Source organism: Adhaeribacter soli, assembly GCF_008727925.1.
Classification (GTDB): Bacteria; Bacteroidota; Bacteroidia; order Cytophagales; family Hymenobacteraceae; genus Adhaeribacter_A; species Adhaeribacter_A soli.
The window spans coordinates 115344-173014 of the sequence record NZ_VTWT01000009.1; the positions used below are offsets into that span (position 1 = coordinate 115344).

Below are 57671 nucleotides of genomic sequence, written 5' to 3' on the forward strand. Positions count from 1 at the left end.
TAACCTTGTAAATGTCTTTCAAGTTGCGGCCCAGGCCGTTGTAATCGAGGCCGTAACCTACTACAAAATCGTTCGGGATGCTGCGGCCTACGTACTTCACCGCAATATCGTGCTGCAGGCATTCCGGCTTTTGCAGCAAGGTGGCCACTTCGATGGAGGCAGGTTGCTGGGCTCCCAGGGTCTGAAACAAGGTTACAACGGTATTCCCGGTATCTACAATGTCTTCCAGAATTACCACGTGGCGGTCTTTAATACTTTCTTTTAAACCCAGCAATTCCTTTACCTGACCGGTGGAACTGGTGTTTTCGTAAGAGGCTACTTTTACAAAGGAAATTTCACAGGGAATAGAAACTTCTTTCAGCAGATCGGCGGCAAACATAAACGAACCATTCAGAATAGCGATAAAAATGGGTCTTTGGGCGGCATAATCGGCGTTCAGCTGTTCGGCTACCTGGCGGATGCCGGCTAAGATCTCGGCTTCGGTTAAATACAGGCTAAAAGATTTGTCGTGAATGGTAACGGTTTGCAGGGCCATTTTTGTAGGGTTTTCCGGGCTTATGATTTAACGAGTACCAAAAGTAATACAAAATAAAAAGAAGAAGCTCTTTTCGCCGGAAAAGAGCTTCTTCTTTTTAAAGGTAAATCCTGTTTATTTCTTTGCTTATTTCTTAGCCATCGAAAGGTAGTGCGTATTGGCTTTTTCTGTCGGTTTATTTTGTTTAAACGCCTCCGGAGCAGCTTCATTGGTTTGAATTTCGATCCGGCGGTCGTGCACTTTGGTAGTATCGGCAATGTGAGGGGCAATTACCAGCGAAACGATGGACATCAGCTTAATGAGAATGTTCATACTCGGACCGGAAGTATCTTTGAACGGATCGCCCACGGTATCGCCGGTTACGGACGCTTTATGCGCGTCGGAGCCTTTGTATTCCATTTTACCGTTTATCATTACGCCTTTTTCAAACGATTTCTTCGCGTTATCCCAGGCGCCGCCGGCATTGGCCTGGAACATGGCCATCAGTACGCCGGAAACCGTGACCCCGGCCAGTAAACCGCCCAAAATTTCGGCCGAAGAAGTATAGGCAAAAACGCCTTTCAAGCCGAAACCAACGATAACCGGCACAACTAAGGCAATAGCGCCCGGCAGCATCATTTCCCGAATGGCAGCCTGGGTAGAAATAGCCACGCATTTTTCGTATTCCGGTTTGCCCGTTCCTTCCATAATGCCCGGAATTTCGCGGAACTGGCGGCGTACCTCGTGCACCATAGCCATGGCCGCGCGGCCTACCGCCGCAATGGCCAGCGCCGAGAAGATAAACGGTATCATGGCGCCCACAAAAAGTCCGGCCAGTACGGGAGCTTTGTAAATGTTAATGGCATCGATGCCCGCAATTCCTACGAAAGCCGCAAATAAAGCCAGGGACGTTAAGGCCGCCGAAGCGATCGCAAAGCCTTTACCGGTGGCAGCTGTGGTGTTTCCTACGGCGTCCAGGATATCGGTTCTTTCGCGCACTTCCTTCGGCAATTCGCTCATTTCAGCAATACCGCCGGCGTTATCGGCAATCGGCCCGAACGCATCGATGGCTAATTGCATGGCGGTGGTGGCCATCATTCCGGCAGCAGCAATGGCTACGCCGTACAAACCGGCCAACGCATACGAAAGTACAATACCTACGGCCAGTACAATAATCGGCAATACCGTAGACTCCATGCCCACGGCCAGGCCGCCAATTACGGTGGTGGCGTGGCCGGTTGAACTTTGCTGCACAATGCTGTTAACCGGACGTTTGCCCATGGCCGTATAATATTCGGTGATTATACTCATGAGTGCCCCCACGATCAGGCCAACGATCACGGCATAGAAAACTTCGCTGGCCGTAAATACAAAGCCCCGCATTTCCATGGTTTCCGGCAGCATCCAGTGAATGATGAAATAAGAGCCAATGGCCGTGAGAATTACCGAAACCCAATTTCCTAAATTCAGCGCGCCTTGCACATTGCCTCCCTCCTTCACTTTCACGAACAATACGCCAATGATGGAGAAAACAATGCCTATGCCGCCAATAACCATTGGCAGGAGTACCGGAGAAATTCCGCCGAAGTTATCTTTTGCAATAATTTCCCGCCCTAAAACCATGGTAGCCAGCATCGTAGCCACGTAAGAACCAAATAAATCCGCGCCCATGCCCGCTACGTCGCCTACGTTATCGCCTACGTTATCGGCAATGGTGGCAGGGTTTCTTGGATCGTCTTCCGGAATACCGGCTTCCACTTTTCCTACTAAATCCGCGCCTACGTCGGCTGCTTTGGTGTAGATGCCGCCGCCTACGCGGGCAAAAAGCGCAATACTTTCCGCGCCCAGCGAGAAACCGGTAAGCACTTCCAGGGCCCGTTCCATTTCAATGCCATTCACATTGGCGCCGGTGCTTTGCACAAAGTAATAGTAAAGCACAATGAACAGGGAACCCAAACCCAGAATGGCCAGACCGGCCACGCCCATGCCCATTACCGAACCGCCGGTAAACGACACGTTCAGCGCCCGGGAAAGGCTGGTACGCGCGGCCTGGGCCGTGCGCACGTTGGCTTTGGTAGCAATGCGCATGCCGATAAACCCGGCCAGGGCCGAGAAAACTGCTCCCATTACAAAAGCCAGCGCAATGGTCCAGTGCGATTTTTCGCCGCTGTGACCCAGATACGCCAGAAGCAAGCCGGCTATAATTACAAAATAGCTGAGCACTTTATACTCGGCCTTTAAAAAAGCCATAGCGCCGTCGGCAATGTGCCGGGCAATGGTCTGCATTTTCTCATCGCCGGCCTCCTGCCTGGTAACCCAGGCAGACTTTACGGCGGTGTACAACAGCGCCAGGATTCCGAGCGCCGGGACAGCGTAAACAATTTCTTCCATTTAAAAATTTTTAGAGCGTGATGATGAATTGATTTTATTCGCTCTAATATAGAATTTTCTAAATGAAATGCGCAAGAAATAAATACGTAATTTATAATTCCTTTAGCAGAACCTTGTACAAATCCACCATGGCCTGCATATCGGCTTTGTGAACGATCTCGTCCGGGGAATGTACATTGTCTTCCGGCGCCCCGATAAAACACCAGTCCCAGGGAATATTGCTGAATTGAAGTTCTTTGCCATCGCTGCCGCCCGCCGATTCCACTTCCAGCTGGTAAGGAATGCCAGCCTTTTTAGCAATTTCTACGATCTTCATGATAAAACTCCGGCGCGGGATCAGGCTGTCACGCAAGGAAATGGCCACGCCTTCGCCGGGCAATACGCCTTCGGTTACCCAGGTTATGTCGGCAATTAAGGCCTGGCGCACCCCGAAGCGTTCGTTAATGTAGCGGGCCAGGAACGAAACCGAACCGCCGCCAATTTCCTCCCAGCAGCTGAAAGCAATTACGCCGTCTTCCAGGGTTTCGGCAACTTTCAGGGCATTCCACACGCCCAGGCGGTTATCCATGTAGCAGCACTGCACGATATCTTTTTCTTCCCGGAATTCGGCCTTGAAAACAAGTTCGGTGCCGCGCTCAATTTCCCGGTAATAATCGTACGTTAGCTGGCCGGTTTCTTCATCTACAATCAGGGTACAGGCAATTTTCCCCAAGCTATCCTCTCCTACCAGTTCGTAACCGGTTTCGCAAACGGGCCCTCCTATTTTAATCAACTGATTGCCGTAGCGAACCATAAACCCGATAGAATCCATGTGCGCAAAGACAGCGGTACGGGGCTTGCCGAAAACCAGCAGAATACAATCCATGAAATCGTCGGAGGCCAGAATTTCGGGCTGAACTTTCCAATGCCTTTTTTCCTTATCTATATAGTCCAGCAGGAATTCTTTCATTTGAATTTCGTTGCCGGAAGGCGCATGGATGCCACAGAGTTTTTGAAGTAATTTCATAGCGTTTTATTCAGAAACCAAAAGTAGTATAATTACGGTTATAGCTCCGGCTTGCTCAGGCGCCAAATTTTAAAACCTTCGATTTTTTTGTTTATTTGCAATCATGAAGCAATTCTTTTGCGCTTTAGTTTTTATCCTTTCCGGGTTTACCGCCTTCGCTCAGACCGATTCCGTTAACCGGAAAATGGAAGATTCGATCATGAATACCATTTACATGGATTCGGTGGAGATTCTGCCGCAAGCCAAGGACATCCGCGGCATGCTGTTGCTGGATAAAGATATTCAGAATGAATTAGGGGGCGCGGTAGACAATCTTTACAACTTCAAATACGCGCTGGCCGAAAAGCAATTCAAGTCGTTGCGCCGCCGTTACCCCAACCACCCCATGCCATACTTTTTGATGGGATTGAGCCAGTGGTGGAAAATCGTGCCGACCAACATCCGGACGAAACAATACGATGAAGCTTTTTACGCCTACATGGATACCACCATTACCCGGGCTGAAAAGCTGTACGACGAAAACGACAAAAATTTTGAAGCGGCCTTTTTCCTGGCGGCTGCCTACGGTTTTAAAGCCCGTCTGCACGCCGAACGGAGCGACTGGCGCAAGGCCACAGTAGCCAGTAAAAACTCGCTGGATTATCTGCAGAAAAGCCGCGTGGGCAACGACCTGAGCCCGGAATTTTTGTTCGGAGAAGGTCTTTACAATTACTATGCAGTCTGGATCTCGAAGAATTATCCTTTGCTCCGGCCGGTGCTTCTTTTCTTTCCCGACGGCAACAAGCAGCTTGGATTGCAGCAATTGAAAACGGTATCTGACAATGGCTTTTACACCGGCGTGGAATCGAAGTTTTTCCTGATGAAGATCTATGCCAACGAGGAAAACAACTCCGCCGCTGCCCTGCCAATTTCCCGCTTCCTGGCCTATAAATATCCGGATAACGCTTATTTTCAGCGGTTCTACGCCCGTCTGGTTTTCCTGCAGGGCAACTTTACAGAAACCGAACGCATCTCTGCGGACATCCTGAATAAGCTCTCCAGAAACATGGCCGGCTACGAAGCGGTAAGCGGCCGGTATGCGGCTTATTTCCTGGGGTATATTTACCAGAACAAACACAAAGACCAGCAGAAGGCCCGCGATTATTACCAGCAATGCGTGAACTTCGCCCAGCAAACCGGCGAGGAAAAATCCGGGTACGCGCTTTATGCCCTTTTGAACTTAGCCCGCATTGCCAACGATCAGAAAGATCTTAAAACCGCCAAGGCGCATTATGAACGGATAAAGGATATTGCCGACAAAAAATCGGAGCCTTTTAAAGAGTCGAAAGACTGGCTGAAGAAAAACAAGAAGGTTAAGTAAACATTGCCTAATTTTAACCTCTGAAATTCAAACCCGTTTCCATGGCCCCAGTTTTCTGCCGAATTTTCTTACTTCATGCCTGAACCCTACCTGATAGAATTCCCGCAATCGGGTACCCCGGAAACCGGTTTTATTTCGGTGGTTGAAAACTCTAAACTGATCCCCTTCAACATCGAACGGGTTTTCTGGACCTATGCAACGCCAGAAAGTTGCATCCGCGGCCGCCATGCTCACTACCAGACGCAACTGGTATTAATTGCGATCAGCGGCAGCATTACCGTAACCACCGAAACTCAGGAAGGCGAAAAACAAACCTTTGAGCTGAACAACCCCAATACCGGTTTATTCATTCCGAAGGCAGTCTGGCATACAATGGAATATTCGGGTTCTGCCCTGCAACTGGTACTTGCCTCAGAACCTTACCGGCCGGAAGACTACATCCGCGATTATGAGGTTTTCCGGAGCATAAAATAAAGATAACCTGCCTCACAGCTCCGGCCCAGGAACCCTGCACTTTTCGGGCAAAAATAATAGCGTTTTCAAGCGGTAAATTCCAGCGGGTTTTTAGATACAAACAAGACGCAACGCTTTCTTATCTTTGCAGCATCAGTTTTACCCATGCAGATACCATTTTTTTCTTTCAAGGCTCAGAACCGGCAGGTAAAGCAGCAGGTGATGCAGGCTATGGAAGAGGTTTTCGATTCGGAGTGGTATGTTTTAGGAAAAGCCGTAAAAGATTTCGAAGCCGCTTATGCCACCTTTAACCAAACCAAATTCTGCATTGGCGTAAGCAATGGGCTGGATGCCCTTCATATTGCTTTAAAAACATTGGAGATTGGTCCCGGAGATGAGGTGATCGTTCCATCCAACACCTACATTGCTACCTGGCTGGCTGTTTCTTATACCGGCGCCAAAATTGTTCCGGTAGAACCGAACCCTGAAACCTACAACCTCGATCCGGCAAAACTGGAAGCAGCCATCACGCCGCAAACCAAAGCTATAATCCCCGTGCATCTTTACGGGCAGGCTTGCGAAATGGACGCCATAATGGCCCTTGCCCGCAAGCATAACCTCTTTGTAGTAGAGGACAATGCCCAGGCCCAGGGCGCAACTTTTCAGGGTAAATTAACCGGCAGTTTTGGCGATATAAACGCTACCAGTTTTTACCCATCCAAAAACCTGGGCGCCCTCGGCGATGCCGGAGCCCTTACTACCGACTACGCATTACTGGCAGAAAAAGCCCAGGTTTTAAGGAACTACGGCTCCCGGGAAAAATATTACAATGAAGTTATCGGGTTTAATTCGCGGCTCGATGAACTGCAGGCGGCTATTTTAAAGGTAAAATTACCATTACTGGAAAACTGGAATGCCGAACGTATCCGCATTTCCGAGCTTTATCGTTATTTTTTAAAAGATATTGAAGAAATTATTTTGCCTAAGACGGCGGAAGGTGCTTCGCATGTTTATCATCAGTTCGTGATCCGGACCTCGTACCGGAATGACTTAAAGACTCATTTGGCAAAAAATGGCGTTGATACCTTAATTCACTACCCGGTTCCGCCGCACCTGCAGGAAGCTTATAAGTACCTTGGTTTTAAAAAAGGAGATTTTCCAGTGGCGGAAGAGCTGGCTAATACCAGTTTAAGTTTGCCAATTTATCCGGGGTTAAGGGAGGAGCAGGTCGCATTTATAGGGAAGTTAATAAGCGGCTATTTTTGAATTGGGAGTGATAAATAACCAGCATTCTAAACCAGTATTACCCGGATGCGCTTATAAACAACAACAATTTACATAATAATTTTATTTGAATTGAATTAAAAACAATTGACCGGTGTACTTTTTAGATAGAAATTTATAACGGAACTTTAGAGTTTGATTCTGAATCCTTTTAGAAAATAAATAATGAATGCATATGACTTCTTTTTGGGGCCCCTGTACCTGGCCATCCTGTATGGAATCGCTTATGCTGTCCGGTCGAAGGTTACCACCCCTCAAACAAAGAAGTATTTTATACTTGCCTTAACCCTGAAATTTGCAGGTGCAATTACTCTGGGGCTTATCTACCATTTTTACTACTTCGGGGGAGACACCCAGCGGTACTATAAATTAAGTAAGGTGATTTATGAAGCTTTAACAACCGATTTCATGGTTGGAATAAAGCTTTTGCTGGCCAATGGTGAATTTGATCCGGAAACTTTTGAATACGCATCCAGAATAAAATGGTACCATTCTCCGGCCGAATACATGGTGATTAAATTTACGACTGTATTCAGCTTCCTTGGCTTTGGTAGTTACACGGTGGCCGCATTGTTTTTTGCATTTTTTAGCTTTTCGGGTGTATGGGCAGCATATCGCACTTTTTTAAAGCTTTATCCTAAACTTACCAAAGAATTTGCCATTGCGGTTTTATTCCTGCCATCAGTAGTGTTCTGGGGATCAGGTTTAATGAAAGATAGTCTTACCCTTGGAGCTTTAGGCTGGCTCTTTTATGGTTTTTATACTTTTGCTATTGAAAAGAGGCGTCTGTTTTATTCAGCTGTATGCATTTTGCTTTCCGGATATCTCATCTACATTGTTAAGGTATATATATTACTTTCATTTTTACCTCCTGCCTTATTATGGGTCTTCAATGAGAATAGCAAACTGATTAAAACAAAAGCGATAAGAATTCTGGCGAAACCTGTTTTTTTAGCAGTGGGTGGCCTTGGCGCTTATATTGCAGCAACAACTTTAACGGCTGGCGATAAGCGATATGATGTTGATAAGCTGGCAGAAACAACTAAAATAAATAATGAATTCTTAACAGAAATGGTAGAATCCGGCTCTGGCTATAATATTAGCGGCCTCGATGGAACAATGGCAGGAACCCTTCAGGCCGCTCCTCAGGCTATTAATGTTGCATTATTTCGACCATACATGTGGGAGGTAAGAAACCCCTTTATGCTCTTGTCGGCATTGGAAGCCTTCCTCTTTCTTTTTGTTACCCTTAGAATATTTTTCAGGGTCGGGGTTTTAAAAACCCTGAAAATGATGGCCGGTGAGCCAATTGTACTTTTTTGTATGATCTTCTCCCTGGTTATGGCTTTAGCAGTAGGATTGAACAGCGGAAACTTCGGTACCCTGGTTCGGTATAAAATTCCATTTATGCCTTTCTACCTTTCGGCTTTATATATAATGGAAGCCAAAGTAAAAGAAGCGGCATTAGCACGAAAAAGAAGATTAAAACTAGCGGCTGTTCGCTAAATCTCCGGGGGGCAAGTCAAGGTTACCGCTGAAAACACCAAATCACCCTTAAAAGCCTGTTTAACCAGCTTCTGAGGGTGATTTTTTTAATAGTTTAATATCTGAAACCATTCTTGCGCGATTTATGCGCATAAATCGCGCAAGAATGGTTTCCTGGTTCTGTGCCTCAACAGAACTTTATTTATTTCATAGCTTATTTTCTTTCCAGGCAGGAAAAAAGGCTGCCAGGTGGCAGCCCTCGGATACATTAGCATAACTGAGCCTGGTTTGGTATGACTAGCCTCTTACTTTCTCCTTCGCGAAAAATGCCAGCCAGAAAAGCAGGTAATAACCGTTTATAAGTACCGGGATATAGGAATTGACCATTACTGTAAGCAATAAACTAACCCCGCCAATTAGCAGATAATAATTTACTTTAAAAGCCGGCTTGGTGCGGGAAGGCATGTTCAGCAGTTTCTTGCTATCCATATAGGTGAGCGTACGGTAAAGCACATAGCAGATCAGAATGGAAGGCACGATCATCCAGAGCTGGTCGGCGCTGAGAAAAATAAAGATCGGGGCCAGGAAACGCGTAAAAGCCAGATTAATAAAGGTAAACGTTTTCAGCTCTTTCTGTTTAAGTACATTGTGCAGGTAGAAAAACAGTACGATAGTAGCATAAAAAAACCACCAGATGTAATTATCCAGCAGCCCGAGGTAATGGGTGATGGAAAGAAATACTGCGATCCGGAAAACGATCCAGATGGTAAGCTGCAGGTTGCTGGGGTTAAAGTTCTTTACCCTTAGCCGCGGGTCGGTTTCGTGGCGTACACTGTACACATCGTTGCCCAGGTAACCGATCTCGTAGATGGCGATAAATGCAAAGTAGGCCAGCAGGAACTGTTCCACGCTTACCCACAGGTTGTAGCCCGAAAAGTAAAAAAGCAGCATAAAGGCCAACAACCATTCGTAGTAAAAATGGAAAATTATGTCTTTAGCAGCCTGCAGGCGGCTCCGGAAAAAATAACTGAAGGGCAATAAGAATTTAAGCGTATTCATCAGGAGTAAAGTTTTATAAATTCCGGCTGCAGGTCCTGCCAGAAGTTCAGGGCTTTTTCATTGTACACCACCACAAAGCGGTGGCAGGCCGCCTCTACCAGACCACGGTCCGAGAAATTATCGGTTGCCACGGCAAACGGCGCATCTTCCGAAGAAAGCATTTTACGCAGCGCTACCAGCTTCTGCCCCGTCATTTCCCATTGAAGGTCGCCGGTAAAATTCCCCTGGCTATCATAAGCCAGTTCAGAGCACCGGTAATCTACTGCCAGGGCGTTGGCAATGGCCGCGACCACCGGATCGATGCTGGCGGAAATCAAGACAACGGTTTTGCCTTCCTTCCGAAGTTGGCGTAGCATCTGGTGGGTTTTTTCTACCATGCGCGAAGCCAGAAACTGCTTTTCAAAAGCCTCGCCAAGCTGGTAAAGCTCCTTTTTAGACACTCCCTTCAGCAGCCGCAGACACAACTTTTTAGGCCAGTCTTCTTTCGAGAACTTCTGGAAGAAATAAAGGCCAATAAATACGGGAGAAGTTCTTTTCGTATATAGATCGAACTGACGCAGTTTGCCGCCCCAGCCTTTCTTCTGCAGCACGAACTTTATAAAATCGAACGTGGTATTGGAATAAAAAAGGGTATCGCAGATATCGAAAACAAACAATTCGGGTTCCGTTGCCTTATGGTTAACAGGTTTTTCCATTAATTCAGTACCGTTTTATAAAGCTCGTAATACTTCTCAATGGCATTGTCGAGGTGGTAATAATCGGTGGCATTTTGCCTGATGGATGCAGGATCTTTTCTCAATAATTCCGGAATATGGTTTACCACTCGCTCATAGCTTTCCTGATTGAAGTCTTCGATGGCAATACCCGAATCGGTGAACTCAATAATTTCCGCCACATCGCCCACTTTGGAATTACAGATAACCGGTACGCCGAGGGCCAGGATCTCTCCCAGTTTGGTTGGCGAACTGGCAATTTTGGAATAACTCTGCTTAATAAAGAACAGGTTAATATCGGAGGCGGCGGCAAAAACCGGTACCTCGTTTCGTTTGGCAAACTTGATCACGAATTCCTCTTTTGCCAGCCCGAACTTTTCAGCCCGCTCGTATACCATTTCCGGTGGCTCGGGAGTAATGAACAGGAATCTGGCATTGGCATACTTTTTCCGGATCAGAGCATACTGTTCCAGCATTTCATCCAGCATGTACCAGGTTCCGATGGAGCCCAGGTAACTGATAACCAGCGTATCGTCGGAAAAGCCCAGCAGTTTGCGGGCGGCAGTTTTGCGCTCGGAATCTACCAATGAAAATAGCTCGAAATCGGCGCTGCAGGGAATAACCCCGATGGGCGCCTGCCGGTAGCTGCCCCACTTTTGAATTTCGCGTTTTCCGGCCTCGGTAAGGCTCACGATCATGTCGGCATTGGCAATGTAGCCGGCTTCCTGCTTTTTGTAATAATTATAGGCCGTCCGGAAGAAAGGGTTTTTCAGGTTCCACATGCCGCCGTCTACCCGCTCGTCTACCCAGAAGCCCCGCATATCGAAAAAGTATTTCACCCCAAAGCGCTTTTTAAGCTTCTCGCCAATAGCCGCGCTTATGTAGCTGCGACAATGGGTCATGGCAAAATTCTTTCTTTTATGAAGCTCTACTGCCTTCTGCTCCATTTTGTAAATATCGTAGTACTTGGCCAGAATGGGCGGTTTTGTACTGAATGGTATCGGCTGCCAGTCAATATCGTGCTCTTTGCAAATGGCTTCGATAATGGCCCGGTTCTTTTCGAAGCGCTCTTTTTTCTCGCAGGAGATCAGGGTGAATTTATAGCCCTTCCCGCACAAACCAACAATATAAGGCAGCACCTGCGATTGCCCCAAAGGGTCGGTCATGCCGTCGTAGGAAAGGTAAAGGATATTCTTATTTTCGTTTTTCACTTTAAATTTATTTAAGCACCGGCGCCGGAGCCGGCTTTTTCTTTAGTCTGGAAATAGCTTTTAGCGACTTTTCTTCTACCAGGTAATAAACCGGGTAAGATACCAGTACCGCCGCTAATACGCCGATCCAGTAAATGCGGTCGTAAAATAAGTATTTTCCGGTTATTTTATGAATAATTCCGAATACCAGGATGAGAACCGGGAAGTGGAACAGGTATAACGTATAACTTATTTTACCCATTTCTTTGAAGAACCGGATAACGATATTATCCGGAACGGAAAAATGCAGGAAGAGGTAAATTAGTCCGGAAGCAAACAAGCCGGCCAATAAAAAGCTGGGTTGATAATAGCCAGCTACGCCTAAACCGATAATTAACGGAAACATTACTCCCAGGCTAAGGGTAAGTGCCAGCGGCCTGATGCGGGAAAGGCCGGTCTGCTTTTTCACTAACCAGTAAGTGCAAATGCCGATAGCAAAGAAAATGCTGAATTCAGAAATGAAATGTACAAATGGATTAACCTTAGGATGGAAGCCAAATAAGTAAGGGCAAAGGAAACCAATGACTGAAATGCCCAGATAGCTTTTCGGAAAGCGGATCACCCAGGGTGCAATCAGGTAAAAGATTCCTTCGTACAGCAAGGACCAATAAGGGAAATTGTACCCTATATACTGGTTTCCGTTTGGAAGAAAAGCAAGCCCTAAAAGAACAGACTTCAGATTCAGCAGCGAATACGCTTCTTTCAGGCTAACCGAAAATTCGGTAGCCACCGGGGAATTATAAGCAGAAGGAAGGAAATTTGCCAGGAAATGCAGCACCCCCACCGCAAAGATCATCGATGCCAAAAAGGGAAGGTAGATCCGGACAAGCCTGTTGGTATAAAACCGTCTTAGCGACCAATTGTTCTTATCGAAGCTATAGGCTATAAAAAAGCCTGATAAAACGTAAAACACAATTACCATGGCCGTTCCATTGGAACTTAACATATCCAGGGCAAAAAGCAGGTAATCGGCTATGGTCCAGCTTTCCCGCGGAAATTTTTCCAGATAAGCCTTTCCTCCGCTCCACAAGGGGAACTTAGCGTGCGCCACTACAACATAAAATGCAGCAAAGCCCCGGATAGCATGCAGGAGGGTAAGTTTATTAACTGAAAGCATCTGAATTTTAAACAGCTTTTTTAGAAGCCAATTTTTTCTTTTTGAGAGTAGAAATTACCCTTATCGATTTTTCTTCTATTAAGGCGTAAAGTGGAAAGGAAACCAGGGTAGCTATAGCAACTCCTATCCAGTATATCCTGTCATAAAACACAAAAACCCCGGTTATTTTATTCAGCATGGAATAAAGCAAGATCAGTATCGGAAAATGGATCAGGTATAAAGTATAGCTGATCACTCCCAGCTTTTTAAAGAACCTGATTACCAGATTCTCCCGCACATCATAGTTAATAATATAGATAATAAGGAGTATACTTAAAGCACCAGCCAGAATATGGCCCCAGCGGATCCAATCGAGCAAACCAAAAAGTACGGTAGCTAAAAACAAAGCTATCATTACCAGTTGCAGAAGCGTTTCCGGCATTGGTTTCTTGCCGGGGTTCGCTTTCATGTAGTGAAACAGGCTCAACCCGGCGGCAAAATAAATACTGAACTCCAGGAAATACCGCAGCAGCGGGAAGTCTGTGCGATAGAAAGAAGAGATAAAAAGTGCACCGATCGAAATAAGCAGATATGGCTTTAAACGATTAATAGTAACGGGGATCAGCAAATAGAAAATGGCCTCATATAAAAGCGACCAGTATACCATATTAAACCCGATATATTTATTCTGACCGTAAGGAAGAAAAAACAGGGAACTAACCACTCCGGCAAAATTCAGGTTAGTAAAGGCTGCCGCAATCCGGTTATTAAACTGCCGGTCTACATTGGGTTCGGTAAGTACCGGATTGGTTTCTTTAATGACCCAAAGCACCCCCACGGCAAGCAAAACTGAAAACAGGAAAGGCACATAAATGCGGATGGCCCTGTTAATAAAAAAGTCTTTAAGCGGCCATGCATTTTTATCGAAACTATAAGCAATAAAGAAACCCGATAGAACAAAAAAAACGATTACCATAGCGGTGCCATTTGCGCTCAACATATCCAGCGCGAAGGTCAGATAATCAAAAATCCCCCATTCACTACGCGGGAACTTCGAAATGTAATCCTTCCCCCCGGACCAAAGCGCATATTTTGCATGGAACACAACAACATAAAAGGCAGCAAAGCCCCTTACGGCGTGCAACAGCGGCATTTTTTCATTTGATAGCATTAAAAATATCTATGTTGTTCAGGTAAGTAGATTAAATTAAATTGGCTGGCCCCTGTTTTTTTAAATGTCTTAATTAAAGTTCGTACCGCCTTTACCCCCTGCATGTCCTTTTTCCGGATCAACCTTAAGTGACTCTAAAAGCCTTCCCTGAAACTTCATGTACTTTGTCTCGAAAAGGGGTACCAACGTGGAAAATCAGGATCCGCTAACGGCTGGCAAAGGTACCGTTTTAATTGAGGCTCTTCGGCTTTTGAACTCTTCCGAATTAATTACTTTATTGAACCTTCCGTTTTTTATATTGCTCAGCAGGGCTCTTTTTTTATCTTCTGTCCACATTTTATTGGTATAAAGCGCTCCCTTTGTAATTTCAGCCTGTTTAATGGAAGGCACACGGGATGCATCTTTTCGGATCAGTCTCAGGGCTTTCAGGTACAGCGCATGCGCATCTTCCATAACTTTCCGGTGAATGGCATTCAGATCTTCTTTACCGGTAAAATCCACAAATTCGGTGGTTATAATATTTCCGGAATCTATTCCTACACTAAGCCACATAATGGTATTTCCAATTAAGTGGAATTCATTGTTGGCCAGGCACCAGTTGGTACAGTTCGGGCCGCCTTTCACGTACGGCGACAGCCCGGTATGAAGATTAACGATCCCTTTTGGCGGGTTCAGTTCAAAGAAAGGCTTCCGGATAAGGCTCGTTCCTGAGATCATGATCAGGTCGGGCTTTAAGGCTTTTATAAATTCAAAAGTTTCCGGACTGTTGGCGCTTTCCGTAAAAAAGGTTTTAACGGCCGGAAAGGCGGCATATTTTTCATTGTAGTAGGCCATCAGGCTTTTCCAGGCATCTGCAATGCGTTTGAAGAAGAGCAGGTCTTTTAATTTCTTCAGCACTTTTTCCAGGCTCGCCTTTTTAACAGGTGGAGCGCTCTTTTCAAGAACCACCCCTGCCAGCTCAAATTCGGCGGCTACTTTATTGGCCAGCGCTTTCTGGTTGGGCTGATTGCCGGCTACTAATACTATCCTCATATTTTACTTTCCCAAAAATTTCTTAATGTTGGTAACTACTTCCGCCATCCGCAGCCGGGTTTTAAACATGCTCTCGTTATAGAGCTCGATCCGGGGAATTTCAAAAAGATCCTGTTTTGCCGGGTTGTAAGCATGATGATTTACTGCCAACCCTAATTGATAACCTGCTTTCTGCGATATTTTCTTTACCGTTTCGTTATAAGACCCGCCGGGATAGGAAATAGCTACCGGATATTCTCCCAGCTCCTCTTTTAAAATTTGCCGGGAAAGCACCAGCTCTCTGGTAAGCAGCTCCTGGTCTTCAATTGTAGCCAGTAAAGGGTGCGAAACCGTATGGCTCCCTACCTCAAAACCTGCTCCGGCAATCTGACGGATCTCATTCCAGTTCATAAACAGCCCTTCCGGAATAGTTACATCGCTAAAACAGCTTTCCAGGTGCCTGATCAATTGGGTCCGTTGGTCATGGGTCAGCTTTTTCAGGGCAGGCTTTATCAATTTCCCGTACCGGATACGCTCTTCATCCGAATTCCAGCCTGCCTTCACAAACTCCGGCGGAAGCAGGTCGGTCTCCCAGTTCAGGCTGCGCTGCCGGGTTTTCAGAAAACTATAATCCACTACATAGGTCCAGGGCGGCCGGCCGGTAGATGCAGAGTCCGTTACAATGTACATGCTGGCGGGCGTCTTATACTCCTCCAGAATAGGCGCCGCATAGGTCAGGAAATCCTTATAGCCATCATCAAAAACTACGGCAGCCAGCGGCTTCTTAAAGTTCTGCTTAAAAAACGCTTTATTATAAACCAGGTCTTCCAGCAGGAAGATGGTATAACGTTTATTCAGAAATGCTATTATCTCCCGGAAGTGTTCCGGGTCCATTGGGTCCCAGAGCGGGTCCCGTTCCGGATTCACCCTATGAAAAAGGAATATCTTTATCTTCATAAATTAACCAGGATTAGAGCCGCTAAAATTTCCTTCATTCTGCAAAAGCCATTTGTGCAAAATTATTAAAAGCCAAATACGGTTGAACAGGAAGTCCCTTCCACCAAAGAATTGCTTCTGCAGCTCAGCTACCACTTCATATTTTACAATTCCGAACCGTTTAACAACCTTTTCATTCAGATTCTCTTCTATTAAAAACCGTAGATCCGTTTTGAGCCAGTTAGCCAGCGGAATATTAAAACCCCATTTGGGCCGGTTAAAATACTCCTGCGGCACAAAATCGTAGAGCACTTCTTTTAGTAAATACTTGCTTACGCCCTTATGCCGCTTCAGCTCCGGCGATAGGTTCAGGGCAAATGACACGATCCGGTAGTCCAGCAGGGGTACCCGGGTTTCGAGGGAATGCCGCATGGAGGCCCGGTCTATTTTCACCAGCAGGTCGTCCTGCAGGTATTGCTTCAGGTCAAAGAATGCCTGCTGCTCCATTACGGAAAGCTTGCGCGCCTTAACGTCCCATAATTCCCGGATGCTAGGTGCCTGCCGAAAGTCCGGCGTTAGCAAATGCGCAATTTCTGCTTCGGTAAACATGTACTGTTCCTGCGAAAAGGTATTGCTTCTTTTCTTGCTTTCATCCGGATAATTAAAAAGAAAAGAAGCACGCTCGTACCGGTTTCCCAGCTTTGCCAGAAGGGTACCGATCGGCCGCCGAAAAGTCTTCAGGAAAGGATTTTCCAGTCGGTCGGCCCAGGTGTACATACTGTAGCCCATAAAACTTTCGTCGCCGCCATCTCCGGATAGAGTCATGGTTACGTGGCGCCGGGCCATTTCAGAAACCAGCAAGGTAGGAATGGCAGATGAATCGGAATAAGGCTCATCGTAAATATCGGGAATCTGACCGGCCCATTCCACCACTTCTTTCTGGGTAACCATAAACTCATAATGCTCCGTTCCCAGATACCGGGCTACTTCCCGGGCATGCCGGGCCTCACTATGTTTGGCTTCTTTAAAGTCTATGGTAAAGGTTTTAACCGGTTTGGCAGAATTAAACTGTGCGGCAGCCGTAACTACGCTGGAATCTATGCCACCGCTCAGGAAGGTTCCGAAAGGAACATCGCTGATCATCCGGTATTTTACCGAACTCAGCACCAGGTCTTTCAGTTGCTCCTTTGCTGTTTTAAAATCAGTGATCAGTTCAGGTTTAACCTGGTCTTCCAAACGCCAGTAAACTTCACTTCGCATCCCCTGCTTATTTACTACTAAATAGCAGCCGGAATCCATTTTCCGGATCTCGTTGTAAATAGTATTCGGGCGGGCGATATAACCTACGTACAGGAACTGGCTTATTGCCTCTTTATTCAGGCTCAGTCTCCCCTGCAGGTATTTTATTTTAGTTAGGGCCTTTAGTTCGGAGGCAAAGGCAAAACCGGTTCTATCCTGGTAAAAGAATACCGGCTTTATTCCCATTCGGTCGCGGAACAGAAAAAGCTCATCCTTTTCCTGATCGTAAATGGCAATGGCAAACATGCCGTTGAGCTCATGTACAAACTGAGGCCCCCATTTTGCAAAGGCCTCCAGGATAACCTCCGTATCGGAGGTTGTTTTAAGCGGCACGTTCAGTTTCGCGGCAATTTCCTGGTAGTTGTAAACTTCGCCATTATAAACCATTACATAACGCCCATTGGCAGAAAAGAAGGGCTGGTTAGCCGCTTCCGAAAGATCCAGAATACTTAGTCGCCGGTGCCCAAGCCCACAGGTGGTATTATAAAAAAATCCTTCTGAATCCGGTCCCCGATGTGCAATACAGCCGGACATTTTTCGAAGATCATCTTTGGAAAACTGTTGGGAAAATGTTAAAAAACCGGCAAGACCACACATAAAAAACGCTGAAATTTAAAGGCAATTGCAAAAATACCACCTATTTAAAGATAAACAACCCGATTAACCGGCATTCCTTGTCCCGGGTAAAGCCTATAAAAAGTCTGGTTCTGTACCATCGTAAATGCAGCCCTACCGGAAATCAATAGTTAACATGCAGCAGGGTGCCAATTCAGGCACAAGGCATACTAAAATCCAGCCAGGCAAGCCGGATTACCCGCCAATAACTTCTTTCAACCGGCTCATATGGGTTTCAAAAGAAAAACGTTCCTGAAAATCCATTAACAGCATGCCTCGGTCCACGTCAAGTTTTCCCTGGTAAACTTGGGTGAGTTTACTAACTAATTCTTCCGCATTTAACCGTTTAAACATAAAACCATTTTCATCAGGCCGGATGATCTCCGGAATACCTCCGGCGTCTGAGGCTAAAACCAGCGCTTGCTGCATCAGGGCTTCAATTACAATATTGCCAAAACCTTCGTGGATAGATGGTATTACTACCAGATCGGCAACCTTCAGAAAGGAAAGCAGAAGCGGGTTCTCAATATTTCCGGTTACATGAATAAAGGAAGAAAGCCCCTGATCCACAATGTACTGCCGCACTTCTTCTTCCAGTAACCTGCCCCCGGCAAAAACCACCCGCACCTGCCCGGGATCTTCGATCTTGTTTTGGGCCAGGAACGTTTTAAAAGCATCTGTAAAGAATTTGTGCCCTTTGGAAGGATGGATCCGGCCCGGCACCACGATCAGGTAATTGCTTTTTATTTCATTATCCCGCAAATACTGCACAGCCAGATCGGCAGAGGTTGGATTGAACGGAACACTGTTATGAATGATGACCGGGTTTACGGCCGGAATAAATTCATTTATATCCTGAAAACAGGCTTTGGAAATAAAGATATTGGTATCGTCGGTTCGCTTGCTCAGCAGCAGGTTCAGTTTATAAAAAACTTTCTTTCCCAAAGTGTTTACCGGGTTGGCCTGGTACTGAAGCGAATGGTGATAATTGATCAGCCTGAACTTTAGGCCTAAAAGCGGCGCAATAAGCTTGGTAACCCGGAGTATGAAATGCGCCAGGGGCAAATTAGCAATAGCCACCTGTACGCCCTTCCTCTTTAGAAATGAGGCTACCTGATACCCAAAAAGTTCGGATTTTAAAATAACCTTGAATGAGGGCGTATTATCCGGCTGATCGAGGATCAGGACATTCTCTTTACCAAGTCCGAACTTTTCCAGCAGGGAATTATCGATCACATTCGACAGCACTGCCAGGCTAACATCATAGCCATCGGCCTTTAAGGCATGCACCTGGGTGACAGCCTGCAACTCTGCTCCACCCAAAGTTAAAGATGGCAGTACAAAACAAACAGAAGGTTTCCTTTCCAATTTTTTACGGTTAAATTCTTGCCAGCCTTACCTGTACTTACTTATTACTTATTCAAGTCCAGGAGAGCTGTTTTCCGGGCCTGTTGTTCAGATAGAGCCCGTAATCCATCATGAGAAAAGAACTCAGCTCCGGCATCGGTTACCAGATGCCGGATACACTTTAAGGTATTCTTAAGGTCCAGGTCGTAGTCGTGGGAATTTATTACTCCTACGTTCAGCCCATTTTCATTTTCCGGAGAAAATAAATTCTTCAGGTTCCGGTCGAAATCTTCTACATAAGGCGTGGCATGTGCCCCAATAAAATTCTGGATACAAAGCATTTTGCCTTTGCCACTTTCCAGGTAAAACGATTCGCCGATCCGGACCTGGTTTTCTGACATGATCTGGTCCGAAAATAAATTAAAGAAGTAAGGCGCCCGGGAAAAAGTATAATCGAACCGGAAGCCGTTAGTAATAAGCATATCTGCCAGAAAAGCATTCATGAACCACCAGCCGCCGGAATAAATGCCGTTATGATCTATATTATGCTTCCGGAACCAGTTAAGATCGGCCTCTACCTGTTCTATGAGTGGCTTTAACTGGAAGCTGTTGCAATGGATGGCAAACTCGGCCTTTGGCGTTTTGCTGTTATAGAAATGCCCGTGATAACCAAGGGTAGCAACTTTTTCAATATCCCGTAACCGGCTCACGAAATTACTCTCCGAAAAGCCTGCTTCCTTTAAGGATTGGGCCAGTAAATAATTGGTAGGCGGAATTATAGCACAAATAGCCCGTGCCCCGGTTATCTCATAATAAGTACTGCAAAACTCAAGTAGCCAGGAGAAATAAGTATCGTCATAGATCTGCTCGGTATGAAAGATATAACCCAGCTTTAATTTATAAGGCTTTAAGGAATCTTTGGGATAGAAGCTGTATATACTCTTTTTAATCAGGTTCTTCATAAAAATTAAAAAACGTCCTTAATGCCAATAAAAAAATTAAAGTTTGCGTTTGTGGTATCCATGGCCAGATCATAGATCACCAGGGCTTCGGTATTAGCCGCTGGCCGTACATGCAGGAAATTATGAAGGTAAGTATTGGTTTTATTTGCCACGATCTGGAAATAATCAATTTTTTCTTTTGCTGCTATTTCCTTAAACAGGATGTGCAATAAATGCGGCTTATTAACCACCATACCGCCAACGGCCAGGTACTTCAATTTTAACCCGAACTTTTCCTTATGCTTAATTTTTCCCCAAAGAATATTATTGTAGCGATCGTGTATTCTGACTTCCTCCCCGAACTCACCTAACTTCAGCTCCATCACTTCCGCTTCATTGGGCAGGAAGGCATCCTTCACCTTAACACCTGCCCCTTGCGTTAACTTCTTCAGATAATGATCAATAAAGAATTTTCCCCCGAAGGCTGCCGGGATCTCTACCTTTACCATCTCGATCTTTCTGAAGCCTAATTTATTGATAAGGATAGGCTGTGACTGGCTGTTGCCTGCTCCCCAGATAAAAGCACTGCCCCGGTCTAATAAAATGCGTTTAGCTTCATCATAAAGGAGGGAGAAAAGCCCTTTCTTCCGGTACTGAGGCGAGGTGCCGGCCCAACAGCTCTGATGAGCATATACGGTTTTATTATTAAACTGAAATTCGAAGGCCATGAAACAGTTAAAAGCAACTAACCTTTCATTGTGGAAGGCGCCCAGGTACAACGTTTTCCCGTTCCGCGTATAAGTGTTTCTGATGATCTTACTTAGATCAATATCCTTCCCAAATGCCTCTTCCAGAAACGATATTATATTATTGTTTATATCCTTTTCGTGAATATCAAGCTCTCTGACAATATACTCTGGCATAAAACCTTGTTTATTTTTATTCCTGAATTCTTAACGGCTTCAATTAATTTTATTCCCAACGGCCTGTATCATCGGCGCTAATTGATCTGGCTAGGTACTACTTTTTATGGAAAAAGCCTACCGTTTAAAATAAATGTTTAACTCGCTAACCACCATCCAGCACCTTTTTAGTCTTAAGCCCGCTTTAGCTTGTTTACAAACCCATCGTATACCAGCCTGAACGAGAGCCATGGCAGATCAACCAGTTTATTGGTATAATAACTAACCAACACAAGCGAAATAAGATAAGAAATGCAGGTAGCGTACGCGGCACCTATTACTCCGAATTCCGTTATCAGGAAGTAATTTAATATTAAATTGATAATAATATTTACAATGGAAATATAGGCCATGTACTGGCTTTTCCTGTAGAATTGAATAAATACCGCAAATATCTGGAAGACGCCCCAGAATACGTGGCTAAGGCATATCCACGAAATATAGGGAATTGAATCGCGGTATTTTTCGTCGATAAAATTACCGAAAAGAAAAGGGCTTGCCACAGATACCGCCACAAAGGCAAAAAGCAGTAAGCCCATAAAAGCATAGCTTAACTGCAGGATCTCCAACTTCCTTTTTTCATTTAACTCGTTCAGCCTTTCGTATACAAATGGGGTATGAACCTTTTGAAAAACATTGATAAAAATAAGGATGATACCGGCAATCTGATAGGCCATATTGTAATACCCAACATCGCCAATGCCCACAATATTGGCAATAAAGATCCTGTCGGAATAACCGCTGGTGAACTTACCTACCGTATAGATAATTAAGGGTGCCCCATATAAGAGACCGGCTTTATAATATTTTAATTTAATATCGAATGTAAACAGGTTTTGCCGGTAGAAATAGATGGCGGAAACAAGAAAGAAAACCGCGGTTGCGATCAGCCAGGCGTAGATCCTGCCATGCCAGCCCATATCAAATTTTACGATGAGCAAAATGGTGAGCAGGATCTCCAGCAAGGTGCGGGTAATATTAAATATAAAATAAAGGTTTGCCTGTTTCCGGATAACCAGGTAAGCAAAGAAACTCTCTATATAAATAGTAAAGATGGCAAGGAGCGGAATGGTCCAGGTCATATAGGTAGATCCTTCGGGAATTTCCATCAGCTTCCCGAGTGGTTCGTGAAACAGTATTGAAAGGATGAAAAAAAGAAAAAAAGGAATTACCGGTATGAGCTGCACCGAAGAAAAAAGAGAAGCATACTCTTTTTTGTCAGGCATTTTGTAGTACTCTACCGAGAGGTAACCCGAAGCTACGATCCCGATCAGGGGGATCAGGATCAATACATAGGAGTTAATAATGGCCTGAACCCCATAATCTATGGGAGTTAAATACCTGGACAAAATAGGTAAGACCAAAAAATTGGCTCCCGTTCCAAAAAAACCTGCTATGGTATAAACGGAAAAGGATTTTAATAATTTAAGATTCATTAATTGACCAGTAAGAAATTCTGAAGCCTTTGGCCTGACTGCCCGTCGAATTTATACATCCATTTATTAATAAAGGACTCCTTATTTTTTTGTTGTTCAATTTTATAAAGGTGCAGATCCTTTATTGCCTGCCTGAACTCTTCCACTTTCAACAACGGATGGCCTACCCCACTCTCAACCAGATGCTCAGACAAATATCCTTTCCCGGGGTCCAGTTCCGGATGCGTCTCAAAGGTAAATAAAACTGTGCCCGGAATAGCTGCCAGGGGCAATAAAAGTGTTGAATAGAAACCTAAAACCAAAGAGATGGCAGAAATGTTCTCCTCCAGGGTTTCCTGATCTATCAGTTCCACCTGAGAATTTCCTGCAATCACCTTTTTCCAGCAGTTCTGATCTTTAAGGCCTGACGGATGGGATTTTATCAGCAACCGATAACCTTCCCCGGTGCAGGCTTTTACCAGTTCAGCTATAAATTGCACTTTATTTTCCTCGGTCCACCCGAACAACCCTTTTGTAACGTGCGGATGATCGACAAACAGGGCAATTTTTTCCTTACCTGGTCCAGGGTTGGCTTTCCGAAGCGCTTTATGGAACTTATCGAAATAGGGAATCCCAATAAACTGCACCTGGTGGGAGGCCGCTAATACATCAAGCTGTTTGTAGCTGTCAAAAACAGCTGGGCTAAAAGATATATAAATATCGGCCCGGCGGAGATCCGAATCTATTAACCGGATTGTATCTAAGGTAGAACGTCTGCTTCTAACCCAGTAGTATTTCAATAAAAACTCGGCGATCCGGGTTTCCGATTTTACCGCGGTGCGGAAGTAGAAAAGAAAGGTACTGATATTTACTAATTTCCTGAAAATGCTGCTTACCCGGTTTAAGCTCATTTTAGAAAAAGAGAATTTTCCATTTACGGATTTTTCCTTCCTGCCAACATGAATAAGCTCTGCTATGTTTGAATTCCGGAACCCGTGTTCCAGGATGTAGGTGGAAACCCCTTTGGCTTTGCAGGCAACATTCAACGCTACATGATTATAGCTTTCAATAAAGAAGTAAACAACTTTAGAGGGCTTAAGCTGCTCCAGCAGGTCGTAGGCATCGGTAAAATCTTTCCAGAAAACGTTTTGCCCATATTCTTTGAATTTAAAGGAAGTTACTTCAGCTTCGGAGGCAAATTCGATGAAATAAAAATTGAAGCTATCTTTCAGATCATCAAACATACTCAGGAAATCGTTACGATTATAATCTCCTACTATTAATAATGTTTGTTTGGTACTATTCTCTTTCATTCAACCTTTGGGTACTTACTACTTTACTTGGGCGGCTTTCGCTTTATGAACTTTCCTCTCCCCTGCTTCCACAGCCTTATTAAAAATTTGCAAAGCGTTAACCTATTCAGGCCGGTCTTGCTTTATCAGGTTTCGGGATCTGGTTTCCGGGCTGGTAAGGAGGATTTACTAATACCGGCAAAACATGAAAAGCCCTTACCGGGCTGTTGAGCAGACTACTGATCTTATTTATTCCGATATTGCTGTAATCTCAAACAACTTTATCCGGCAGCGTCTGGAAAATATAACTCACTTACAGGATCCTCTCCTACAGGCAATTGCTTTAAACGACAACATTCCGCATTTTACAGATCTGCCAGCTAAGGCGGTGGATCTATAAAACGCGGAATAAATCATTTCTGTATGCTTAGGCCGGTATTTTTGGGGTGCCGGTCAGGGCAACTTCCTCTTTAAAAAAATCGGAGCCAAGCAGGTTATACTTCCCCAGGCGTTCCTCTACTAATTCAAACGTGGTAATATCGCCCCGCTTATCCCAGCAGAATTCGTATTCCCGCTTAAAATTATTTTTCAAGAAACGGGCGTTATTGGTGCGCCCATCCAGCAGAATAAATGTACCAGGCAGGAAAGTCGGTTCCATCAGCAACAGATCGGCTGCCATTACGGTTCTTTCTTCGCAATTAAAGGTAAGGCCGTTTATACTACCTTCCACGGTTTTAGGATCCGGACCATCGAGATAGATGAAATCGGCTACAATGTCCGGAAGGCTCTCGTAAAAATGGCACAATTGCCCGTTGTGAGTACCAATTTTCACTTTACTGAAATGAAAGTTAACGAATTCTTTCAGGTCTTCATGCATCCGGTTTTCGGCAGTGTTAAGCCATAATTCCGAAGAGTCTACCGAGAAGCATTGGAACATAAAGCGGTTGCGGATCTTCGGTTTATTTTCCAGGGTTTCCCAGTCCAGCTTGTTCTTCTTTAAAGCATCGGCAATTACAATAGTTGAAAATCCTACCCCAAATTCCAGTACGGTAAAGGATTTCCGGCTCCTGATCAGTTGGTGGATCCGGGCCAGGTCATCTACATTTGGGGGAATCACCTTCTGCACTTCGCCATTTACCACGGCGGTTTCATCTGCGTTTAAATTTATATATTTACCTAAGCCTTCGTTAACAAGATATTCAAGGGAGCGGGAATGATCCATAAGTTTGTTAAAATTTAGTACAGTTATTTTAAGATGTTATTTTTCCATTAATAAATTCAGAAATCTCCCTGGCGGGAGCAATCTGTTAAGTCAAATCTCCATTATTATTACAAAATAATGAATTCTCCAGAATTATGTGCTGACCAGCTGGTAAAAATATTGTAAACTTTCCACGTTATTTTTCCGCCTCTGTTATTTGTCAGCCCAGGCGTATTTCCTGCCTGTATGCGTTGCTATTCTCAAAGGGCTTCCAGGCAAAATTTCCCGGATTAATTCTGACTAATTTCCTGCTGACAGGGTTAAGGCCTGCCCCTCTCAACCTGTAAAAGATTAGTACATGAGCACCTTTTCGATCCCGAGTTTAGCTACTGCCAGAACATCTGCAATACATTTGCCTGCATTGCCATCGCCATAGAGGAAACTGCTTTTAAACTGGCCCTGCCCCATCTGTTGCCGGACTGCCGCTATAATGGCATCTTTGTCGTAAGGTACATCAAGCACATTTGCTCCCCGGTCACGTCTGTTCTGGCGATTCCCCAGATTTACTACCGGCACCCCTAAATAAGAACACTCGCGGATGCCAACGCTTGAGTTTCCGATCAGGCAAAGACTATTACTGAGAATGCGAAGAAAGTCAGTGCCTTTCATATTTTTAAAGAAATGTACCTTATTAGATCTATTCCTTTCCCTGAAAATACGAATAGCGCGTGAAGTACCATCAGAACCGGCATCTACGTTTGGCCAGAAAAGCATAGTAGGCATATCCAGTTCCAGTATAGCATTTAAGGTCGCGTTTATTTCTTCCTGCGCATGCTCATGCGAAGTGGTTACCGGATGCTGCATGACCACCAGGTATTTACCCGGCTCAATTATAATATCAGCCCCAACCCCTCCGTATTTTTTAATAGGATCGAAATCCAGTACCGGATTTGCTTTTACTTCAGCAGCCAAATCAATTGACGGGCAACCGGTAACGTATACACTATCCGGATTTTCACCCATTTTTATTACCCTTTCGGCAGCCATTGGGGTGGTTACCAGATGAATATCAGACAACTTGGTAATGGCATGCCGTACCTTTTCGTCAATATTACCGGTTACTTCCCCGCCTTGAATATGAGCGAGGGGAATATTCATATAAGAGGCCGCAATCGCCGTAGAAATGGTTTCGTAACGGTCGGCAATGGTTACCACTACATCCGGCTTCAGATCGTCGAACACGGAGGCTAATTCTGAAATACCGATCCCGGTTGTTTTAGCCATGGAGATCAGGTTTTCGCCTTCCAGTACCGTATAGATCTTCCGGGTAATTTCAAGACCGTCTTCTTCTATATATTTTACAACGCTGCCATACCGGTCGAGCAAAGCGGAGGCAGCTACTACCAGCTGCAGGTTTAAATCCGGGTGTTCGCGAATAGCAAGTAAAGCGGTTTTAACTCTGCTGTAACTAGGGCGGGCGGTAATAACTACACAAACATTTCTTTTTCTCATACTTCAATATCCTCAGCAGTGAGGAAGGCGTACTTTTCTAAATTCTTTTTCAGGCGTTTCCCAATTACGGATTTATAATCTGTGGCAGGGAGCCCGTGGTTTGCCGGTTTTTTACTTTCCAGATCTTCTACCGTAAGCACATGGCCAGCAGGCAAAGCCTTGTTTATAGCAAGCGATTTTTCAAATATCTTTTTTAGTTCGGCGTATTGCTGATTCTGGCTTTTATCGATGGTGCAACTCCGGGATTCGGAAATAAACCGCACGCCGCGTACCAGTTCCTTAATTTCTTCGGGGGTAAGCGATGCCACTGTATCTGGCCCGAACATTTTTTTATGGAAAACAGCATGCACTTCAACCAGTTCGGCTCCTAAAGTTACCGCTGCCAGCGATGGGAAAATGGTACCGGAATGGTCGGATAAACCAACCCGCAAACCATATTTTTCCTGCATTTCCGTAATCACGTTCAGCCCAATCTGATCCGGCCGGGTTGGGTAAGCGGTCGTGCACTGCATCAGCGACAATTCGTTGCCAAAGGGTTTCAGAAAATTCAGGGTACGTTCTATTTCGGCATAGGAACCCATTCCGGAAGAAAGGATAATGGGTTTGCCGGTTCGGGCAATCTTTTCCAGCATTAAGAAGTTGCTTAACTCGCCGGAGGCTATTTTATACCGTTTTACCTGGAGGCGTTCCAGCAGATCTACGGCTGCCTGAGAAAAAGGAGAACTCATAAATTCCAACCCTACCCGCTCACAATGTTCCTTTATTCCTGCCCACTGTTCTTCCGAGAACTCCATCCGTTCCCAGTAATCGTACCGCGTGGCATCCTCATACGAGAACTTTACCCGAAAGGGTTCAAAGATACTGCTCTCTGCTTCGGCAATATGGGTCTGAAATTTTATAACATCTGCGCCGGTTTCGGCCACAGCATCTATATAGGAGTGCAGAATTCCCAGGCTTCCTTCATGGGCCTGGGCTATCTCCACTATTACTTCTACGGTATTAATCTGCATTAAAATTTCTTCCGGGGGGAATCAGCCGGAAGGCTACACCCACAATATTACTATATATTTGCGTAAAATTAGCTTTAACAGCAATTTTAGTTTTAGGCTAAAAAGGCTATCGGTTTCAGAAATTAGATCATGGAGAATGTACTGGCAGTAGTTCCGGCCCGGGGTGGGTCCAAAGGAGTGAAGGATAAAAACATCTATTTAATTAATGGGAAAGCCCTGCTCTGCTATGCTGTTGAAACTGGTCTGAAATGCCCGCACGTAACGGAAACCTACATCAGTACTGACTCTGGCTTATACGAAGAAATTGCCAAAAGTTGCGGTGCAGAATCTGTTGGTTTAAGAAGTCCGGAATTAGCGTCCGATTCCGCTAAAACAGCAGATGCCCTGATCGACCTTGTTACCCGATTGCAATCTCTGGGCAAAAATTTTGATTATGTTGTATTGCTGCAACCTACTTCTCCGGTTCGCCGTCCGGAGGATATTAGTAACATGCTCAACATCCTCAGATCACGGCCTGACGCCTCAGGCATTGTGTCAGTTTCCCGGTTGATCGAGCCTCACCCTTATAAATTAAAAAAGATTACTCCGGAGGGATTTCTGAATAGTTTTATTGACGGCACTTCATCAGAGATACCCAGACAGCAAATGCCACCTGCTTTTAAATTAAACGGAGCCATTTACATTGTAAGAACGGAATTTATGCTGCAGAACCGGAAATTACTGGATAATAGAACTTTACCCTATGAAATGGAAGAAGGAGTTAATATCGATTCGGCAGCGGATCTGGAATACCTCCATTACCTGGTTTCCACAGGCAAAATAAATTTATAATAAAAGGCAGGCGCAATTTTTAAAGTAGCGGTAATTTGCCGTCCGGATTTTAACTGGTTTTCCATAACGTTTCGGAGAAAGCTGATCCAAAAGTTTCTTTCCGTTTAGCCTGACCAGGTAAGTACTTTATTTTAAGCTATTCCCGTAAATCTGGTACAACCCCTTGAGGTAACTTTTGTGGGAGGCTAACTTCAGGGCAAAGGCATGCGCCTGCTCAGCATGCAGCTTCAATTTATCGGCCTGCCCCATTGCTTCCTGAACTTTACCTGCAAAATCTTCCGGCCTTTGGGGATTAAAAAAAACCGCATGCCCACCGGAAACCTCGTGCATGATAGGAATATCGGATAAAAAAACGGGAAGCCCAACTGCCATCGCTTCTACCGGAGCCAGCCCGAAGCCTTCGTGCATGGAGCAAAGCACATAAGCATCGTATTGCGGCAGTATAGTATGGATATTTTTGGCTGTTCCTTTCAGCTTAATGGGAAGTTGGTATTTATCTATTTCCTGCTGCAGAGTTTTCTGCAAATACCCCTGGCCATAAATATCCAGGGTAGCCGATACGCCTTTTTCTTTCAGAATTTTAAACGCCTCGATCAGGTACTGGTAATTTTTAGCTTCTTTCAGGTTTCCTACAGCCACGAATTTTTCCAGCTTATTATCCGGCTTCAGGCGAAAATTCTGAAAGAACTGGTCCGGGATAAAATTGTACAACACATGAGCAGGCCCGCGCAAACCAACTGACTGATCATAATCGCTCTTTACATATTCAGAAACAAAAATGGCGGTATGCCAGGGTTTATAAGTCACCTTTTCGAGAAACAGACTTAGCTTGTTTTTCCCGAAAGCATCTTTACTTAAAGTGCTGTGCACAGAAAAATAAAACGGAATACTTTTCGGAGTTGCCAGCCGGGCAATAAAAGTACTCCAAAGCAGATGAGCATGCACGATATCGGGGCAATAGCTGGTTATTAATTTCCGGAGTTTCAGAACAGTAGTCGGTATAGTCAGCTTTCCTTTGAAGTCGAGGCAATGAACAGAATGGCAATTTAATTCCGGAAGCAGATCATCGCCAGGATACAAGGTAACGACCACAATCCTGAACTCCGGCAGATTGTTAATAGTTTCGACCAGCAACCTTTCGGCACCACCTACCGACAGGGAATCGATGACGTATAAAATGGTTTTCAAATGTGATCGGCTTATTGTTAAAATGATAAAGAAGCGTGAGCCGGCCGGAATTTTCACCTCTCGTTAGCCGGCTCTAACCGCATTAGAGCCGGCTACAGCCTAAAGACCAATATTATGATCCTGGTAAAAAATCAGACTTTTGCTCCGCTTTTAGCATCGGTTTTACTTAAGAAGGTATACAGCTTCTGGAACTGGCTTCTTCTGGAGTATTCATTAATTCTGGAATCGATGCCGTTAAATTCCAGTTTCCCGGTTTGCTCCCACTCCCGATACCAATCCATAATAACGGAACAAAACTCTTCCGCAGAATGCGGGGCTTTACCGCTTTGCGTGTAATTCAGCAGCTCCTCCACCACATCACCATCGCCGGGAACCTGAATAATGTTCTTTCTTAAACCCAGGTATTCAAAAACCTTGGTAGTATAAACCCCTTTCATGGTATCGAACCCGGCTAATAAAAGCACATGCGAACGTGCAGCTACTTCTAACGCTTCACTCCGGTTAACCCTATGGGTCAGGTTCAGCTTACTTTCAGGAATTACATTCTCAAATCTTTTTGCAACGTCAGGCAGGGCTTTAACGCCTATTAAATTAAATTTAATTTTAACGGATGGGTTTTCCCTGAAAAGTAATTCTATGCCTTCCAGCAGGGTATCTATATTGGCTTCTTTGTATAACGTACCAATAACCGAAATATTAAAAAGATCCGGGTATGGCTCCGCTCTAATGGTAGAAACCAGATCATCAAAACCATTGGTCAGGGTAAAGACTTCCTTATCAGTTTTTTTTGCAATAAAGGTTGTAAATGGGGGACTGGCAGTAAAAATACAGGCGGCTCCCTTTATCCATTTTTGAAAATACATCATTAATACTCGAAACTGAAGCTTGCGTAAAAGGGATAATCTGGGCTCCTGGTAAAGCAGGATATCGTTTTCGAAGTCCCGGATATCGACTAAAAGCTTGGTAGCCGTATTTTCAGAAGCATCTGCAGCAACCTTTAAAACGGTTAAAGGTGGACTAGACGCGAGCACATAGTTGAATTTCTCTTTTTTAATCAGCTCAGCGATATAATCCTGATATTGGTCAAATTCCAATTCAAAATGAAAACGGCCGGTTAAATTACGGGTAGCTGTTTTTAAGGAGGCAAGTATTCTATTCTCTGGAAACCTAAAGGCTTTATACGGTAAATAATGGATCTTAACGCCGGAAGCTTCCTTTACGATGCGGGGCTCTCCTTCCTGGCTATCCAGGTAATCTTCCCAAACTTTTTCTGTTCCCGTCCAGGCCCTGGTAACCACGGTTACATCCCATCCTTTTTCGGCAAAGAAATCGGCAAATGCGTTGGCTCTGTTAGCACCTACATAATTACATGGCCTGAAATAGTAAGCAACCAGAAGTATTTTATTCATTATAAATTTACTGCTTTGTCTTTAAGCGGATTAATAGTTTACCAGTCTCTCGATTACAGCCCGATTTTAAATATTGAATTAAAGTTTCAAATCTAGCGGCATTTCAATTAAAACAGGTTAAAGACCGGTATTTTATTTCAGCACTTTGTAAAGTATTAAAGGACTGCCCTCTTTATACCTGCAGGTTCTAAGCCTTCGCCAGTGCCTTTTCGCCTATTACGAATTCTTCGATAATTGCAACAATGGCTTCCGCTGCATGTCCATCGCCGTATAGATCTTTAAATTCTTTTGCCTCGTCATTTTCCAGAATTGAACGAAGAGATTCCAACTCCTCAAATACCAGCATATTACAACCGCCATCTAAAGTTTCCACCCATTCGGTTTCTTTCCGGATGGTGATGCAGGGTTTCTTCAGCATATAAGCCTCTTTCTGGATCCCGCCGGAATCGGTGATAATATAATCGGCAAAAGTCTGATAGGAAAGACACGCTTCATAACCCACCGGAGGAATAAAAATAATATTATCGAAGGTATCAAGATCTATCATCCATTTCTTCAAGTTATTCTGGGTCCGGGGATGAATAGGAAAGACCACTTTTTTGCTTAACCCATTCAATATCCCTAGAATATAAACCAGGCGGTCTTTTTCGTCTGTATTGTAAGGGCGGTGTAAGGTAACAAAGTAATAGCTTTCATTCAGCTTCTTTTCCAGAAACGGCTTCATCAGATTCAAGGAGTCGCACATTACATCTCCCACCCGGTAAACCCCTTCTTTAATACCTTCGTTGGCTAAATTGGCAATGGCGCTGGAAGTGGGTGCAAACAGGAGCTTAGATAAGTGATCCGTTAAAACCCGGTTAACTTCTTCCGGCATTTCCCTGTTAAAGCTCCGTAACCCCGCTTCTATATGAACGATCGGAATATTAAGCTTTGCCGCTGCCAGCGCACCGGCTAGTGTAGAGTTGGTATCGCCGTACACTAAAACCACATCGGGAGACTCCCGGATAAGGATATTTTCAATTTCCTGAAGCATGATGGCCGTCTGGGCACCGTGCTGGCTGGCCTTACCAATATTCAGCATATAGGTTGGTTTAGGCATTTTTAATTCCTCAAAAAACACCTGGCTCATATTCTGGTCGAAATGCTGACCGGTATGAATGGTGATGGAATCAAACTTACTCTGAAGGGCTAAAGCTACCGGAGAATGCTTAATAAACTGAGGCCGCGCCCCGATAATGGAGACTATTTTTGGTAACATGCTTTAATTTTGATCCAGGATCTGAAAAAGTAGTTAAATGCAAAAAGAACTCACCTAACCAACACTAATACTTTAAATTTAGCAGTTAAAACGTCCAAACCGGCATATCCACCAATTAATTCGGGAGGAGCCCTAAATTAATAAAGGAACACTGGCTTTCCGGTTGGTTTTTACCCGCAAACAGATAGCGTTCTGCTGTTCAGCGCCATTGAAGCCTTCTATGAAAAGCATCGGCATATAATTAAACAGGTTTAACAACCGCCTGCGTATCCTTTTCTTTGCCTCCTATTGGAATTACTTAAATTGCTTTAAAGGCAGCAACTCTTTTACTTTCTTTCTGAAAACCAATAATAAGCCCGCAAATAGAACGGCCGCAATCCCTATTTTTTCCAGCAGGTTGAGGTTTAACTGCAGCATGCCGGAAAACACCAACGTGCAAAGAAGAAAGAATAAGATTATCCGCTTGAAGTTATAAGGAATAAAATAAAGCCTTTGGGCTTTATACGTTAGTATTATACACATTACTATGTTGCCAACAATCATGGCTAAAGCCGCACCCTCCTTTCCAAATTGAGGAATAAGCATAAAGAACAGAATTACGGTTACAAGAGCGCTAATAGGCATAGAAACGGCATACGATATATTATTTTTCGCAATGCTGTTGGCGATCGCCAAAATATTAGGCACGCCCATCATAACCACGTTAATGGCAAGCAGGCCAATTATTTGCCAGGCATCTATGTAGCTTTCCCGGGTGAAAATAATTAAAATATCTTTGGCAAAGAAAAGCAGCAAAAAAGCACAGGAAAACCCTAAAACACAGTACCATTCAAAAACTTTGCTATACGTTCTCCGGGCATTTTCTTCTTTGGAAATTGATAAGGCAAATGGGGTCCAGGCCTGAAAAAAGGCCCAGGTAACCAAACTCAGAATATTTGAAATGCTGGCGCCAACCTGGTACAGCCCGATCTCGGCATTATCCTTCACTAATAATTTTAAGAAATAGATAGAAGCCATGTTCATAACCCAATAAAGCAGGGAGGCCGGCACCAATGGCAACGAAAACCGGAGCATATCCTTTAGCCGCACGTACGAAAAGGAGCCCGGTTGCACCCATTTCCCTAAAAGCAGCAGCATGAATATGAAGCCCATAAAGCCCGCAATTAACTGCGAATAAAAAACGCCCTGTACCCCAATTCTTAAATAAAGAATAAACACAATATTAAAGCACAGAGTAGTAGCCAGAAGGATCAGCGAATAAGTCATAGCTTTTAATGGCTGGTGCAGCATTCTGCACCAGATATTGACCACCTTCTGAAAGCCCACAAAAAGCAAATTCAGGCCAATTAAAATAAATAGCAGGCTATACGCTTTTGTATCAAAAAACAATAAAGAAAGCTGGCTGCTGAACGCAACTACAATAAGCATTGCGACCAGTCCGGTACCTGCTAAAAAGACCAGCCAGGAATTGAAAGTAACTTTCCTTTCCTTCTCATCCGGTTTATCCCAGAACCAGACTGCGGCCGAATTATCTAAACTAAAAATCAGGAGAATATTTAAAAAGGCTGACGTAGTGGTCAGAATGGAAATAACGCCGTAATCGGCCGGTTCAAAGACCTTCGTATAAAGGGGAATTAAAAAGATGCTGATGAAGGAGGAAATGATCCCGGATAGCCCATAAATGAAGGTATCCTTAAAAAGTGATTTAAACTGCTTCATTAATATGAATTCATTAGCCCTCTTCTAACCGCATTTTTAACTACGGCCGGATCTCCCTTAAAAAAGCGGCCAGCCACCTTCGCGCTCATTTCGAGATTTTCCCTACTTAACACCACTCCCTGAGGCAATTCGAATAACCGCAGATAAAAATCCGGGGTATATTGCTGATGCTCCCGGACCAGGCTTGAAATTATTTGCTGAGCCACTTTTTCCGGCCGGTTGTTTTCCTCAACATACGCCTTCCCCTTAAAGGCCAGATGAGCCTTATTTGGATCGTCGAGAAGCTTTTTTAACTGATCATAAATGTTTTCCGGATTGATATTGATAACGGGCGGGTTAAAAATATCCTTGTAAACATTTAACGTTCTGGTTGCTACAATACAACCTGCTGCCATCGCCTCCAAGCTTAATACTCCAGGGCCATGCAACAGAATCTCGTCAATGAGAATATCGGCATTGGTTAGTTCCTTTAGCAGTTCGCGGTTAGGCAGATTCTGAAGGAGGCGAAATTCAAATCTGTATCCATCAGCCTGGAGCTTCTCCACTGCCTTACAGATTATGGAAGTTCCTTTTATTCCGGATCTGGACGGCGCGTGAACAATTACGGGAACTTCCCTCCCAGGCACCTGGAACCCTATCTTCTCCATACCCTTTAAGGGAATATGCAAATGATTATAGCCTCTTATCGCCAGTCCTTCCTGATCGGGAACTGAAAAGATCACATCTGCAAAAAGCTCATGAAGTCTGATCTTTTTAATTTTTTCATTGAGATCTTCTTCATGGAAAAAGCGCTCCCATAAACTTACATCTTCGCTAAACTCCTGCTTATAAGCGGCAATATGGCGCACATCACTTCCTACGTGCAGGCAAACAATCTTTTTATTGGCAGCTTTTATCCTTTTAAATATTTTCTCCTCCGGAAGCCAGGGCCGCCAGATAAAAATAAACAGATCGTAGGCCTTTATCAGATCATCGGTGATGCGCTCTAAGGCCAGCCTGGAAGTAAAATTATCTGTATGCTGTAAAATGGCTTTAACCGGCCCCGGTATCTTTTTATCCTGGAAATTCAGCTTAGCTTTGAAAAAAGGCTCCTGAACAATATCATATTGCACATCCGGATAAAACTTATTCCTTTCCAGCACAAAAGTAGTAACCTCATGGCCGGCATCTCTAAACCCTTCCGCTAAGCCAGACAAGATGGAGGCAATATCAAAACAACCTATAAATACTTTCACCTGGATATTGCTTCTTCTAATTTGTTCCGGTCAGGGAAATTAACTAACACCCCCAGGCCTTTTGCCTGATAAACAACCATACTACCTAAGGCAACAGCAGAAGCTCCTGTTTCTACCGCCTTAACGATATCGTTAATTTGTCCGGCTCCTCCATTGGCGATCACCGGAATATTCACTGCTTCTGTTATTTGTTTAATTAAAATTGTATCATAGCCACTCCAGGTACCATCATGGTCCATGGAAGTGAGCAGTATCTCGCCCACGCCGTTTTGTTCCAGCTTTTTTGCCCAGGTAACCGGGTCAAAATCGTGTTGCCGCTTTCCGTCGTTGCTGTAAACTTTATATTTCCCCCAGAAATTCTTTTTTACATCAATAGAGCCTACCACACTCTGTACCCCGCTGTGATCTGCAATCTCCCGGATTATTTCCGGATGGTCGAAAGTAACGGTATTCAGGACGATCTTTTCAAACCCAATAGATAATATTTGCTGGGCCATGGCTGCTGAGGTTACTCCGCCGCCGTAAGAAAGGGGCATAAAGCATTCATCTGCTATTTGTTTCAGCAGCTCCAGGTTTGGCTTCCTTTTTTCCAGCGTGGCCCGGATATCCAGAAAGCAAAGCTCATCTACTTCCAGTTCATTAAAGATCCGGACGGTATTTATTGGATCGCCGATATAGCCAAACTTATTGAACTTAACCGTTTTAACCAGGCTGTCTCCGATAAGTTGCAGGCAAGGTATAACCCTGGTTTTAAGCATATTACAATTCAGAAAAATTCTTAAACAGTTTCATCCCGAATTTATGGGACTTTTCAGGATGGAATTGGGCACCAAAGATGTTTTCTCCGTTGGTAATTACGGAATCAAATTCATGCCCATAAGTGGTGCGCATCAATACATCCATTTCTTCGTCTGCTTTTACAAAATAAGAATGAACGAAGTAAAAACGGGGGTCAGGAGGAAAATCTGCAATTAAGGGCGATGCATTAACCTGCTTTACCAGGTTCCACCCCATGTGCGGCACTTTTAAATTCTGAGTGCGGGTAAAAGAGAACTTAATAGTTTTGCCTTTTATCCACCCAAGGCCCGGCAGTACACCCTCCTCGCTGCAGTCAGTAAGTAATTGCATGCCGAGGCAGATCCCCAGTACCGGAACCTTATCTTCCAATGCTTTTTTATTCAGGATTTCTTCAAATCCACCCGCCTTAATTCTGGACATGGCGGCATCGAAGGCCCCTACCCCGGGCAACAGGATCTTGGTGGCATCGGCTATCTCATTGAGGTTATCCGTAACTTTTGCCTCCACGCCAACTTTTTTAAACATGTTAAGCACCGAACCCAGATTGCCCATGCCATAATTAACGATCGTAATCATGTTAACTATCTTTTCGCGGGAAACAGTATTTCAAATAAAAACTCATCGGCACCCTGTTGGATTCCGCCATTACTTTAAAGAAAGGACGCCATTTTTCGAACCGCTTTTTATAAGTTTTAAAATCTTTCCAGCTCCGTTTTATGCCGCTATTCATTATATTATCATACTCGAGATCCGTAAGGCCCATTCGCTTTTTAACATACTGAACAATCTCCGGGTCTACTACTATTGGAGTATTATAGATCTTCAGAGCTTCCTCCCGCGGTATTTCGCCTCGCCTGGCTGCTGCTGCCAGACTCCAGTTGCGGTTATCGATCCCGAACTTCTGGGGATTATAAACTGTATGCAAAAAACCCGTTGCCCGGTTTTCCAAATGATGGCCTCCGTAGTACTGCCAGCCGGTATGTTCGGTAAGCCAGCTCATAGCCTCCTTCTTCGAATAATCCATATACCATAAAGGCCGGATAAACTGCACCTGATGGAAAAGAATTGACTTCAGAAACTTAAAAAAGGTCATATTCGGGTAGGTCTTCATGGGAAACCTGCCGTACTTTTTATGAATATCCTCAATGTACTTACCATCGAAGTAGTTATTTCCCTGCGGTGAAATGCCTTCTGCCTGGTACGAATGTCCTTCTAATACATATTTAATATTATATTTAGCGCAGGCATCTCGCAATACCTGGGCAAAACCAATATCCGTAGAAGCATCGAATTCCGGGACCTGAGCCATAAAAAAAGACCGGAAAATGTCATCTGCTTCCTTATTATCGATTACGTAAGTGTATAGATCAGCATTACAATACTTCGTAACTTTTCTGATATTTTCTGTAGAAATGGCTGTATTCCAGGTATTATCATAATGTACTGCCAAGGGTCTTAAACCCCATTCAACTGCCTTACATAATAAGTAAGAAGAATCTGTTCCTCCGCTTACTCCCAGAATACAATCATATTTTTTGCCTTTCCCTTCTGCTTTTATTTTTGCAATAATACTTTTTAAAGCTTCTTCTCCTTTTGCTGTACCGGGCTGATACTGGGCGTTCAGCATTTCTACCTGCCGACAATAGCTACAAACCCCATCCTTATCAAATTCAATATTGGGAATGGTTTCGTCGTAAATGCACTTTGAGCAGATTTTCATTTAGCAGAATACTTAAAGTTTATTTTTCCTTCATCATCAATTAATACCGAGCCTGTAACTTTACCAGGTTGCCCCATAACAATTGAATTATCAGGTACATCTTTGTTAATTAAGGAAAAAGCTCCGATAACCACGTTATTCCCAATGGTAGTTCCTTTGGTAATTATGGCCTGCGGCCCTACATACACATTGCTGCCAATGGTAACCGGCTCTCTTTCTATTGGCATTGCTTTACCGGATAATGTTTGTTTTACATTATCGTGCGTATAAATATGAACTCCTGCAGAAATCGTACAACAATCTCCGATTACCAGATGCCCGGATCCATCAAGAATTGTGTTGGGCCCAATCCAGCATTCGCTTCCAATTTTCACCTGCCCCAATACTAACGAGCTGTCGTAAATATTTGTACCTTTTCCAAAGCCTAATAATGCTGCTCGTTGCCATCTGTCAACAAAAAGGTCAGGTAAGGGCGGAAGCCGATCCAGTTCCGTTATGAACTTATTGCTAAGTCTCTTGTAGATTTCTTGCAAATTGACGTAAAGCTCCCTGAGTTCTTCATTATCATCGAAAGCTGAAGGTCTGTCCATCAGAAGTTTAAAGTAAGGTTTTCATCCATTCAGCCGTTTTTAGCACCCCTTCTTCCAGATCAACTTTAGCCTTAAACCCAAGAACCTCTTCGGTTTTCTTTACGGAAGGTATCCGGATAGCAATATCTGCTGATAATGGTGGATCGAAAACGATCTGAGATTCAGATTTTAGCACCCTGGCCACTGTTTGCGCCAGACCCAGAATCGTTATTACTGCCCGCGCATTGCCTAAGTTGAAACTTTCTCCTACGGCTTTCGGGTCTTCAATACACCTGATCAGACAGTTCACAAAATCGTCTACATAGCACCAGGCTCTGATCTGGCTGCCATCGCCATCAATGTGAATGGTTTCGTTCTTTAATGCCTTTTTAATAAAGATCTGAATTGCGCCTTCACCTGTCTGCCCAGGTCCGTAAACATTGAATGGGCGCACTGTTACAACCGGCAGCTTGTACTGGTTATAATAGGCATGAGCCAGGTGTTCTCCTGCCAGCTTACTTACGGCATAGGTCCAGCGGGCTTCACCGGCAGACCCGGAAACGGTCTGGTCGCTTTCCGTTGACTTAAATGCCATAGACCCAAAGACCTCGGAGGTAGAAAAATCTACGAACCTGTCTTTTACGCCATTTATTCGGGCGGCTTCTAGCGCATTAGCGGTCCCGATCATATTTACCTGCATTGTTCTTACAGGATTTTTTATTACAGTATCAATGCCGGCAATACCAGCGGCATGAACCACTATATCTGCCCCTTTCATAGAAGAAGTAAGCAGCTCCAGGTCCAGAACATCCCCTTTAATAATGGTAAGGTTCGGATGGCCGGCCACTTCACTTGAGGTTAAAGTATCGCGGTGAAAATTATCGTAAACAATGATTTCATTTTCGCTGATATAATGTTTTATCAACGTATTGGCAATAAAGCCGGCGCCACCGGTAATAAATATTCTTTTATTCTGTAACATTTTATCTGGTTAACTTATTAAGTACGCTGGCAATCTGCCGGATCTGTTCTTTCTGTAGCTTTTCGTATATCGGAATGGCCAGCCCGGACTTGAAAGCCCGTAAAGCGTTCGGGAATTCTTTGGCAGAATCCAGTCCGTATTTTTTCAGGTAATACTGCTGCGCCGGAATGCACTGCGCACCATAATTGGTCCCGATGCCTTTCTCCCGCAATTCAGTTATTACTTTGTCCCGATCGAAATCGCTATCTAAAACCACGTGAAAAGTCTGCCAGGTGTGGTTCCGATCAGCGGGCACAACCGGTAGCTTTATGCCGGAATGGTTTATTTCGTTAAAGTAAACTTCGGCCAGTTCGTTTTTATAGTCAATAATTTTTAGCAACCTTTTCAGCTGACTATTTACCAGCGCAGCCTGAAAATCGGTCATGCGGTAATTGAAACCTGCAGCTACGAATTCCATTTTCCCGTGCTGCATTTCTACCCCATGGTTCCGCAAAATTCTTACTTTGGCCGCTAGGGCATCGTCTGAGGTAGTCAGTATTCCGCCTTCGCCGGAGGAAACAGCCTTGCGGGGATGAAAGGAAAAAGAACCGAAAATACCGAAGGAGCCGGTATGTTTTCCGTTCTGCGTTGCCCCTAAAGCGCATGCTGCATCTTCAATTACAGGTAAGCCGTGCTTTTCTGCCAGCTTCATTACAGCTTCAATATCGCAGGCCAGACCGAACTCATGTACCGGCATAATGGCTTTGGTTTTGCTGGTAATTTTAGCTTCAATGGCGGCTACTTCAATATTAAAAGTATCAGTATCCACATCCACAAAAACGGGGGTTGCTCCAACCAGCTCTACTACATTAGCGGTAGCCACATACGAAAGCGCCGGTATAATTACCTCATCGCCGGGCCCAATACCCAGCGCCACTAAGGCCAGGTGCAAGGTTGCTGTACCGTTCGAAACTGCAATGGCATTTTTGGTTTGGGTAAAAGTAGCTACGCCTGCCTCAAAGTCCTGCACGTTCTGCGCCTGCACCAGCATGCCGGACTTCAAAACTTCCACCACGGCGTTTATGTCTTCATCCCGAATATCCGGGGAAGTTAAAGGGATGAATTCCATTTCTGCTTGCAGCTATATATGCGTTCAATAATATCCACCACTTTCAGGCCTTCCAATGCATTGGTCGTGATCGGGCCACGGCCTTTCAGCACATCCACCACGTTCTCGATCACATAATGATGATTCTGGGCGGAGCCTTTATACGCGCCGTAATCATTGCCTGGGTTGGTTGGCGCGAGTTCGGGCATTTCGTAATCTTTCACGTGGCAATATTCCACTTCATTCATGTACTGCCCGCCGATCTTCACACTGCCTTTTTCCGCAATAATGGTCATGCTGCTTTCCAGGTTCTGGTTCCAGATCGAAGTAGAATAATTGATACAACCCATACCCCCTTCTACAAAATCGAAACTTACCAGGCCCGAATCTTCAAAGTCCGTCAGGTTTGCGTGGTTAAAGTCGTTGAACTTGGCCTGAATATTCTCGATATCGCCGAAAAGCCAGTACATAATATCGATAAAATGCGAAAACTGGGTAAACAGCGTACCGCCGTCCAGATCTTTTTTACCGTGCCAGTTATCGGCTTTGTAATACCGGTCGTCGCGGTTCCAGTAGCAATTCAGCTGCACCATGTAGATCTTGCCAAGTTTTCCGGATTCTACCATATCCTTTATCCATACCGAAGGCGGCGAATAGCGGTTCTGCATCACGGCGAAAAGATTCCGGTGCACATTCAGGGCTTTGTAAATAACCTTTTCTGCATCGAGTTTCTTTAGCGCCATTGGTTTTTCTACCACAATATGCTTTTTGGCCGAAAGCGCTTGCAGCGCCTGCTCAGAATGGTACCCGTTCGGCGAGCAGATATTCACCACATCCAGCTCCAGATCAGCTTGCAGCAATTCCTCCAGGGATTTAAATAAAGGAACATCCAAATGGTCTATCCCCAACGCGCCTTTTTCCTTTATATCTACCAACGCAACAAGTTCCGATTCCGGGTTACGCTGGATCATTTCGGCGTGCCGCTTGCCAATATGGCCGCAACCAACAACTGCAAATTTTACTTTTTGTTCTTTACTAACCATGAAAATAAATGGTATACCTATGGGCCTGAAAACTATCCTTCAGACTTGCATAATTCAAATGAAAAACCTGCGTCAGCGAATGCCTGGCAACGGTTCTCACCTTCCGAGCTTTTGACCTTTTCTGAAGATCCTGGTTCTGGAACAGAAACTTTTACCGGAGCTTCAGCTTTGCTAAAACGCTATTTTTTAAGTTATAAAAGTAGCCAACATATTTCAGAATGCCACCAGTTACTTTGTTCTTTTTACCTGATTATTCTCCCGCAGGTACTCCTGACCACTTTCCGGGCAAACCGCTTTGTTTTCTTCGTTGAATTCCAACCGATGGCCGAATTCACTCATCCAGCCGATCTGCCGGGCCGGATTACCAACCAGTAACGCAAACGGCAGAACGGTTTTCGTTACCACCGCACCTGCGCCAATGAAAGCAAATTCGCCGATATCATGTCCGCAAACAATGGTAGCATTTGCCCCAATGGAAGCACCTTTGCCGACGTGCGTTCTGGAATACTGCCCCCGGCGGTTAACGGCACTGCGCGGATTAATTACATTCGTAAATACCATGGAAGGCCCCAGAAAAACATCATCGTCGCAGGTTACGCCTTCGTAAATAGAAACGTTGTTCTGCACCTTCACATTATTCCCAAGTACCACCCCTGGAGACACCACAACGTTCTGACCGATATTACAATTTTCGCCAAGGGTACAGTTCGGCATTATGTGGCTAAAGTGCCAGATCTTAGTACCTTTTCCTATGGTGCAGCCTTCATCCACAACAGCAGTGGCATGCGCAAAGTATTCTTGTTCGTTCATGCTGGTTAAGCGCTAAAAAATCCGGTTACGGCGGTTGAAATCAGGTTAAGCTGGTCATCTGTCATTTCGGTGTGAATTGGAAGAGACAATACTGACGAACACAGCGCTTCGGCAACCGGGAAATCTTCCGGTTTGTATTTTTCGTTTTTAAAAGCTTCCTGCGCATATAAGGGCAAGGGATAATACACCATGGAAGGAATTCCATTTTTCTCCAAATGTGCTTTCAACGCATCGCGCTTCCCATCCTTTACCATTAATGTGTACTGGTGAAAAACGTGCGTGGAATTTGCCTGACGGCGTGGGGTTTGCAATCCTGAAATGCCGGAGAAAGCGTTATCGTAATAGGTGGCGGCCGCATTGCGGCTGGCAGCATAACGGTCCAGATGTTTCAGTTTCACATTCAGAATACCGGCCTGCAGGGTATCGAGCCGGGAGTTTACGCCTACCATCTGGTGATAATATTTTTTCGACTGACCATGGTTCGCGATCATCCGGATCTGTTGCGCCAGGGCATCGTCGTTGGTGTACATAGCGCCGCCATCGCCGTAGCAGCCCAGGTTTTTGGAGGGGAAGAAGGAGGTGCAGCCTACCGACCCGATGGTACCGGCACGCATTACCTTACCATCGCTGAAGGTGTATTCGGCTCCCAGGGCTTGGGCAGTGTCTTCGATCACAAACAGATTATGCTTTTCCGCCAGGGCCATGATTGGCTCCATATCGGCGCATTGCCCAAACAAATGCACCGGAACAATGGCTTTTGTCTTATCCGTAATAGCAGTTTCAATGTCTTCAGCCCGCACGTTAAAGGTATGCAGGTCGCATTCCACCATTACCGGCGTAAGCCCCAGCAACGCAATAACTTCGGCGGTTGCTACATAAGTGAAGGTTGGTACAATTACTTCATCACCCGGCTTTAAACCTAATGCCATCATGGCAATTTGCAGGGCGTCGGTACCGTTTGCGCAGGGAATTACGTGCTTTACACCCAGGTACTTTTCCAGGTTTTGGGCAAATTCTTTTACCTGTGGACCGTTAATGAAAGCTGTGGTTTCGAGGCAGTGCGCAATGGCGGCATCTACTTCATTTTTTATTTTTAAATATTGACTTTTCAAGTCAACCATTTGGATAGGCACCATGAAAACTAAATCGTATTTTGAATTGGTTAATTGAGCAGATAATTTAAACCTAACACCCCTTGTAACAAGAAGACGAAAAACAAACACTTCTAATTTAAACCACTAGCAGACTTCCTGGCATTTGCTGTTCACCATGTACATCATGGCAATTTACGAATTTACATTGTTTTGCCTGACCTTTAACGTAATAAAATTCTACCGGATCAGGCCGGCGCCAATTGTTTCGAAGCTCCGCGGACAAATGAAAATGAGGCTGCCGGTCCCCTTGTTAACCAGGTAAGGACCGTAATAAAGCGGTTCTTCTGTTTGCAGCAATACTTCCCCGATCTCATTCATTTCCAGACCGTTTTGAGCTGGCATTTGCTTCAAGGTAGCGACATCGGTTTTGTGTACAATTTCCAGAACCTCCGCCTTCACAAACCTGGTAGTATGTTTTACCAGCAAAGGTTGTCCGACTAAAAGCTTTCCGGGACCAAACCAGCATACTTCCACTTTTATTTTATCCGAAATGAGAGGCAGATCACCTGTTGCTGAAAGCAAATTTCCCCTTTGGAGCGGTTTTCCTTCATCCAGCACCAGGCTGACCGAGTTGGTCGCCACTGCTTCCTCCAGGGTTTGGTCCATTAGCTGGATTTTCAATACTGTTCTTTCTTCTCCTCCCGGATGTACCTGAACTTTATCTCCAACTTTAATCCGCCCGCTTTCAACTTGTCCGGCTAAAACTACGTTATCCTGAACAGGTAAAACTAACTGCACCGGGAACCGAAAAGGTAATTGCTCTAATTCAGCGGCAACATTTACTTCTTCCAGTTGTTCCAGCAGGGTTTTGTCCTTGTACCAGGGCATTGAAGCTGATGGCTGAACCACATTGTCGCCCTTCAGGGCGCTAACCGGTACGCAGCTAATAGAAGGAATGTTTAACGTAGCGGTAAAAACCTTAAAAGCTGCAACTAGATCTTCGAATACCGCTTCTTTAAAGCCAACCGTATCCATTTTATTTACGCAAAGGATCAGGTGTTTGAAACCCAGCAACGAGGCCAGCAAGGTATGGCGGTAAGTTTGCTCCGTTAAGCCGTTGCGGGCATCGACCAGGATAAGCATCAGGTCGGCGTTGGAAGCGCCGGTTACCATGTTGCGGGTATACTCCCAATGCCCGGGCGTATCGGCGACAATAAATTTGCGCTTCGGGGTGCTGAAATAACGGTATGCTACATCGATGGTAATGCCCTGCTCCCGTTCCGCCTGCAGCCCGTCAGTAAGAAAAGAGAGGTCAAGAAAATCTTTTCCTTTATTCTGACTGGCCCGGGTAACAGCTTCCAGCTGGTCTTTCATTACAGCTCTGGAATCGTAAAGCAAACGCCCGATCAGGGTACTTTTCCCGTCGTCTACGTTGCCGGCAGCCAGGAAACGGAGTACATCTGTTGGAGTTTCAGTACTTAAAAGGTTAGTTTTTTTGCCTTCCGGCATACGGTTTTGCTGCATAAATTTAAAAGTAGCCTTCCAGCTTACGATCTTCCATGGCGGTTTCGGAACGAAGGTCATCGGCGCGGGTATTTCGTTCGGTGGTCTCAGAAACGCTGATCTCCGCAATTATTTCAGCAATGGTTTCCGCCCTGGATTCTACCGCTCCGGTACAGGTAGCATCGCCCACGGTCCGGAACCGCACCTGCTTTTCTTCCGGGATTTCGCCGGGCAGTATATTTATAAATTCGGTATGCGCCAGTAAACTTCCCTGCCGGTTAACAACCTTGCGGTTGTGAGCAAAATAAAGGTCCGGAACCTCCAGATTTTCCTGCTGAATATAGCGCCAAACGTCTAGTTCGGTCCAGTTGCTGAGCGGAAAAATACGAAAATGCTCGCCCGGTAAATGCAGGCCGTTAAATAAATTCCAGAGTTCGGGGCGTTGGTTGTGCGGGTTCCATTTTCCGCTGGCATCGCGGTGCGAGAAGAAACGTTCTTTAGCCCGGGCCTTTTCCTCGTCGCGGCGGGCGCCGCCAAATGCTGCATCGAACCCGAATTCGGCAATGGCATCCAGCAAGGTTACTGATTGTTGCCGGTTGCGGCTGGGGTTCAGGCTTTTTTCTTCTTCCACCCTACCGTTCCGGATCGAATCTTCTACTTCCCGGACTATGAGTTCCATACCGGTTTTTTGTACCAGTTTATCCCGAAAAGTAATGGTTTCCGGAAAGTTATGGCCCGTATCGATGTGCAGCAAGGGAAAAGGCGGCAAAGCCGGCCAGAAAGCCTTTCGAGCCAGATGCACCAGCACCAGCGAATCTTTGCCGCCGGAAAAAAGCAGCACCGGCTTTGCGCATTGGGCCACTGCTTCGCGGATCACAAAAATAGCTTCGGATTCGAGATAGGTTAAGTAATTATTTGCGGCAGGCATTGAAAACGGTATAGGATAGGCTTAAAAACTTAGGCCATTTTAATTCTGGGCAATAACGCATCAAAAAGCTGGCCGGTACATTGGTCTACCGAATAATAATTGGTTCTTAATTCCAGCCAGGGTTTTTCCGGGGCTTCGTAAGGCGCATCCACGCCCGATAAATTCTTAACCAATCCGTGAAGCGCTTTGCTGTACAAACCTTTCACGTCGCGCTGCACACAGGTTTCCAGGGGGCAATTTACGTAAACTTCCAGAAAATCAGCTTTGCCAATTATATTACAGGCAAGTTCGCGGATGGCAAGGGTAGGACTGATGAACGTACAAATGGTGATGACACCGTTATGAAGGGAAAGTTTCGCTACTTCGGCCGCGCGGCGGATATTCTCGGTACGGTCTTCATCGGAAAAGCCCAGATCAGAGGTCAGGCCATCGCGCAAAACGTCGCCGTCGAGCCATTGGGTGAAAAAGCCGGCTTCTACCAGCCGTTTTTCCAGTTCGGTAGCAATGGTGCTTTTCCCGGCGCCGGAAAGCCCGGTCATCCAGATCACTACCGGGGTCTGGTTCAGCAGCGTCCGTTTTTTGTCTTTCATAATGGTATTGTGGAGGTCATTAGAAAAGGGATTCACGGGAGGCTGTTTTTGAAAGAAGTGATATTTTGGGTTTTTATTCCGGAAAAGGTACTGTTTTCTGAAACTCAGGTTACAGCCTTTTCGGAACAAAGATTTTAAATAAAATTCAGAATTAAGGGTTAAACCTTGTCTTTAAAATACTCATAAGTAAGGCGCAGGCCTTCGGCCCGATCGACCTTCGGCTCCCAGCCCAGTATTTCTCTGGCCTTGGTTATATCCGGACGGCGTTTCTGCGGATCGTTTTCCGGCAGCGGCTGGTATTTGATATTCAGCTCTACGCCGGTCAGCTTGCAGATCTCTTCGGCAAACTCCTTGATGGTTATTTCGGAAGGGTTACCAATATTTACCGGCAGGGCATAGTCGCTGAGCAATAAACGGTAAATACCTTCGATCAGGTCGTCTACATAGCAAAAGGAACGGGTCTGGGAACCGTCGCCAAAAATAGAAAGCGGTTCGCCCCGCAAAGCCTGGCCCAGGAAAGCCGGCAGCACGCGGCCATCATCCAGGCGCATGCGCGGTCCATAGGTATTGAATATCCGGACAATGCGGGTTTCCAAACCGTGGTGCAGGTGATACGCCATGGTAATGGCCTCCTGAAAGCGTTTGGCTTCGTCGTAGCAGCCACGCGGGCCAACCGGGTTTACGTTACCCCAGTATTCTTCTACCTGCGGATGCACTTCCGGATCACCGTAAACTTCGGAAGTGGATGCGATGAGCATACGGGCCTTCTTGCTTTTCGCCAAACCAAGCAGGTTATGGGTACCCAGCGATCCAACTTTCAGAGTCTGGATCGGGATCTTCAGGTAATCGATAGGCGAAGCCGGCGAGGCAAAATGCAGGATGTAGTCCAGTCGGCCGGGTACGTGCACGTACTTCGACACATCGTGGTGGTAAAATTCAAAATCTTTTTCCTTAAAAAGGTGCTCGATATTTGCCAGGTTACCCGTTATCAGGTTGTCCATAGCAATTACCGAGTACCCTTCCTTTAAAAAACGATCACAAAGATGAGAACCTAAAAAGCCGGCGCCGCCGGTAATCAGAACGCGTTTTTTTGCTGCCATTTCAACGTTAAGCGATGTCTACAGTAGAGTGGTATTGCGGTTTCACGCCTATACCGTAATAAGTAAAGCCGGCTTCCTGCATCTGTTTGATGTCGTAAATATTACGGCCGTCGAAGATGATCCGGTCTTTCATGAGCTTGCTGAGCACGTTAAAGTTCGGGGAGCGGAATTCCGGCCATTCGGTTACAATAAGCAGGGCATCGGCATCGATCAAAGCATCGTACTGATCGTTGGCGTAGGTAATTTTATCGCCTAAAATATGATGCGCTTCTTTCATGGCAACCGGATCGTAGGCTTTCACATGACAACCGGCTTCCAGAAGCCTGTCAATTATAGTAAGCGATGGCGCTTCGCGCATGTCGTCGGTTTTCGGCTTAAAGGAAAGGCCCCACAAAGCAAAGGTTTTTCCGGCAATATCGCCCTGAAAGTGCTTGTAAACCTTATTGAAGAGTACGTTTTTCTGATTTTCGTTTACCGCCTCTACTGACTTCAGGATCTTCATTTCATAGCCATTATCGCAGGCCGTTTTAATAAGAGCCTTTACATCTTTCGGGAAACAGGAACCGCCGTAACCAATACCCGGATAAATGAATTTATTTCCGATACGGGCATCGGAGCCAATGCCTTTGCGCACCATGTTCACGTCGGCGCCCATAATTTCGCACAGGTTGGCAATATCGTTCATGAAGCTGATCTTGGTAGCCAGCATGGAGTTAGCCGCATATTTGGTCATTTCCGCGGAAGGAATATCCATGAAAATGATCGGGTGACCATTTAATAAGAATGGCTTATATACACGCTGCATAATTTCTTCGGCCCGTTCGCTTTCAATCCCAACCACAATGCGGTCCGGTTTCAGGAAATCGTCGATGGCAGCGCCTTCTTTCAGGAATTCCGGGTTGGAGGCAACATCAAAATCGAAAGGCATTTCGCGGATCTGTAATTCCTCTTCAATGGCGGCGCGTACCTTTCTGGCTGTACCTACCGGCACCGTACTTTTGGTAACGATTACCATGTAGTTATTCATGCTGCGGCCAATAGCACGAGCAACAGCAATCACATGTTTCAGGTCGGCACTTCCATCGCCATCCGGAGGGGTTCCCACCGCAATAAAGGCCACATCGGCTCCTTTAATGCTTTCGGCTAAGTCGGTAGAAAAATATAGTCTGTTCTTGGAAGTGTTCCGAACCACCATTTCCTCCAGGCCGGGTTCGTAAATCGGCAGAATACCCAATTTCAGATTATCGATCTTCCGTTGATCGATATCGATGCAGGTAACCTCCATACCTACTTCTGCCAGGCAAGTGCCTGTTACCAGCCCTACATACCCGGTACCTATTACTGCTATTTTCATATTTTTTCTGGCTTTAAGTTTAATTAAAATCCGCTGCTAAAAGCAGTAAAAAAACAGAACACTTATTAGGTAAGCCTATTGCATCCACTTTTTCCACCAGTGCTGGAACACGATCAAACCCCAGATGCGGGCGTGAATGTCTTCCGGGTTGTTGGAAAACAATTTTGCTTTCAGCTTCCGGATCTCGTCCACGTCGAATAAGCCTTGGGCTTCAATAAACTGGTCCGAAAGCAATTCATCCGTGATCAAAGGCCGGAGCTCGTTGCGGAACCATTTCAGCAAAGGCACTTCAAAACCGTGCTTCGGGCGCTTGTAAAGCTCTTCGGGCAGCATCGGCCGGAAAGCGTCCTGCACGATCTTCTTTTTCATCTTGCTGTCTATCTTCGAAGACTCCGGCAAGGTAAAGGCAAAGTTCACCACGTTGTAATCCAGGAACGGCGTGCGCACCTCCAGGCTGTTGGCCATACTCATCAGGTCCACTTTGGGAAGCATATCGTTCTGTAAAACCAGATGCATATCCGTGTAAAGCACTTCGTTTATATCGCCATCCTGGTGAATGTGTTCCAGAATTTTCTTCCTGCGTTTTAGGTACAACCGCTTGCCCAGCGTTTTTGTTACCGATTTTTTAAAGAGCTTTTTTGCATCTTTTTCATCGGTAAAGGTAGCCAGCTGCCAGTAGCGGTCTTTATTGGAAAGCGTCATGCCCTTGGCGAAGCGCTGGAACTGACGCACTTTATTACCAATGAACGAGTTACGCGATTTCGGCAATACATCCCAGAGCGGAGAAAGCGCCAGCAGCGCTTCGGCTTTAAAGCCGCCCTGTCGCATCAGGTAATCGCCCATGTGCTTGTTGTAGCCCGCAAAAAGTTCGTCAGCGCCGTCTCCCGATAAGGCAACGGTAACCTTCTCGCGCGTCCGTTTGCTCAGAATATTCACGGCCAGAGCTGAGGAATCGGCGAAAGGCTCGTCGATGTAATTCAGCACGTCGAAAATATGGTCGTAAAGGTCGTTATTGGTAAGCGAGAAAACGGTGTGGTTGGTCTTGTATTTATCGGCTACCAGTTTGGCGTACTTCGTTTCGTCGAAGAAAGGCTCGTCTTTATAACCGATCGAGAATGTATTCAGGTGTTCGGTATGGCGGGAAGCCAAGGCCACGATTACGGAGCTGTCGATGCCGCCGCTCAGGAATGCGCCCAGCGGCACGTCGGAGATCAGGCGGCGCTGCACGGCTTCATCCATGAGCTTTACCAGCTCCTTTTGTTGCTGGTCGTAGCTGAGCGGATTGTTTTTAACCTTCTTTTTATCGTAAGGGATCTTGTACCAGGCTTTGGTCATGATCTTCCCGTTCCGGATGTGCAGGTAATATCCCGGACGCAATTTTTTCACCCCTTTAAAGATAGAGGCCGGCCCCGGAATATAATTCAGCTGCAGGTAATTATAAAGCGATACCAGATCGAGTTTGCGGGGAATTCCGAAGGCCAGCATGGCTTTCATTTCCGACGCAAAAATCACCTTATCGTTGTCTTTGTAAACCAGCAGCGGCTTAACGCCCATGCGGTCGCGGGCAATGAAAAGGCTTTCTTCTTCGCGGTCGTAAATGGCAAAGGCAAAGAAACCGTTCAGCTTCTTCAGAAAACCTTTTCCCTCGTGAATGTAAAGCTTAAGCAGTACTTCGGTATCGGTTTGCGACTGAAAAGTATGCCCTTTCTCCTGCAGCTTTTTCTTCAGTTCCGGGAAGTTGAAGATTTCGCCGTTGAAAACAATGGTGTACCGGCCGGTTTCGTCGTGCATCGGCTGACTGCCGTCGGCCGTAAGATCGAGAATGGACAAGCGGCGGTGCCCTAAGCCAACACAGGAGCTCACAAAATGGCCCTGCGAATCGGGTCCGCGTTTTTCTATGGCATCGGTCGAAGCTTTCAGGTTGCCAATAAAATGACGACCAGCTTCATTAAAAGCGTATATTCCTGAGATTCCACACATAATAGCCGGCAAAAATACGAGATATTGGGGAAATTAGAATTTATATTTTGAAATCAGGCAGTTCTTTTTAACAGAACGGTATGGAACGCAAACGAAAAAGCCGGGTTGCTATTTTATTCGGAGAATTCTGCCGGAAAAATTAAGGGTGGTAGCGATGGTAAAAACATTGCTTTTCCGGAGCCCGGCATAAGTGGCCGGACTAAAAGAAAGACGGGTCCGGAAACTGGTTTCGGCTTTTTCGCGAATCCCTAAAAACCCGGGAACAAGGTTGATCCGGTGCCGAAGCTTGTAATCCGCAACAAGGCCGGCACTGAAGGAATGATCGGCCAGTTCGTTTTCTTTATAAACTTCTATGCGATCGTTGGCAGCAAATTCCACCCAGCTCCAGCCGGCAAAGGGCTGCACTCTAAGCTTAGCCTTGTCCCATACCCGATAACCGATAGAAGCCTCCAGCAAGGTCATTTTTGAATTCAGATTAGTTTCCCAGTACTGGGTTTGCAGGCGGGTAAAAGCCTGGTTTGTTTCGGTAAATCCCAGGGTTGCGTTCAGCAGCAGCGCTGCTTTTTTATAGCCTACATCTACGCCGGCCACCAGGTTCATTGGATTCCGGAAATACCGGCCAATGTCGCCGGAGCTAGCACTGTAGCCTATTCCGCCATTAACGGCATAACTGATCTTGCTTCGGCGAAGCGGCGGCCATTCTTCCTTAGGGATTGTTAAAAGCTGGTTTTCAGTATAGACCAGATATTGCTGCACTCCAATGGCATCCTGCCCGTTTCGGGTCTGCTCCGCGAACCGGGAAATTTCAAAATCCAGCTGATCTGACAAACGGTTTAAAATCGGCTTGGCCTGAGAAATATTCCGGATCCGGTAAAGTTCAGATTGCAGCCGCCGGTCATGAACTTCTATCAGGTTAAAAACGGCCTGGTTATATTTCAGAAGCGTTTCGTCTTTTTCTCCCGTCCGGAACCAGGACCGATACTGATCCATGTAGCTATAAGTGTGGAGCCAGAAAATGGTGGTATCGTCTTTATAGGACTTCTCCGGCAGATACCCGAGCTGGTAATCCAGAGCCGACTGCTGGTCGGTATTTTTGGGCGGCCGTCCCTGAAAATCTGAAATGGTTAACCTCCCTTTTTCCCACTGCTTCTGATACGGTTTCAGTTCCAGTTTCCCATACTCCTGTCCTATAGCAGCGAAGGGCAATAAGGCCGCAAGAAGAAAACAGGAAAGGCTTTTAAACATCATGGCAAAAGGCAGGACAGTGTTAATAAATACCGCTTTCGTTTTGCTTTGTTTATTTTAACTGATTTATTAGGCTTTAGGAAACCCAATTTAAAACCGTAAGCAGAAACAAAAATGCTATGGCTTCCTGCCGAAAAGATGCTCAAAGGCATTTATTTTCAAACCTTCATTGCCGTCTGCTTTAGCTGATGGAAAGCAGGATGTTTAAATAGCAGTAAAATGGGTTAGGCTAAAGCAATATTATCTACCCAAAATCCGTCAGCTAAAGCAGACGGCAATGAAATGAATAGTCACATGGAAGTTTTGCGTAAGGGCAATAGTTACCCATACAACTTACTCAACTTCAGCAGTGACAGATAAACCCCGTCAATTACTTTGGCCATCCGGAAAAGATCGAGCGTTTCGATGGTATCGGTAGATTCGTGGTAGCCGGACCAACAGCGTATCGCTGTGGCCTTGCCCCTACGCCAGCAGACTCCCGAAAAACATAAAAATGGTAGTAAAAAGCTTCATAAAAGTAGAATTCTGGAACAAACTGCTTAGCACCCGGAGCTGTTAAGATACAAACTGTTAATATCCGATACAGCTTAATAAAGCTTCTTGCTCTTAACTATCCGGCTGAAAATGTAGGGAGCCAGGGTAAGGCAGATAGAAGTTCCTTTCAGGGTATGGTCATATTTTGCCGGCATAACCGAAATCCGCGCCCTTAGTCCGTAATCGGCAATCTCCTTGGGGTTAAAAGCGCTTGGCAGCAACCAGATCCGTTTCCGGAATTTAAAATCTATATTTAACCCGGCATAAAAAGCGGATGTATTGTTTATGCCATTTAAATATTGATTTCGCGGTTGAATGCCTAAAGCAGCAACTCCGACGAAAGGTGTAAATCTTACTTTATTTTTATCGGCTGCAATAAAACCGTAGGAAACCCCAGCCTGTAGCATGGAAGTCTGCATACCCACTTCCCATTGGGGGCGTTTCAAATATTGCCGGTCTATCTGATTGAAGCCAAGCGAAAGGTCCAAGTTCAAAAGCGAACGCTGGTAAGCCAAAGCCAGATTATATTCCCAACCAAGCGGGTTGGTAAAATGCCTGCCCAGCGTTCCGCCAAGACCCCGGTAGCCAAAACCCAGATGCGTCCCACACCCGAAACCTGCAGTTCTGAATTCAGGCTGGGTAGTTTTGCCTGTAACCTGAAGCACCTGCCCGGTACTATCCAGAAAAGCATTTACTAGGGTTGCATTCCGGCCGTTTTCTGCTGCGGTTTGAAATTGATCCATGGCATTCTTCAGGTTCATGAGCGTTCTGCCAGCGGCCCAATGCGCATCGCGGCTTCGGATCGGGCTTTTTAGTTCTGCCTGCAATTCCCGCCGGTGAATTTCCAGCAAATTGAATTTTGCCTGATTAAACTTCAATTCCCCTTCGGTTTTAACAGCATCGTTTACCCAGCTTCGGTTTACATCCACGAAGCCATAAACCTGATAAATAAAAAAGGTAGAATCCGCAAATCTTACTTTTCCGGGGGAGTAAACCAGCTGGTAATTTAGCTCCGAGCCAATGGCATTTGATGGTAATATTCCCTGAAAATCGTTCCAGGTAAGCGCGCCCTGCTCCCATTGTTTCTGGTGCGGCTTCAGTTTAAAAGCCTGCATTTGTGCCTGGGCCAGCAAACTCCAAAACAGTAGCAAAATGGCAGCAAAAAGTTTCATAAAAGTTGATGAAGGATTTCTCACTATCGACACCATCGGTTTTAGCTTTGATGCACCACCAATAATAACTTTAATCCCAAAGAAAAAAGCAATTTCATAACTACTGCTTTTTGCGGCGGAGAAGATAAGAATGGGCAAGTGAATTACCGATTATGCTTTCATTTGAAAATAATTCATAACCTTGAGCTTCGAATTTGTTTATTGCGGAATAAGCTGCATTTAAGGTACTTTTCTCATTCTTAACAGCTTCCTGAATTCTTTCCTTTCCTTGTTCAAATATTATCAGGGTTCCATTATTATTATAAACAACAGTTACATATTCATAAACAGCCTTACTCTCCGGTTTCGCATTTGAAAACGCTACCAGAAACGATCCAAAAACTACCAGTAAAGCAAGCATTAAAAAATTACGGTTCTGCATTTCTTTTAAATTATAGTTGAAATGCAAATTACGTTATTTCCGCCGTCTTCCCTTCTCATCGAAATGTTTGCTGATGTGTTTTTCGGTAAAATAGATCTGCATTACTACCGTCAGGATAACCAAGGCAATACCGGCCAGCCCACCAGTAACCGGCGACGGCGGCAGCACAAACGTAATCACGCCCACTCCCACCAGCAAAGCCCCCATTTGGATCATGAGCTTTGCCGCAAATTGGTTAGCCGATTGCCAGGTTTCCGGGTTCCGCATGGAAGAAGAAGTGCGGTAACCGTAGATCGAATTGATATCTTTCGGCGGAAAGAACTTAAAAACCAGCCCCATCAGCACAAACGGAACCCCGGTAACTAAAGCAATAATGGCAAGCTGGTTCATTTTTTAAGATTTGGAAATTTGAAGATGTGAAAATTTGAAAATGAATAATTAAGGAAACGAAAACGGTAGCTTCTGGATTAAGAAAATTAAAGAACGTAATTTCCATTCAATTTTATCAACCAACAATTCTGCTTAGTGGAAAGGGCAATTCTTTCTTCTGAATACCAGATCAAGCAAAATTTAACCGGCAACATTTTCAAATCTCCAAATCTTCAAATTTTCAAATCTAAAAGATTTTCCCCGGGTTCATAATCCCGTGTGGATCGAATACTTTTTTAATGCCCCGCATCAGGTTCAGTTGCACTTCGCCCAGGGCAATGCCGATGTAAGGTTTTTGCACCAATCCGATACCGTGTTCGCCGGAAATGGTGCCGCCCAGCTTTACGCACAAGGCAAAGATTTCCTTTATACCTTCGGTCAGTTTGTTATTCCAGTCATCGTCGCTCATGTCGCCTTTTATGATGTTTACGTGCAGGTTTCCGTCGCCGGCGTGGCCGTAGCAAACCGATTTAAACCCGTAGCGTTTGCCAATTTCTTTTACGCCCTTCAGCAATTTTGGCAGTTCCGCGCGCGGTACTACGGTGTCCTCTTCTTTGTAAACCGAATTGTACCGCACGGCATTGGCTGCATTCCGGCGAAGTTTCCAGAGTTCGGTTTTCTGGGCTTCCGTATCGGCCAGCAGGAGCTCGCCGATGTTGTAGTTTTGCAGTAATTCGTAGAGTTGTTCGGCTTCTTTGTACAGTACATCCAGGTCGTTTCCGTCAAGTTCTATTAACAAATGCGCCAGAATATCCGCCGGAAGGTCAATTTCAATTTTCAGGTATTCTGCCGCCCATTCAATCGCTTCGCGTTCCATAAACTCCAGCGCCGAAGGAATTAAACCCAAGCGAAAAATTTGCGAAACGGCCGCGGCCGCCGCTTCCTCTTCCCGGAAAGGCACCAGCATCAGAATGTTTTTGGTCGGGTAAGGAATTAAGCGGAACACGATCCGGGTAATAATGCCTAGCGTGCCTTCGCTGCCGATCATGAGTTGGGTCAGGTTGTAGCCGGTCGCATTTTTCAGTACGTTGGCGCCGGTCCAGATAATTTCGCCGGTCGGCAAAACCACCTGCAGGTTCAGTACATAATCTTTCGTTACGCCGTATTTTACCGCTTTCGGTCCGCCGGAAGATTCGCTCAGGTTTCCGCCTAAAAAACAGCTGCCTTTGCTGGCCGGGTCCGGCGGGTAGAACAAGCCTTTTTCCTGCACCGCCTGCTGAAAAACCTCGTTTATCACGCCAGGCTCCACGGTTGCCTGCAGGTTCCGCTCGTCGATCTCGATAATTTTATTCAGCCTTTCGGTAGAAATAACCACCCCGCCGTGCACCGGCAGCGCGCCGCCGCTCAAACCTGTACCTGCGCCGCGCGGCGTAACCGGAATAAAGTTTTCGTGGCAGAGGGTTACAATTTGCGCAATTTGTTCCGCGTTAGCCGGTTTAAGCACCACTTCCGGAAAATACTTCAGGTCTTCGGTTTCGTCGGAAGCATAGCGGTGAAAGTTCTCATGTTCGGCCACCAGCATAAACTCCTCGCCCACGATGGTGCAGAACTGGTTTAAAAGGGTATCGGAAACGGGGGAAAAAGTCATTTTTGAAAAACGGGTTTTTACTTTAACTTTAGACCATGGTTCAAATTCATTTCCGAAGGCTTAACGGCTCCGGGAGTGAAATTTAAGCCGGCGCTAAAGTTGGTAATCTGAAAAAGCTAAGTTATGGGTTTACGTGCGTTAATTAAAAAATATCCCTTATTTCTCGTAATCGCGTTGCTTGCCTTTGCCTCCTGCCGTTCGTTCCATTTAAAATCTGAAGGCCCGGTTTCTTCCGACGATGTGGAACAACAACAACTGGCCCGCGAATTTAAAAAGCTGGAAAAGAAAGCCGCCCGCCAGGCTAAAAAAGACATCTGGCGCACCGAAAAACGGAAATCGAAAATTGCCAAAAACCGGAGCAACCCGAAGATCGATAAAGTGATCAGCGTGGCCCGCTCTTACCGCGGCACGCCCTATAAATTCGGCGGCACCACCCGCATCGGCATCGACTGCTCCGGTTTACTGTGCCAGAGCTTCAATGCCATCGATTATAAATTACCCCGCAACTCCACCGAACAAAGCTATGTAGGCCCCACCGTGCGGGAAAAAGACCTGCAGAAAGGCGACCTCGTATTTTTCAGCGCTTCCCGCGGCAGCAACCAGATTACGCACGTAGGTTTGGTAACCGAAGTAAGAAAACCTCAGGAAGAAGTTATGTTCATTCATTCCTCCACCCGCCTGGGCGTAATTGAAGACAACCTCTACGGCGGCTACTGGCGTAACCTCTACATCAAAGCCGTTCGCCCAAGCCTCTGATTTTCAGTTCCTAAATTAATCCATTCTTTTACCCATAAAATTCTAACAAAAGTCAACCTTTAAAATTTGCATAGGTTTTTAGAATAGAGAACGGGCCATTTTGTCCTGACTTTATGCTGTGCCTATGAAAAAGCTTTACCCAATTCTTACCTTTCTTCTGGCTTTCTTTTTTTTAATTCCTGAAAGCCGGAGCCAAACCCCCACCACCGCCGCCCTTTCCGGCGTAATTACCGATGAAAGGGGCGAAACCCTGCCCGGCGCTACCGTAATTGCCATTCACACGCCCACCAACACCCAATATGTAGCTTCCTCCAATTCCGACGGCCGCTACAATATCCAGAACATGCGCATCGGCGGGCCTTATACCGTCCGGGCCACGTTCGTAGGTTTCCAGGACCAGGTACAAACCGGCATCAACCTGCGCCTGGGCGATATTACCCGCCTCGATTTCCGCATTTCCGAAACCACCACCACGCTGGGCGAAGTGGAGGTTGTTTCGGAACGCAACGCGGTGATCAGTTCCGAACGAAGCGGGGCTGCTACCAATATTTCAACCAAAGCCATTGAGCGGTTGCCCACCATTTCCCGGAGCTTTCAGGATTTTACCCGCCTTACGCCCCAGGCCAGCGGCAACTCTTTTTTAGGCCGGAGCAACCGGTTCAACAACATCCAGATAGACGGCGCCTCGAACAACGATCTTTTCTCGGCTTCCGGCTCCACGAGCGGGGCTCCGGGCGCGGGCGCGGGCACCAACCCTATCAGTTTAGATGCTATTGAAGAATTTCAGGTGGTACTTTCGCCTTATGATGTGCGCCAGGGCCGCTTCAGCGGTGGCGGCATTAACGCCGTAACCCGAAGCGGCACCAACGATTTCAGCGGGTCGGCTTTCTTTTTCGGCCGCAACCAAAACACTGCCGGCAAAAGCCCCGAACCCGATGCCAGCGGCAACCGCACCAAACTCAGCAAATTCAAAGATTACCAGACCGGCTTCCGCCTGGGTGGCCC

Annotated in this window: 53 protein-coding genes (3 of these 53 running past the window's edge); 9 read left to right on the top strand and 44 right to left on the bottom strand. The window is 45.5% G+C overall.

The genetic code is table 11. The features are described from left to right. Positions 1 to 3, top strand: partial view of a hypothetical protein gene (locus tag F0P94_RS15775; RefSeq protein ID WP_150904877.1) — the 3' portion only. It extends 738 nt beyond the left edge of the window; only the last 3 of its 741 coding nucleotides appear in the window; its start codon lies off the left edge, out of view; the stop codon is at positions 1 to 3. Here F0P94_RS15775 and hpt read toward each other — a convergent pair. The 3 genes from hpt to F0P94_RS15790 all read right to left on the bottom strand — a co-directional run. Then, positions 1 to 535 carry the 5' portion of a hypoxanthine phosphoribosyltransferase gene (gene hpt / locus F0P94_RS15780; RefSeq protein ID WP_225307246.1) on the bottom strand. The gene continues 5 nt to the left of window position 1, outside the view, so the window shows 535 of its 540 coding nt (coding positions 1-535); the start codon lies at positions 533 to 535; the stop codon falls past the left edge of the window. The two genes, F0P94_RS15775 and hpt, sit on opposite strands and share 8 nt — an antisense overlap. Before the next feature lie 126 nt (positions 536 to 661). Beyond that, positions 662 to 2905 carry a sodium-translocating pyrophosphatase gene (locus F0P94_RS15785; RefSeq protein ID WP_150904878.1) on the bottom strand — a complete coding sequence of 748 codons (2244 nt, stop codon included), beginning with the start codon at positions 2903 to 2905 and terminating at the stop codon, positions 662 to 664. A gap of 91 nt (positions 2906 to 2996) precedes the next feature. Beyond that, positions 2997 to 3911 carry a M20/M25/M40 family metallo-hydrolase gene (locus tag F0P94_RS15790; protein WP_150904879.1) on the bottom strand — a complete coding sequence of 305 codons (915 nt, stop codon included), beginning with the start codon at positions 3909 to 3911 and terminating at the stop codon, positions 2997 to 2999. A gap of 103 nt (positions 3912 to 4014) precedes the next feature. On the opposite strand from F0P94_RS15790, the gene F0P94_RS15795 reads away from it, so the two are divergent. From F0P94_RS15795 to F0P94_RS15810, 4 genes are all read left to right on the top strand, one after another. Continuing rightward, the gene (locus F0P94_RS15795) at positions 4015 to 5271 is read left to right on the top strand and encodes a tetratricopeptide repeat protein (protein WP_150904880.1); all 1257 of its coding nucleotides are present in this window, start codon (positions 4015 to 4017) and stop codon (positions 5269 to 5271) included. Between the two features lie 75 nt (positions 5272 to 5346). Next, positions 5347 to 5745, top strand: coding sequence for a sugar 3,4-ketoisomerase (locus F0P94_RS15800; RefSeq protein ID WP_150904881.1), 399 nt, complete (start codon positions 5347 to 5349; stop codon positions 5743 to 5745). Positions 5746 to 5889: 144 nt separating this feature from the next. After that, complete coding sequence (locus tag F0P94_RS15805; protein WP_150904882.1) at positions 5890 to 6990, top strand: DegT/DnrJ/EryC1/StrS family aminotransferase; 1101 nt, start codon at positions 5890 to 5892, stop codon at positions 6988 to 6990. A 183-nt stretch (positions 6991 to 7173) separates the two neighbouring features. Continuing rightward, entirely contained in the window at positions 7174 to 8514 is a 1341-nt protein-coding gene (locus F0P94_RS15810; RefSeq protein ID WP_150904883.1) for a hypothetical protein, read from the top strand. Positions 8515 to 8790: 276 nt separating this feature from the next. On the opposite strand, the gene F0P94_RS15815 is transcribed toward F0P94_RS15810, so the two are convergent. From F0P94_RS15815 to F0P94_RS15875, 13 genes are all read right to left on the bottom strand, one after another. After that, positions 8791 to 9552 carry a hypothetical protein gene (locus F0P94_RS15815; RefSeq protein ID WP_150904884.1) on the bottom strand — a complete coding sequence of 254 codons (762 nt, stop codon included), beginning with the start codon at positions 9550 to 9552 and terminating at the stop codon, positions 8791 to 8793. Continuing rightward, positions 9552 to 10247 carry an HAD family hydrolase gene (locus F0P94_RS15820; protein ID WP_150904885.1) on the bottom strand — a complete coding sequence of 232 codons (696 nt, stop codon included), beginning with the start codon at positions 10245 to 10247 and terminating at the stop codon, positions 9552 to 9554. The genes F0P94_RS15815 and F0P94_RS15820 overlap by 1 nt, the downstream gene beginning before the upstream one ends. After that, positions 10247 to 11476, bottom strand: coding sequence for a glycosyltransferase (locus F0P94_RS15825; protein ID WP_150904886.1), 1230 nt, complete (start codon positions 11474 to 11476; stop codon positions 10247 to 10249). The genes F0P94_RS15820 and F0P94_RS15825 overlap by 1 nt, the downstream gene beginning before the upstream one ends. Positions 11477 to 11483: 7 nt before the next feature. Next, the gene (locus tag F0P94_RS15830; RefSeq protein WP_150904887.1) at positions 11484 to 12632 is read right to left on the bottom strand and encodes an acyltransferase family protein; all 1149 of its coding nucleotides are present in this window, start codon (positions 12630 to 12632) and stop codon (positions 11484 to 11486) included. A 7-nt stretch (positions 12633 to 12639) separates the two neighbouring features. Then, the gene (locus tag F0P94_RS15835) at positions 12640 to 13782 is read right to left on the bottom strand and encodes an acyltransferase family protein (protein WP_150904888.1); all 1143 of its coding nucleotides are present in this window, start codon (positions 13780 to 13782) and stop codon (positions 12640 to 12642) included. Positions 13783 to 13977: 195 nt separating this feature from the next. After that, positions 13978 to 14814: a formyltransferase family protein gene (locus F0P94_RS15840; protein WP_150904889.1), complete on the bottom strand. Its 837-nt coding sequence runs from the start codon at positions 14812 to 14814 to the stop codon at positions 13978 to 13980. Positions 14815 to 14817: 3 nt separating this feature from the next. Beyond that, positions 14818 to 15750, bottom strand: a complete 933-nt coding sequence (locus tag F0P94_RS15845) for a polysaccharide deacetylase family protein (RefSeq protein WP_150904890.1) — start codon at positions 15748 to 15750, stop codon at positions 14818 to 14820. A 3-nt stretch (positions 15751 to 15753) separates the two neighbouring features. Further along, positions 15754 to 17625 (bottom strand): asparagine synthase (glutamine-hydrolyzing), encoded by a 1872-nt coding sequence (asnB, locus tag F0P94_RS15850; protein WP_150904891.1) that lies wholly within the window; start codon positions 17623 to 17625, stop codon positions 15754 to 15756. Positions 17626 to 17838: 213 nt separating this feature from the next. Further along, positions 17839 to 19011 (bottom strand): glycosyltransferase, encoded by a 1173-nt coding sequence (locus F0P94_RS15855; RefSeq protein WP_150904892.1) that lies wholly within the window; start codon positions 19009 to 19011, stop codon positions 17839 to 17841. Positions 19012 to 19055: 44 nt separating this feature from the next. Further along, entirely contained in the window at positions 19056 to 19952 is an 897-nt protein-coding gene (locus F0P94_RS15860; RefSeq protein ID WP_150904893.1) for a hypothetical protein, read from the bottom strand. Between the two features lie 5 nt (positions 19953 to 19957). Next, complete coding sequence (locus F0P94_RS15865; RefSeq protein WP_150904894.1) at positions 19958 to 20854, bottom strand: GNAT family N-acetyltransferase; 897 nt, start codon at positions 20852 to 20854, stop codon at positions 19958 to 19960. A 173-nt stretch (positions 20855 to 21027) separates the two neighbouring features. After that, positions 21028 to 22329 carry a lipopolysaccharide biosynthesis protein gene (locus F0P94_RS15870; protein ID WP_150904895.1) on the bottom strand — a complete coding sequence of 434 codons (1302 nt, stop codon included), beginning with the start codon at positions 22327 to 22329 and terminating at the stop codon, positions 21028 to 21030. Next, entirely contained in the window at positions 22329 to 23621 is a 1293-nt protein-coding gene (locus F0P94_RS15875) for a polysialyltransferase family glycosyltransferase (protein ID WP_150904896.1), read from the bottom strand. The genes F0P94_RS15870 and F0P94_RS15875 overlap by 1 nt, the downstream gene beginning before the upstream one ends. Before the next feature lie 184 nt (positions 23622 to 23805). Here F0P94_RS15875 and F0P94_RS15880 point away from each other — a divergent pair, with 184 nt between their 5' ends. Next, positions 23806 to 24000, top strand: coding sequence for a hypothetical protein (locus F0P94_RS15880; protein WP_150904897.1), 195 nt, complete (start codon positions 23806 to 23808; stop codon positions 23998 to 24000). Positions 24001 to 24027: 27 nt separating this feature from the next. Here the strand turns inward: F0P94_RS15880 and F0P94_RS15885 are convergent, their stop codons facing one another. The 3 genes from F0P94_RS15885 to F0P94_RS15895 form a co-directional block, all read right to left on the bottom strand. Continuing rightward, positions 24028 to 24822, bottom strand: a complete 795-nt coding sequence (locus F0P94_RS15885; protein WP_150904898.1) for a class I SAM-dependent methyltransferase — start codon at positions 24820 to 24822, stop codon at positions 24028 to 24030. A gap of 330 nt (positions 24823 to 25152) precedes the next feature. Continuing rightward, complete coding sequence (gene neuC / locus F0P94_RS15890) at positions 25153 to 26313, bottom strand: UDP-N-acetylglucosamine 2-epimerase (protein ID WP_150904899.1); 1161 nt, start codon at positions 26311 to 26313, stop codon at positions 25153 to 25155. Beyond that, on the bottom strand, positions 26310 to 27323 hold the full coding sequence (locus F0P94_RS15895) for an N-acetylneuraminate synthase family protein (RefSeq protein WP_150904900.1): 1014 nt from the start codon (positions 27321 to 27323) through the stop codon (positions 26310 to 26312). Before F0P94_RS15895 ends, neuC begins: the two co-directional genes overlap by 4 nt. 129 nt (positions 27324 to 27452) lie before the next feature. Here F0P94_RS15895 and F0P94_RS15900 point away from each other — a divergent pair, with 129 nt between their 5' ends. Continuing rightward, on the top strand, positions 27453 to 28154 hold the full coding sequence (locus F0P94_RS15900; protein WP_150904901.1) for an acylneuraminate cytidylyltransferase family protein: 702 nt from the start codon (positions 27453 to 27455) through the stop codon (positions 28152 to 28154). Between the two features lie 126 nt (positions 28155 to 28280). Here the strand turns inward: F0P94_RS15900 and F0P94_RS15905 are convergent, their stop codons facing one another. The 25 genes from F0P94_RS15905 to F0P94_RS16025 form a co-directional block, all read right to left on the bottom strand. Continuing rightward, entirely contained in the window at positions 28281 to 29342 is a 1062-nt protein-coding gene (locus F0P94_RS15905) for a glycosyltransferase (RefSeq protein ID WP_191907068.1), read from the bottom strand. 131 nt (positions 29343 to 29473) lie between these two features. Beyond that, positions 29474 to 30751 (bottom strand): glycosyltransferase family protein, encoded by a 1278-nt coding sequence (locus tag F0P94_RS15910; RefSeq protein ID WP_150904903.1) that lies wholly within the window; start codon positions 30749 to 30751, stop codon positions 29474 to 29476. 187 nt (positions 30752 to 30938) lie between these two features. Continuing rightward, positions 30939 to 32009: a non-hydrolyzing UDP-N-acetylglucosamine 2-epimerase gene (wecB, locus tag F0P94_RS15915; RefSeq protein WP_150904904.1), complete on the bottom strand. Its 1071-nt coding sequence runs from the start codon at positions 32007 to 32009 to the stop codon at positions 30939 to 30941. Positions 32010 to 32303: 294 nt separating this feature from the next. Beyond that, complete coding sequence (locus tag F0P94_RS15920) at positions 32304 to 33728, bottom strand: lipopolysaccharide biosynthesis protein (protein WP_150904905.1); 1425 nt, start codon at positions 33726 to 33728, stop codon at positions 32304 to 32306. Beyond that, on the bottom strand, positions 33728 to 34963 hold the full coding sequence (locus tag F0P94_RS15925; protein ID WP_150904906.1) for a glycosyltransferase family protein: 1236 nt from the start codon (positions 34961 to 34963) through the stop codon (positions 33728 to 33730). Before F0P94_RS15925 ends, F0P94_RS15920 begins: the two co-directional genes overlap by 1 nt. Beyond that, on the bottom strand, positions 34960 to 35721 hold the full coding sequence (locus F0P94_RS15930) for an AglZ/HisF2 family acetamidino modification protein (RefSeq protein ID WP_150904907.1): 762 nt from the start codon (positions 35719 to 35721) through the stop codon (positions 34960 to 34962). The genes F0P94_RS15925 and F0P94_RS15930 overlap by 4 nt, the downstream gene beginning before the upstream one ends. 1 nt (position 35722) lies before the next feature. Then, positions 35723 to 36337 (bottom strand): imidazole glycerol phosphate synthase subunit HisH, encoded by a 615-nt coding sequence (gene hisH, locus F0P94_RS15935; protein ID WP_150904908.1) that lies wholly within the window; start codon positions 36335 to 36337, stop codon positions 35723 to 35725. A 1-nt stretch (position 36338) separates the two neighbouring features. Beyond that, positions 36339 to 37481, bottom strand: a complete 1143-nt coding sequence (locus F0P94_RS15940; protein WP_150904909.1) for an N-acetyl sugar amidotransferase — start codon at positions 37479 to 37481, stop codon at positions 36339 to 36341. Further along, positions 37478 to 38071, bottom strand: a complete 594-nt coding sequence (locus tag F0P94_RS15945) for an acyltransferase (RefSeq protein WP_150904910.1) — start codon at positions 38069 to 38071, stop codon at positions 37478 to 37480. The genes F0P94_RS15940 and F0P94_RS15945 overlap by 4 nt, the downstream gene beginning before the upstream one ends. Before the next feature lie 7 nt (positions 38072 to 38078). Then, complete coding sequence (locus F0P94_RS15950; protein ID WP_150904911.1) at positions 38079 to 39032, bottom strand: NAD-dependent epimerase/dehydratase family protein; 954 nt, start codon at positions 39030 to 39032, stop codon at positions 38079 to 38081. A 1-nt stretch (position 39033) separates the two neighbouring features. Beyond that, on the bottom strand, positions 39034 to 40140 hold the full coding sequence (locus F0P94_RS15955) for a DegT/DnrJ/EryC1/StrS family aminotransferase (protein ID WP_150904912.1): 1107 nt from the start codon (positions 40138 to 40140) through the stop codon (positions 39034 to 39036). Continuing rightward, a complete protein-coding gene (locus tag F0P94_RS15960; protein ID WP_150904913.1) occupies positions 40122 to 41162 on the bottom strand; it encodes a Gfo/Idh/MocA family protein in 1041 nt (346 codons plus the stop codon). The genes F0P94_RS15955 and F0P94_RS15960 overlap by 19 nt, the downstream gene beginning before the upstream one ends. Positions 41163 to 41390: 228 nt before the next feature. After that, complete coding sequence (locus F0P94_RS15965) at positions 41391 to 41972, bottom strand: acyltransferase (protein ID WP_150904914.1); 582 nt, start codon at positions 41970 to 41972, stop codon at positions 41391 to 41393. Between the two features lie 5 nt (positions 41973 to 41977). Beyond that, positions 41978 to 43108 (bottom strand): DegT/DnrJ/EryC1/StrS family aminotransferase, encoded by a 1131-nt coding sequence (locus F0P94_RS15970; RefSeq protein WP_150904915.1) that lies wholly within the window; start codon positions 43106 to 43108, stop codon positions 41978 to 41980. A gap of 195 nt (positions 43109 to 43303) precedes the next feature. Continuing rightward, complete coding sequence (locus F0P94_RS15975) at positions 43304 to 44650, bottom strand: sulfate adenylyltransferase subunit 1 (protein ID WP_225307247.1); 1347 nt, start codon at positions 44648 to 44650, stop codon at positions 43304 to 43306. Further along, positions 44595 to 45497, bottom strand: coding sequence for a sulfate adenylyltransferase subunit CysD (cysD, locus tag F0P94_RS15980; protein ID WP_150904916.1), 903 nt, complete (start codon positions 45495 to 45497; stop codon positions 44595 to 44597). The genes F0P94_RS15975 and cysD overlap by 56 nt, the downstream gene beginning before the upstream one ends. 29 nt (positions 45498 to 45526) lie before the next feature. After that, positions 45527 to 46087, bottom strand: a complete 561-nt coding sequence (cysC, locus tag F0P94_RS15985) for an adenylyl-sulfate kinase (protein ID WP_150904917.1) — start codon at positions 46085 to 46087, stop codon at positions 45527 to 45529. 158 nt (positions 46088 to 46245) lie between these two features. Then, a complete protein-coding gene (locus F0P94_RS15990) occupies positions 46246 to 47187 on the bottom strand; it encodes a UDP-glucuronic acid decarboxylase family protein (protein WP_150904918.1) in 942 nt (313 codons plus the stop codon). 7 nt (positions 47188 to 47194) lie between these two features. Continuing rightward, positions 47195 to 48541, bottom strand: coding sequence for a UDP-glucose dehydrogenase family protein (locus F0P94_RS15995; protein WP_150904919.1), 1347 nt, complete (start codon positions 48539 to 48541; stop codon positions 47195 to 47197). A 75-nt stretch (positions 48542 to 48616) separates the two neighbouring features. Next, complete coding sequence (gene asnB / locus F0P94_RS16000) at positions 48617 to 50521, bottom strand: asparagine synthase (glutamine-hydrolyzing) (RefSeq protein ID WP_150904920.1); 1905 nt, start codon at positions 50519 to 50521, stop codon at positions 48617 to 48619. 108 nt (positions 50522 to 50629) lie between these two features. Next, entirely contained in the window at positions 50630 to 51769 is a 1140-nt protein-coding gene (locus F0P94_RS16005) for a hypothetical protein (protein WP_150904921.1), read from the bottom strand. A 584-nt stretch (positions 51770 to 52353) separates the two neighbouring features. Continuing rightward, positions 52354 to 53472 (bottom strand): hypothetical protein, encoded by a 1119-nt coding sequence (locus F0P94_RS16010; protein WP_150904922.1) that lies wholly within the window; start codon positions 53470 to 53472, stop codon positions 52354 to 52356. Positions 53473 to 53572: 100 nt separating this feature from the next. Beyond that, on the bottom strand, positions 53573 to 53893 hold the full coding sequence (locus F0P94_RS16015; protein ID WP_191907069.1) for a hypothetical protein: 321 nt from the start codon (positions 53891 to 53893) through the stop codon (positions 53573 to 53575). Between the two features lie 33 nt (positions 53894 to 53926). Beyond that, complete coding sequence (locus tag F0P94_RS16020; protein WP_150904924.1) at positions 53927 to 54283, bottom strand: SdpI family protein; 357 nt, start codon at positions 54281 to 54283, stop codon at positions 53927 to 53929. A gap of 226 nt (positions 54284 to 54509) precedes the next feature. Beyond that, positions 54510 to 55910: an FAD-binding oxidoreductase gene (locus F0P94_RS16025; RefSeq protein ID WP_150904925.1), complete on the bottom strand. Its 1401-nt coding sequence runs from the start codon at positions 55908 to 55910 to the stop codon at positions 54510 to 54512. A 123-nt stretch (positions 55911 to 56033) separates the two neighbouring features. Between F0P94_RS16025 and F0P94_RS16030 the strand changes: the two genes are divergently transcribed. Next, complete coding sequence (locus F0P94_RS16030) at positions 56034 to 56666, top strand: C40 family peptidase (protein ID WP_150904926.1); 633 nt, start codon at positions 56034 to 56036, stop codon at positions 56664 to 56666. Between the two features lie 124 nt (positions 56667 to 56790). Then, positions 56791 to 57671: the start of a TonB-dependent receptor gene (locus tag F0P94_RS16035; protein WP_150904927.1), read on the top strand. Its footprint extends 2308 nt past the window's final position; 881 of the gene's 3189 nt are visible here — the first part of the coding sequence; its start codon is at positions 56791 to 56793; the stop codon falls past the right edge of the window.

Coding starts and splice junctions, on each gene's coding strand:
- F0P94_RS15785 (WP_150904878.1), bottom strand. CDS start 2,905: ATGGAAGAAATTGTTTACGCTGTCCCGGCGCTCGGAATCCTGGCGCTG.
- F0P94_RS15930 (WP_150904907.1), bottom strand. CDS start 35,721: ATGCTTAAAACCAGGGTTATACCTTGCCTGCAACTTATCGGAGACAGC.
- F0P94_RS15840 (WP_150904889.1), bottom strand. CDS start 14,814: ATGAGGATAGTATTAGTAGCCGGCAATCAGCCCAACCAGAAAGCGCTG.
- F0P94_RS15835 (WP_150904888.1), bottom strand. CDS start 13,782: ATGCTATCAAATGAAAAAATGCCGCTGTTGCACGCCGTAAGGGGCTTT.
- F0P94_RS15880 (WP_150904897.1), top strand. CDS start 23,806: ATGAAAAGCCCTTACCGGGCTGTTGAGCAGACTACTGATCTTATTTAT.
- F0P94_RS15960 (WP_150904913.1), bottom strand. CDS start 41,162: ATGGTTAGTAAAGAACAAAAAGTAAAATTTGCAGTTGTTGGTTGCGGC.
- F0P94_RS15910 (WP_150904903.1), bottom strand. CDS start 30,751: ATGAATAAAATACTTCTGGTTGCTTACTATTTCAGGCCATGTAATTAT.
- F0P94_RS15810 (WP_150904883.1), top strand. CDS start 7,174: ATGAATGCATATGACTTCTTTTTGGGGCCCCTGTACCTGGCCATCCTG.
- F0P94_RS15920 (WP_150904905.1), bottom strand. CDS start 33,728: ATGAAGCAGTTTAAATCACTTTTTAAGGATACCTTCATTTATGGGCTA.
- F0P94_RS15870 (WP_150904895.1), bottom strand. CDS start 22,329: ATGAATCTTAAATTATTAAAATCCTTTTCCGTTTATACCATAGCAGGT.
- F0P94_RS15885 (WP_150904898.1), bottom strand. CDS start 24,822: ATGGATCATTCCCGCTCCCTTGAATATCTTGTTAACGAAGGCTTAGGT.
- F0P94_RS15820 (WP_150904885.1), bottom strand. CDS start 10,247: ATGGAAAAACCTGTTAACCATAAGGCAACGGAACCCGAATTGTTTGTT.
- F0P94_RS15805 (WP_150904882.1), top strand. CDS start 5,890: ATGCAGATACCATTTTTTTCTTTCAAGGCTCAGAACCGGCAGGTAAAG.
- F0P94_RS16030 (WP_150904926.1), top strand. CDS start 56,034: ATGGGTTTACGTGCGTTAATTAAAAAATATCCCTTATTTCTCGTAATC.
- F0P94_RS15940 (WP_150904909.1), bottom strand. CDS start 37,481: ATGAAAATCTGCTCAAAGTGCATTTACGACGAAACCATTCCCAATATT.
- F0P94_RS15790 (WP_150904879.1), bottom strand. CDS start 3,911: ATGAAATTACTTCAAAAACTCTGTGGCATCCATGCGCCTTCCGGCAAC.
- F0P94_RS15970 (WP_150904915.1), bottom strand. CDS start 43,108: ATGGTGCCTATCCAAATGGTTGACTTGAAAAGTCAATATTTAAAAATA.
- F0P94_RS15945 (WP_150904910.1), bottom strand. CDS start 38,071: ATGGACAGACCTTCAGCTTTCGATGATAATGAAGAACTCAGGGAGCTT.
- F0P94_RS16025 (WP_150904925.1), bottom strand. CDS start 55,910: ATGACTTTTTCCCCCGTTTCCGATACCCTTTTAAACCAGTTCTGCACC.
- cysD (WP_150904916.1), bottom strand. CDS start 45,497: ATGCCTGCCGCAAATAATTACTTAACCTATCTCGAATCCGAAGCTATT.
- F0P94_RS15860 (WP_150904893.1), bottom strand. CDS start 19,952: ATGAAGAACCTGATTAAAAAGAGTATATACAGCTTCTATCCCAAAGAT.
- F0P94_RS16015 (WP_191907069.1), bottom strand. CDS start 53,893: ATGCAGAACCGTAATTTTTTAATGCTTGCTTTACTGGTAGTTTTTGGA.
- F0P94_RS15865 (WP_150904894.1), bottom strand. CDS start 20,854: ATGCCAGAGTATATTGTCAGAGAGCTTGATATTCACGAAAAGGATATA.
- F0P94_RS15845 (WP_150904890.1), bottom strand. CDS start 15,750: ATGAAGATAAAGATATTCCTTTTTCATAGGGTGAATCCGGAACGGGAC.
- F0P94_RS15895 (WP_150904900.1), bottom strand. CDS start 27,323: ATGCAGATTAATACCGTAGAAGTAATAGTGGAGATAGCCCAGGCCCAT.
- wecB (WP_150904904.1), bottom strand. CDS start 32,009: ATGTTACCAAAAATAGTCTCCATTATCGGGGCGCGGCCTCAGTTTATT.
- F0P94_RS16005 (WP_150904921.1), bottom strand. CDS start 51,769: ATGATGTTTAAAAGCCTTTCCTGTTTTCTTCTTGCGGCCTTATTGCCC.
- F0P94_RS15955 (WP_150904912.1), bottom strand. CDS start 40,140: ATGGAATTCATCCCTTTAACTTCCCCGGATATTCGGGATGAAGACATA.
- F0P94_RS15815 (WP_150904884.1), bottom strand. CDS start 9,552: ATGAATACGCTTAAATTCTTATTGCCCTTCAGTTATTTTTTCCGGAGC.
- F0P94_RS15795 (WP_150904880.1), top strand. CDS start 4,015: ATGAAGCAATTCTTTTGCGCTTTAGTTTTTATCCTTTCCGGGTTTACC.
- F0P94_RS15965 (WP_150904914.1), bottom strand. CDS start 41,972: ATGAACGAACAAGAATACTTTGCGCATGCCACTGCTGTTGTGGATGAA.
- F0P94_RS15875 (WP_150904896.1), bottom strand. CDS start 23,621: ATGAAAGAGAATAGTACCAAACAAACATTATTAATAGTAGGAGATTAT.
- F0P94_RS15950 (WP_150904911.1), bottom strand. CDS start 39,032: ATGTTACAGAATAAAAGAATATTTATTACCGGTGGCGCCGGCTTTATT.
- cysC (WP_150904917.1), bottom strand. CDS start 46,087: ATGAAAGACAAAAAACGGACGCTGCTGAACCAGACCCCGGTAGTGATC.
- F0P94_RS15990 (WP_150904918.1), bottom strand. CDS start 47,187: ATGGCAGCAAAAAAACGCGTTCTGATTACCGGCGGCGCCGGCTTTTTA.
- F0P94_RS15830 (WP_150904887.1), bottom strand. CDS start 12,632: ATGCTTTCAGTTAATAAACTTACCCTCCTGCATGCTATCCGGGGCTTT.
- F0P94_RS15995 (WP_150904919.1), bottom strand. CDS start 48,541: ATGAAAATAGCAGTAATAGGTACCGGGTATGTAGGGCTGGTAACAGGC.
- asnB (WP_150904891.1), bottom strand. CDS start 17,625: ATGTGTGGTCTTGCCGGTTTTTTAACATTTTCCCAACAGTTTTCCAAA.
- asnB (WP_150904920.1), bottom strand. CDS start 50,521: ATGTGTGGAATCTCAGGAATATACGCTTTTAATGAAGCTGGTCGTCAT.
- hisH (WP_150904908.1), bottom strand. CDS start 36,337: ATGATTACGATCGTTAATTATGGCATGGGCAATCTGGGTTCGGTGCTT.
- F0P94_RS15900 (WP_150904901.1), top strand. CDS start 27,453: ATGGAGAATGTACTGGCAGTAGTTCCGGCCCGGGGTGGGTCCAAAGGA.
- F0P94_RS15800 (WP_150904881.1), top strand. CDS start 5,347: ATGCCTGAACCCTACCTGATAGAATTCCCGCAATCGGGTACCCCGGAA.
- F0P94_RS16010 (WP_150904922.1), bottom strand. CDS start 53,472: ATGAAACTTTTTGCTGCCATTTTGCTACTGTTTTGGAGTTTGCTGGCC.
- neuC (WP_150904899.1), bottom strand. CDS start 26,313: ATGAGAAAAAGAAATGTTTGTGTAGTTATTACCGCCCGCCCTAGTTAC.
- F0P94_RS15975 (WP_225307247.1), bottom strand. CDS start 44,650: ATGACCTTCGTTCCGAAACCGCCATGGAAGATCGTAAGCTGGAAGGCT.
- F0P94_RS16020 (WP_150904924.1), bottom strand. CDS start 54,283: ATGAACCAGCTTGCCATTATTGCTTTAGTTACCGGGGTTCCGTTTGTG.